A 57,671-nucleotide genomic window follows, 5' to 3' on the forward strand; every position below is an offset into this window, starting at 1 on the left:
GAACTGCGCAAAAACCCACGACGCACCCGCACCCAACGCACGAGCTCAGCCGACCCCGGGGGCGCGGGGAACTGCGCAAAAACCCACGACGCACCCGCACCCAACGCACGAGCTCAGCCGACCCCGGGGGCGCGGGGAACTGCGCGAAATCCGCAGCCCACCCGCACCCCGCAACGGCCAGCCCTACGCCGTGACCTCCGAGCGGTCCCCGCCCCACATCGTGTGGAACGCCCCCTCCCGGTCCACCCTCCGGTACGTGTGCGCCCCGAAGAAGTCCCGCTGCCCCTGCGTGAGCGCCGCAGGCAACCGCTCGGCCCGCAGCGCGTCGTAGTACGCCAGCGCCGCCGAGAAGCCGGGCACGGCGACCCCCTCCCGCGTCGCCGCGATGATCACCTCACGCCAGTCGTCCTGCGCCTCCGCGATCTCCCGCGCGAACGTCTCGTCCGACAGCAGGCTCGGCAGGTCCGCCCGCGTGTCGTACGCCGCGCGGATCCGGTCGAGGAACGCCGCCCGGATGATGCAGCCGCCCCGCCAGATCGAGGACACCGCCCCGAGGTCGATGTCCCAGTCGTACTCGTCGCTGCCCGCCTGGATCTCGTGGAAGCCCTGCGTGTACGACACGATCTTCGACGCGTACAGCGCCTGCTCCACCCGGTCCGCGAACGCCGCCGCCTCCGCCTCGGACAGCGCCGTCGGCTTCGGACCGGCGAGCCCGCGCGAGGCGGCCCGCAGGTCGGCGTGACCGGACAGCGAGCGCGCGAACACCGCCTCGGCGATGCCCGACACCGGCACGCCCAGGTCGAGCGCGATCTGGACCGTCCAGCGGCCGGTGCCCTTCTGCTCGGCCTGGTCCACGACCACGTCCACGAACGGCTTCCCGGTCGCGGCGTCCACGTGCGCCAGCACCTCCGCCGTGATCTCGATCAGGTACGAGTCCAGCCGGCCCGTGTTCCACGTACGGAAGATGTCCGCGATCTGCGCGGGGGAGTACCCGGCGACATCCCGCAGCAGCTGGTACGCCTCACCGATCAGCTGCATGTCGGCGTACTCGATGCCGTTGTGCACCATCTTCACGAAGTGCCCGGCCCCGTCGGGACCGACATGCGTCACGCAGGGCGCGCCGTCCGCCGCCTTCGCCGAGATCTTCTCCAGCATCGGGCCCAGCGAGTCGTACGACTCCTTCGGCCCGCCCGGCATGATGCTCGGCCCGTGCAGCGCGCCCTCCTCACCGCCGGACACACCCATGCCCACGAAGTGGATGCCCTGCTCGCGCAGCGCCTTCTCGCGGCGCCGGGTGTCCGCGAAGTGCGCGTTGCCACCGTCGATGATCATGTCGCCGGGCTCCAGGAGCGGTGCGAACTCCTCGATCACCGCGTCCGTCGGACCGCCCGCCTTGACCATGATGACCAGCCGGCGCGGCCGCTCCAGCGCCTCCACGAACTCCTTGGCGGTCTCGGCCGCGATGAAGTCGCCCTCGTCCCCGAAGTTCTCCACCAGCTCGTGTGTCTTCGACACCGTGCGGTTGTGCAACGCCACCGTGTAGCCGTTGCGCGCGAAGTTCCGGGCGAGGTTGCGGCCCATGACCGCGAGACCCGTGACGCCGATCTGCGCCGAAGTGCTCATACCGCCTGCTCCTCAAGAATCAAGTCGATCCCGTAAAACGTGCAAGGGATGCTGCCGCCGCTCATGCCCGCCAGTATTGCCCAAAGGCCATCCTGACTCGCCGTTCGACCGGCCGCACTTGCAGATACGGACGACACGGGCCCGACAGCTCAGTAACCTCGCGAAACGCTTCCCCCGGCTGCCATCGGGCCCGTGGGACTGACGGCACGTCAACGTGCATCCGTCCCGCGTCCCTTCGGGACCGCTCAGAAACGCCTTCGGAGCGTGACGGCCGGGCCCCGATGGGCAAGAGGCGGCTGATTGCCGTCTTGTCATGGCCTGTTCGGGACACTTACTTTTGGCCTTCCTGACGCGTGTGGCGAGGGGGGCTTCAGACATGGCCGAACGCGGTCGGCACCGCCGGTACCAGCCGAACAGGATCAACCGCGCCTCGCTGACCGTCACGGCGGGCGGCGCCGGCCTCGCGCTCCCGCTCGCCGCCGCCGCAAGCGCCGACGCGGCCTCCGTGTCCACCTGGGACAAGGTCGCCGCCTGCGAGTCCAGCGGCGACTGGGGCATCAACACCGGCAACGGCTTCTACGGCGGGCTCCAGTTCACCCAGTCCACCTGGGAGGCCTACGGGGGCACGAGATACGCGCCGCGCGCCGACCTCGCCACCAAGGACCAGCAGATAGCGGTGGCCGAGAAGGTTCTCGACGGCCAGGGGCCGGGCGCCTGGCCGGTCTGCTCGGTACGGGCCGGGCTCACCCGCGGCGGCGACACCCCCGACGTGCACACCGAGAGCGCCGCCACCCGCCCCGCGACGAACTCCACGAAGGGCTCTGCGAAGAGTTCCGTACGGGACGTACGGCCGCAGACCACGCCGCAGTCCCGGGCCGGCCAGGCCGAGATGTACACCGTGGTGCGCGGCGACACGCTCTCCGGGATCGCCGAGGACCACGACGTGGCCGGGGGCTGGCACCGGCTGTACGCGGCCAACCGTACGACGGTCGGCTCCGACCCCGATCTGATCCTGCCGGGACAGCGGCTGAGCCTCACGGGCCAGGCCGCCAGGACCAAGCCTCACACCAAGGCCGAGGCCAAGACCACAACCAAAGCCAAGAGCAAGACCGAGACGACGAAGGCCGCCCCCCGCACCGGTCACTCCCTCGTCGCCCCCGTCGACGCCCCGATCGGCACCCCCTACCACGCGTCCGGCTCGCACTGGTCGAAGGGCTACCACACCGGCGTCGACTTCCTCGCGCCCACCGGCACCTCCGTCAAGGCGGTCGAGGCCGGGCAGGTCGTCACGGCGGGCTGGGGCGGCTCGTACGGCTACCAGGTGGTGATCCGGCACGCCGACGGCCGGTACACGCAGTACGCCCATCTGTCGGCGATCTCCGTGCGGGCCGGGCAGAGCGTGTCCACCGGCCAGCGGATAGGCCGCTCGGGCTCCACCGGAAACGCCACGGGCCCGCATCTGCACTTCGAGGTGCGGACGGGGCCCGGATTCGGCACGGACATCGACCCGGTCGCCTATCTCCGGGCCGGCGGCGTCAGGATTTGACCCGCGTACGGCGCCGGCCCAGGAGCGGACCGTGCACATAGTCGGAGGCGGGCAGCAGCACGTCGGGCACGTCCGGGAGCGCGTCCGGCGCCGCGGACCCCGACCGCTGCTGGGGCATCGCGATCAGTGAGCCCGGCGCGGGATGCGCCTCGCCGTCGCCCGGCGGACGGACTCCCGCCGCTCCGATAGCCGCCGACCCGGCCATCGCCGTCTCCGTCTGCGCCGCGCCGCCGCGCGCCACACCGCCCTGGGCCGCACCGGACTGTGCCAGGCCCGCCTCGGCCAGTTCCACCAGCGCCTCGACCAACGGCTCGGGCGACACCTCGGCCACCGCGGGCTCCGGCACCGGCCGGTCCGGGTGCGGGGTGCGCTCGATGCGCTCGGTCGTCAGCAGGATCAGGCCGCCCGCCGCCACCACACCGCAGCCGAGCGCCAGCAGGGTGCCCGTCGCGCCGTAGCGGAACGTCTCGCCGAACATCGTGATGCCGACCGCGGCGGCCAGCACCGGGTTGACCACGGTCAGCGTGGCCAGCGGCGCGGCGAGGCCGCCGCCGCGGTAGGCGGCCTGGGAGATCAGGACGCCCGCGACGGCGTAGGCACCGATCACGGACAGCCAGAGCAGGTCGGCCGCGGCGATCCCGCCGTCCCAGTCGATCGCCACGACCTTGGTGAACACCGAGGACATGCCGAAGGCTATGCCGGACGCGGTGGCGAGCAGCACGCTGCGCACCGCCGGGTGCCGGTGGGCGGCCCGGCCCGCGATCATCAGGGCGACGACCGCCGCGCCGGTGACCACCGCGACCCCGATCCGGCCGGCGGAGGCAAGGGTGTGCGAGTCGGAGGAACCGACCAGGGAGAGCAGACCGGCCAGACCGACGGTGGCCATGATCGCGCCCCGCCAGGCCGTCGTCCCGGCCCTGCGGCCGACGAAGAGGGCCGCCATGGGCAGCGCGAACACGATGGTGAGCGCGCCCAGCGGCTGGACAAGGCTCAGCGGGCCGTAGGCCAGTGCCACCACGTGCAGCAGGCCGCCGAGGCCGTTGAGGGCCATCGCCCCCCACCAGCTCGGGCGGCGCAGCGGCGCGTACTGCTCGTCGGGGGAGGAGACCGCTACCTGCTCCTGCACGATCGCTCCGCCGGCGTAGGCGACGGCGGAGACGAAGGAAAGCATCACGGACAACGCGAGGGCACTCATACTCGGCTCCTCTGCGTCAGGCGGGACCGTGTGGTCCCACGCGGTGATCGGTCGGCTTCCATGAGCAACACTCTGCCGGTCCGTCTGCTTCCCGTCGTCGTACCTGAGCACCCAATGGGTCCTACTACCGATGGAGTACGAAGGGATCCTGATCATCCCCAGGGTGGGGGCCGCCGGGTGGAGGCGGCGTGCGCGGGGATCCCTGCAACCCTGGTACTACTGCTGTTCGTGGACCTGTTCGTGAACCTGGACCCCGATCTCGCCGCGCTTCGGGAGCTCGGCGGCTTCTTCGTCCTGCGGACGGTCCGATCGGCGGTCGGAGACCCCGGTGCGGCGAGAGTCGACGAGTCGGCGACTCTTGCAAAGGCCTATAAAAGACTTACATCGGATGTTTACGAAAATGCCCTGACTTTCCGCGTTGATGCCGTTTCGGGGCGTCTGGGCATCGCCGAGCCCCGGGTCGCCGCCTCCATCGCCCACCAGGCGCTGGCCGCCCGGCTCTGGTCCGTCGCCCTCGGCTGCGCCGTCCGCTACGGCCGCCTCCCCGACCTCGCCCCGGGCCTGCTCCGCTGGGACGCCGCTGCCACCGCCCCCGACGACCTCTGGCTCACCGAGGTGTGCGCCCGTCCCGGCGGCGCCGACCCGGCCGCACTCGCCGACACCGTCGTACATGCCGTCGTACACGGCCATCTCGAACCCCTAGGGGAGGCCCTGCGGGCCCGTTACGGTCTCGCCGCCGGCCTGCTGTGGGGCAACGCCGGCTCCGCGCTGGCCGGTGCCGCACGGGAACTGGACCGCTGGGCGCGTGCGAACAACCGTGCGGATGTGGCCGCCCGGAACCGCTCCCTCACCGACGCCCTCTTCGCGCACCCCCTGCTGAGCGCCACCGGCACCCGCAGCGGCCTGGCCTTCCGGCGCCGCAGCTGCTGTCTCTACTACCGGGTACCGGGCGGCGGGGTCTGCGGTGACTGTTGTTTCACACAACCACCGCGCTCTTCCCCGCGCGCCGCATCTGGGTGACCATGGAACAACCGGCCGTGGAGAGCGAGGGGTTGCGGGTGCGAGTCGGACTGCTGACCCGGGAGTACCCCCCGGACGTCTACGGCGGCGCGGGTGTTCATGTGGAGTTCCTCGCCCGTGAGTTGCGGCCCCTGGTCGACCTCGAGGTGCACTGCTGGGGCGAGGGCCGCGGGGTCGGCGTCGTCCGGCACCGCCCCTGGTCCGCCCTGGACACCGCCAACGACGCGCTGCGTACCTTCTCCGTCGACCTGGCGATGGCCGCGGGCCTCGAAGGCCGCGAACTCGTCCACTCCCACACCTGGTACGCCAACCTCGCCGGCCATGTGGCCAAGATGCTGTACGGCGTCCCGCACGTGGTGACCGCCCACTCGCTGGAGCCGCTGCGCCCCTGGAAGGCCGAGCAACTCGGCGGCGGCTACGCGCTGTCGAGCTGGGCCGAGCGCAGCGCGATCGAGGCCGCCGACGCCGTGATCGCCGTGTCCGGGGCGATGCGCGAGGACATCCTCGGCTGCTACCCCGCCCTGGACCCGGCGAAGGTCCACGTCGTGCACAACGGCATCGACACCGTCCTCTACCGCCCGGACCGGTCCACCGACGTCCTGGCCCGGATCGGCATCGACCCCGGCCGCCCGTACGTGTTGTTCGTCGGCCGTATCACCCGGCAGAAGGGCGTGCCCCACCTGCTGCGCGCGGTACGGGACATCGACCCGGCGGCGCAGGTCGTGCTCTGTGCGGGGGCACCCGACACTCCCGAGATCGACCGGGAGTTCCGGGAGCTGTTCGCGGAGCTGAGCCGGGTCCGCGAGGGCGTGCACTGGATCCCGCAGATGCTGCCGCGCGCCGACGTCATCCAACTCCTCACCCATGCGGCTGTGTTCGCCTGTCCCTCGGTCTACGAACCGCTCGGCATCGTCAACCTGGAGGCGATGGCCTGCGGCACGCCCGTGGTGGCGTCCCGGGTCGGCGGTATCCCCGAGGTCGTCGAGGACGGCAAGACGGGCCTGCTGGTCGACCTGGACGACGACTTCGAGGGGGGTCTGGCGCGGGCGCTGGACGCCGTCGTCGGCGACCGGGAGACGGCCCGGCGGATGGGCGAGGCCGGACGGGAGCGGGCCGTGGGGGAGTTCGGCTGGGACGCGGTGGCCCGGCGCACGGTCCGGCTCTACGAGGAGATCATCAAACAGGCGTAACGACAGGCGTAACGAACAGGCCGCCTGTTCGACGCGATCCCGGTGCAGGCTTAGCGGATGTGCTCCCAGGGCAAGCATGGAGCACCAGGGTGAGGGGAGCGGCCATGCGTCGTGGTGGACCTTCGGTACTCGGGATCGTGCTCGCCGGCGGAGAGGGCAAACGCCTGATGCCGCTGACCGCCGACCGAGCGAAACCAGCTGTCACCTTCGGCGGTACCTACCGCCTGGTCGACTTCGTTCTGTCCAACCTCGTCAACGCGGACGTGCTGCGCATCTGCGTGCTGACGCAGTACAAGTCGCACTCGCTGGACCGGCACATCACCACCACCTGGCGGATGTCCAGCCTGCTCGGCAACTACATCACCCCGGTCCCGGCGCAGCAGCGGCTCGGCCCGCGCTGGTACCTGGGCAGTGCCGACGCCCTTCTGCAGTCGCTCAACCTCGTCCACGACGAACAGCCCGACTACGTCGCGGTGTTCGGCGCCGACCACGTCTACCGCATGGACCCGCGGCAGATGCTCCAGCAGCACATCGAGGGCGGCGCCGGAGTCACGGTCGCGGGCATCCGCATCCCGCGCGCGGAGTCCTCGGCGTTCGGTGTGATCACCCCGGGCTCGGACGGGCAGACGATAGAGACCTTCCTGGAGAAGCCGGCCGACCCGCCAGGGCTGCCGGACGCCCCGGACACCGTCTTCGCCTCCATGGGCAACTACATCTTCACCACCAAAGCCCTGGTCGAGTCCCTGCAGCGGGACGCCGAGGACGACGACTCCGTGCACGACATGGGCGGCTCGATACTGCCCCAGCTCACCGCCCGCGGCGAGGCCCAGCTCTACGACTTCGGCACCAACCACGTGCCCGGCGAGACCAGCCGCGACCGCGGCTACTGGCGGGACGTCGGGACCCTCGACGCGTACTACGACGCCCACATGGACCTGATCGCCGAGCGGCCCGCATTCAACCTCTTCAACCGCAGCTGGCCCATCTACACGCACTCGTACCAGCTTTCCCCGGCCCGCTTCAACGCGGGCGGCATGGCGAGCGAGTCCATCATCAGCGCCGGCTGCCTGATCCGGGGCCAGGTCACCCGGTCCGTGCTGTCACCGGGCGTGCGGGTCGACCCGGGCGCGGTGGTCCAGGGATCGGTGCTGCACGACAACGTCATCGTGGGCCGCGGCGCGGTGGTGCGCGGCGCGGTCCTGGACAAGAACGTCGAGGTCCCGCCCGGCGCGACGATAGGCGTCAACCCCGACCGCGACGCCGAGCTGTACACCGTGTCCAAGAACGGAATCATCGCCCTCGGGAAGGGACAGCTGGTCTCCTAGCCCCCGTTCACCATGGGCCCGGCGCCGTTTCCGCGCCGGGCCCAAGTCGTGTGCGTGCCAACTCGGGCGCGACGCGCTACGAGTGAAAAACCCTCATTTGCCGGACTTTTTGGGTCGCTCCCCTCACGATGCAGACAGCAATGTCGAGCTTCGGAGGTCATCCGACATGAGAGGGACCCGGCGCACGCGGCTGTGCCTCGCCGGGGTGCTGACAGCGTCCGCGCTGCTCACCGCACCCGCCGCAGGGGCCGCCGAACCGGCCGACGGCCACCTCGCCGACCTGGTGAACCCCTTCATCGGCAGCCAGGACGAGGGCAACACGTTCCCCGGCGCGGCCGTGCCCTTCGGCATGGTGCAGCTCTCCCCGGACACCGGGCACAGCACCGGCTACGACTACTCCCAGCACCGGATCCGCGGCTTCTCCCTGATCCACCTCTCCGGCGTCGGCTGTGCCATCGGCGGCGACCTGCCCGTGCTGCCCACCACCGGGGACGTCACGCGGACGGACTACGCCGAGTACGCCGCCGGGTTCCGGCACGCCGACGAGGCGGCCAGCCCCGGCTACTACCGCGTCGGCCTCGACTCGGGCGTGACGGCCGAGCTGACCGCGACCGCCCGCACCGGCGTCCAGCGCTACACCTTCCCGGCCACCGACCGGGCGAACGTCCTGCTCAACGCGCACCAGGCGCTGCACAAGCCGGTCAGCAGCGACGTCGAGATCCTCGACGACCACACCGTGCGCACCCGGATCACCGGCCACGGCTTCTGCCGCGACACCGCCCCCTACACCGTCTACACGGTCACCCGCTTCAGCCGCCCCTTCACCGCGTACGGCACCTGGAACGGCACTGCGGTCACCCCCGGTTCCCGCACCGGAGCCGACGGCGCCTACGTCCGCTTCGACACCACCCGGGACCGTACGGTCGAGGCGACCACCGCCCTGTCGTACGTCGACGCGCAGGGCGCCGAGGTCAATCTGCGCGCCGAGGGCGGACGTTCGTTCGACACGGTACGGCGGCAGGCCCGGGACGCCTGGGAGCGGCGGCTGGCCGGCATCCGCGTCCAGGGCGGCTCCCCGACCCTGCGCCGCACCTTCTACTCGTCCCTGTACCGCACCTTCCTCGCGCCCAACGTCGGCGGTGACGCCGACGGCCGCTACGCCGGCTGGGACCGCCGGATCCACCGCGCGCAGGGGTTCACCTACTACCAGAACTGGTCCCTCTGGGACACCTACCGCACCCAGGCCCAGGCGCTCGCCCTGCTCGCCCCGCGCGAGGCCCGGGACATGGCCCTGTCGGTGCTGAAGATCGACGAGGAGGGCGGCTGGCTGCCCAAGTGGGGCTACGGCACGGTCGAGACGAACATCATGACCGGCGACCCGGTCACCCCGTTCCTCACCACCGCCTACCAGATGGGCCTGCTCAAGGGGTACGAGGAGCGGGCCTACCGGGCGCTGAAGAAGAACGCCGACGGTGTGCCGCCGGCCGCCAACGCCGGGGTCGGCCGCGAGGCCAACGCCGAGTACCTCGCCGACGGTTTCGCGCCGTACCTCAAGGGCCGCCCGCACACCAAGGTGGGCGACTCCGACTACGACCACGGCGCCTCCGTCACCCTGGAGTACGCGCTGTCCGACGCGATGCTCGGGCAGATGGCCCGGGACCTCGGACACGGCGCGGACGCGGCCCGCTATGCCACCCGGGCACAGAACTACCGCAACATCTTCGACCCCGCCACCGGCTTCTTCCGCGCCCGCGACGCCTCCGGCGCCTTCACCGGAGACCCCGACCCGGCCCGCGGCATCGGCTTCCACGAGGGCACCGCCTGGCAGTACCAGTGGCTCGTCCCGCAGGACCTGCCCGGCGTGATCTCCCTGATCGGCGGCGAGCGCGCCGCCAACGCGCGGCTCGACTCCTTCTTCGCCTACGACAGGCTGCTCGCCGACCCCGCGAAGACCGCGCGCGAGGTGTGGGTGCACGGCAACGCGTACGCCTACTACAACGCGGCCGTCTACAACCCCATGAACGAGCCCGACCTGACCGCCCCGTACACCTACCTCTCCACCGGCCAGCCCTGGAAGACCACCGACGTGGTGCACGCGGCGCTGACCCTCTTCACCGACGGACCGACCGGGATGACCGGCAACGACGACCTCGGCACCATGTCCGCCTGGAACGTCCTGTCGTCCCTCGGCCTCTTCCCGGTGCAGCCCGGCTACGGCACCTGGGGTCTGTCCACGCCCGTCTTCGACCGGGCCGACGTCCGCCTCGACCGCCGTTTCTGGCCGAGCGGCGGGTTCACGGTGACCGCGCCGGGCACCTCGGCCGCCGACCGTTACGTACAGTCGGCCCGGACCGACGGATCGGAGTACGGCCGTACCTATCTGACGACCGGTGCGCTGCGCTCCCTGCGGTCGCTGGCGTTCACGGTCGGCTCGCGCCCGTCAGAGTGGGGTACGTCACCCGTGGCGGGGCCACCGGCCCTGAAGTGACCTCAGGTGTCCCATGAGTCCCGCCTCTTTCGGAGGGGGCGGGACTTAATCTGCTGTTAACTGAGCGTAGCGTGATCGTACTTGACCGTAATCATGAGTCGGCGTTTGACTGCTGATCCACCCTCCGTCGACGCGAGGCACCCCCTTTGAAGACTGAGACTGCTGACCTGCTCGCTCCTCTCGACCTGGCGTTCTGGAACATAGAGTCCGACCAGCACCCGATGCACCTCGGTGCGCTCGGCGTGTTCTCGGCGCACTCGCCGACCGCCGGAGCACACGCCGCCGACCTGCTCGCGGCCCGGGCCGCCGCCGTGCCCGGACTGCGCATGCGGATCCGCGACGTCTGGCAGCCGCTCGCGTTCGGCGGCGCCGCCCGCGAGACCGACCCGGACTTCGACCCCCTGAACCACGTCCGGCTGCACGCCCCGACCTCGGACTTCCAGGCCGTGGCGGGCCGGCTGATGGAGCGTCCGCTGGAGCGCGGCCGGCCGCCGTGGGAGGCGCATGTGCTGCCCGGCGAGGACGGGGTGTCCTTCGCGGTGCTGTTCAAGTTCCACCACGCCCTCGCCGACGGGCTGCGCGCCCTCAAGCTGGCCGCCGGCGTCATGGACCCGCTCGACCTGCCCGTGCGCGCCCCACGCTCGATCGAACCGCCGCGCCCGATGCTGGCGCTGCCCGACGTGCGCAGGCTGCCCGAGCTGGTGCGCGGCGCCCTCTCGGACGTGGGCCGCGCCCTCGACATCGGCGCCTCCGTCGCCCTGTCCGCCCTCGGGGTGAGCTCCTCGGCCGCACTGACGTCCGAGCCCACCGGCACCAGGAGCATCGCCGGGGTCGACCTCGACATCGACGACGTGCACCGGGTCCGCAAGGCCGTCGGCGGCACCGTCAACGACGTCCTGATCGCCGTCGTCGCCGGTGCCCTGCGCCGCTGGCTGGACGAGCGCGGCGACGGCACCGAGGGCGTCGCCCCGCGCGCCCTGATCCCCGTCTCCAAGCGCCGCCCGCGCACCGCGGCCCCACAGGGCAACCGGCTCTCCGGGTACCTGATGCGGCTCCCGGTCGACAACCCCGACCCGATCGCCCGCCTCGACCGCGTCCGCCAGGCGATGGTCCGAAACAAGGACGCCGGGCCCAACCGGGGCGCCGGTGCCGTCGCCCTGCTGGCCGACCACGTGCCCGCGCTCGGGCACCGGCTCGGCGGGCCGCTCGTCGGCCAGGCCGCCCGGCTCTGGTTCGACATCCTGGTCACCAGCGTGCCGCTGCCCGGCGTCGGCCTGCGCCTCGGCGGTCACCCGCTCACCGCCGTCTACCCGCTGGCCCCGCTCGCTCCCGGCCAGTCCCTGGCGGTCGCCATCTCCACCTACCGCAACCACGTCCACTACGGCCTGGTCGCCGACGCGAGCGCCGTCCCCGACCTCGACGTGCTGGCCCGCGCGGTCACCGACGAGGTGGACTCGCTGATCGCGGTCTGCGATCCATGATCCGGTCGGGTTTGGAGGTATTGCCCGGCGCTCCGTAAAATTCCCGGTTCGAAAGCGGGCGCGAGTCGGAGCGCCGCTGGTGGACCAGGGAAGCGGCAGCGCGATGACGGTGACACAGGACGGCACGACGGCCGAGGACGCGGTGGAGGCCGTCGTCCACGGCCCCGGCATCGACCCCGAGCGGCTCGCCGTCTGCCTCAGCGTGCTCGAGGAACTGGACGAGCTGGAGGTCGACCACCCGGACGCCATCACGGTGCGCCGGGCCACGGCCGGCATCTACCGCACGGTCAAGCAGCGCCGCCGCCAGGAGCGCCGGGCCGCCAAGACCGCCCACGACAAGGCGGTCACCGAGGCCACCGCGACCGGCTCCGCCGAGCGCATCGACGACGAGACCGAGGGCCTGCTGCCCTCGTCCCGGACCGAGGAGGGCAGGGTCGCGGGGATACTCCAGCGACCGCGCTCCTGCTACACCTGCAAGACCCGCTATGTCGAGGTCGACTACTTCTACCACCAGCTCTGTCCGGACTGCGCCGAGCTGAACCGTGCCAAGCGCGACGCCCGCGCCGACCTGACCGGCAAGCGCGCCCTGCTCACCGGCGGCCGCGCCAAGATCGGCATGTACATCGCGCTGCGGCTGCTGCGCGACGGCGCCCACACGACCATCACCACACGCTTCCCGAAGGACGCCATCCGCCGCTTCAAGGCGATGGAGGACTCCGCGGACTGGCTGCACCGGCTGGAGGTCGTCGGCATCGACCTGCGCGACCCGGCGCAGGCCGTCGCCCTGGCGGAGCAGGTCGCCGAGGCCGGCCCGCTCGACATCCTGATCAACAACGCGACCCAGACCGTCCGCCGGCTGCCCTCCGCCTACGCGGCCCTGGTCGAGGGCGAGAGCGCCCCGCTGCCCGCCGGCGAGCTCCCCGCCCACCACGTCATCGGCGCCTTCAACTCCGGAGCCGTCGACGGCATCGCCGCGCTGCCCCTCGGCATGAGCGGCCTCGACGCCCAGAAGGTCGCCGACCTCGCCCTGGTCGCGGGCAACGCCAGCGTGGCCCGGCACCTCGACGGCACCGCCATCGACGCGGGCGGCCTCGTCCCGGACGTCGTCGACACCAACACCTGGGTGCAGACCATCGACCAGATCTCCCCGGTGGAGCTCCTGGAGACCCAGCTCTGCAACTACACGTCGCCGTTCATCCTGATCAGCGCGCTCCGGCCGGCCATGGCCGGGGCCGCGAAGAAGGCGGCGCGCGGCCGGTCCTACGTGGTCAACGTCTCAGCGATGGAGGGCGTCTTCGGCCGCGGCTACAAGGGCGCCGGGCACCCCAACACCAACGCGGCCAAGGCGGCCATGAACATGGTCACGCGGACCAGCGCGGCGGAGATGTTCCAGACCGACGGCATCCTCATGACCTCCGTCGACACGGGATGGATCACCGACGAGCGGCCTCACTTCGACAAGCTGCGGCTGGCCGAGGAGGGCTTCCACGCCCCCCTCGACCTGATCGACGGCGCGGCCCGCGTCTACGACCCGATCGTCCTCGGCGAGCAGGGCGAGGACGTGTACGGGGTCTTCCTGAAGGACTACGCGCCCGGCAAGTGGTGAGCCCTGCTTGGCCGTGCGGGTGCGTGGGGGCTGGTCGCGCCCGCGCGGCGGCAGCCGCAGATCGGAACAGCCCCGCGCCCCTTCAGCCATGGATACGCGCCGCTCTCACCCTCGTACCGCCGTCCACCAGCACGTCTGCTCCAGTCACCCACCTCGCGGCGTCCGAGGCCAGCCACAGCACCGCCCCCGCCACGTCCTCCGGCTCTCCGATCCGCCCCAGCGGCAGGCCGTCGGCGATCTCCTGTTCCCGTGGTTCCCACATGAAGCGGGCCATCTCCGTGCGCACCAGGCCCGGTGAGACCGAGTTCACCCGCACCCGGGGTGCCAGTTCACCCGCCAGCTGCTGGGTCAGGTGCAGGAGTGCGGCCTTGCTGGTGCCGTACGCACCCACGTGGGGGCCGACGTGCGCCGCGCCCTCCGTGCAGATGTTGATCACCGAGCCGCCGTGCTCCCGCATCCAGCCGCGCCACGCGCACTGCGTCAGCCGCAGCGGTGCCTCCACGTTGACCGTGAACGCCTCCCGCCACAGGCCCAGGTCGGCGTCCATGAGCGGGCCGTACGGGCGGTTGGTCGCCGCGTTGTTGACGAGGACGTCCAGCCGACCGAACTCGGTCAGCGCCAGCCGGGTCAGCTCCCGGGCGTGCTCCGGCTCGGCGACGCTGCCGGCCAGGCCGACCCCGCCCAGCTCCGTGGCCGTGCGCCGTACCTCGTCCGCGTCCCGCGCGCTCACGCACACCAGCGCTCCGGCCGCCGCGAGCGCCTCGGCGACCGCGCGCCCGATCCCGCGGGTGCCGCCGGTGACCACGGCCGCCCGGCCCCTGAGCCCGTACGACGGCCCGTGCGATGACGTCATCGCCGTACCGTCTCATGACGGAACGTCAGTCGACAGCCCCCAGGCGGGAGTTGCGGGCGGCGACCAGTTCCAGGACGGTCCGCCAGTCCTCCAGGACGCCCGCGTCGAAGCCCGCGGTGCGGCTCTCCTCGTCGGCCTGGCGTAGTCGCAGCACATCGTCGTCGGTGGCGGCGCCGTCCCCGCGGACGAGGTGGTAGACGCGTTCCCCGAGCAGGTGGCGTACCGCGTGTGCGGCGCCGTCGGCGGGGCCGAGCAGTTCCTCGACGCCGTGCACCAGGCCTGCCACCTGGAGTTCCTTGTCGGCGGGGCGGCCGCGGCGCAGCAGGGCCGCGGTGCGCAGCGCGCGTTGGTGCCGGCAGGCGTACAGCAGATCCATCAGCTCCTCGACGCTGCGCAGCTCCATGCGTCAGTCCTTCCGCGAGACAGCCGTTGTCCTGCGCCATCGGATCATGTCGAGTTTTCGACCCGGCCAACGCAACCTGAACTGCACAGCCTGTGAAGGGAGCGGGGGTCTACGTGATCGAAGGCGTGTTCGTATGAATAGGCCGAGCGAGTGGTTCGTAAACAGGGCATCATGTTACGAACGGGTGCATTTCCGGGTCGTCGAAGTGCGCAACGACTCGCGATAGTTACACCTTGTTTGCACTCCCTATCGAGCGGACCCCTGCTCATTTGGTTAATCTATAGAGGACGGACAGCAACTAGGGGTCCCACCCACACCCACGGTCCGTCCCGGGGCAAGCCGGTCGACAACGGCCTGCTCTCCTGAGAATCACCGGCGCCACCGCGTCCGAACTGGCCTTCCATCCAGACCCGAGCGGGCGCCCGGCACCGGAACGCAGACCGTCCGGTACGCCCCGAGGGTGACCGACACATAAGGAGTGCGCGGTGACACCTGAGAAGACGAATCGCGAGCAGCGCCCCAAGGAACGCACGGAGCGCGCGGGCACCCGGCCCGGACAGCTCGGCAGCCTCGACGTGTGGGCACGGTCCGCCCCGATCCGCCTCGCGGGCTACGAGGAGGACCTCGCCGAGCCCCACATCCTGCCGAGTGTGGACTGACCGGCCGGTCAGTCCCGTCGCGATCGCCGACGCGCATGGGCGTGCGAGACTCACGCCCATGCTGATCAGAGAAGCCACCGCGGCCGACTGGCCGCAGATCTGGCCCTTCTGGCACCGGATCGTCGCCGCCGCCGACACCTACGGCTGGGACCCCGACACCTCTCAGGAGGCGGCCCGCGCCCTGTGGATGAGCCCGGCGAAACGTGTCTACGTCGCCGAGGACCCCACCGGAGCCGTCGTCGGCTCCGCCTACCTGACCCCCAACTACGGGGGGCCCGCCGCAGGTGTCGCCAACGCAGGCTTCATGGTCGACCCCGACCGGGGCGGCCGGGGCATCGGGCGCGCGCTCGCCGAGCACGTGATCGCCGAGGCCCGGGCGCACGGCTACCGGGCGATGGTCTTCAACGCCGTCGTCGAGACCAACCCCGCCGTGGCCCTGTGGACCTCTCTCGGCTTCACGATCCTCGGCACGGTCCCACGCGCCTTCGACCACCCGAAACACGGCCCGGTCGGCCTGCACATCATGTACCGCGCCCTGTGACCCGGCCGGCCGGCGCCTTCGGGCCCTAGCCGATCAGCGCCTCGGACACACGCCACAGCCGGGCCGCGTTGTCCCGGTCCAGGGCGTACGGGGCGGCCCCGCCGACGTTGGTGCCGCGCTCGGTGACGGGCTTCGCCTCCGCGCAGTCCTCGAAGTAGCGGCCGCTGACGCCCGCCACCGTCGGCGATCCGGCCAGCAGCACCGAGGTCGCGGCGCCCTGCTCCACGGTCTTCTGCGGCGGCAGCGCGATGGCGCCCGAGGCGACGAAGTCGGCGATCTCCTGCATGTCCATGTGCCGGGCCAGGTTGGTGTCCGCGATGTTGCCCGGCATCAGGGCGTTCGCCGTGATGCCGTCGTCGGCCCAGCGTTCCGCTGCGGCGACCGCGAACAGGATGTTGGCGGTCTTCGACTGGCCGTAGGAGGTCCACGGGTCGTAGGGGCGGAACCGGTAGTCCAGGTCGTCGAAGACGACGGGGGAGAAGAGGTGGCCGGTGGAGCTGACCGAGACGATCCGGGCGCCGTCGGCCGCCGCCAGGGCCCGGTGGAGGCCGGTGGTGAGGGCGAAGTGGCCCAGGTGGTTGACGCCGAACTGCTGCTCGCGGCCGTCGGGGGTGCGGGTGATCTCCTGCGGGGCCATCACACCGGCGTTGTTGACCAGGATGTGCAGCGGGCCCTGCCAGTCGGCCGCGAAGGCCGCGACCGTCGACCGGTCGGCCAGGTCCAGCAGTCCCACGGTCAACTTGCCCGAGCCGGGCGGAAGTTCGGCCTCCAGGCGAGCGACCACGCGGTCACCCGCCGCGGTGTTGCGCACGGCCAGGGTGACGTCGGCGCCGGCCGAGGCGAGCGCGCGGGCCGTCTCCACGCCGATTCCGGAGCTGGCTCCGGTCACCACGGCCCGGCGGCCGTGCAGCTCGACGCCGTCGACGACCTCGGCGGCGGTGGTGGTGGCACCGAAGGTGCCGGGGGTCTGGGGTACGGACATGAGGGGTGTCTCCTGTCGATGGGTGGGGGGTGTGGCCGGGACTCGCCCCGGCCGGATCACCGGGAGGAAGCCGGCGAGTCGCCGACGGGGGTCCAGATGCGCGTGCCTCCGGCCCGGGTGACACGGCCGAACACGTCGTCCGTGAGGTGCCCGGCCGCGATGACCGTGTCCGGCCGCCCGAGCAGCCGGTCGCGGACCTCCCGGGCCTGGTCGGGGGCGACGTCGGAGGCGAAGGCCAGATCGGGGTCCGCGATCTGGGCGGGGGAGTGCAGGACGTCGCCGACGATCCAGACCTCCTCGGTGCCGCGGCCCGACGGGTCCCGTACGACGACCGCCAGGTGGCCGGGGGTGTGTCCGGCGGTGGCCTCGACGGTGACCCCGGGCGCGAGCAGGTCGCCGCTGCCGACGAACTCGACGACACCCCGGAGCGGCTTGAGCACCGCATCGGGGTCCGGTCCGCCCAGCGTGGCCTCCCTGGTCGTCCAGTACTGCCACTCGGCCTCGGACATGAGGTGGCGGGCCCCGGCGAAGGTGAGCCCGGTGGGCGCGGCCGTCGCCGGGGCGCCGGGGAGCGGCGCGACGTCGCTGGTCCAGCCGACGTGGTCGAGGTGCAGGTGGGTGTAGACGACCGTGTCGATGTCGCCGGCGGACAGTCCTTCGGCGGCGAGGTTCCGGAGCAGCTCGCCGCCTTCGAGACGGGCGATGCCGGGGACGTCCACGTCGATCTTCCCGGCGGCCAGGTCCACGAGGATCTTCCGGTCCCCGGCCTGGATCAGGAACGATCCGAAGGTGAGGATGAGCTGCCCGTCCTCCAGGTGGCCCGGGTGCGTCGTCCAGTCCACGCCGGGGAACAGGGTGTCGGGGTTGTGGGCGCCGAAACCGTCGGGGAGGTAGGTGATCGTCGTGTCGCCGATGGTGATGCGGGACCGCTTGGCGGGCTGAGGCATGGTGATGACCTTTTGAAGTGCTCTTGAAGTGCACTTGAAGTGCGTTGGCGGCTTTTTGGGTTTCCGGAGGGCAGGGGAGGCGCCGGCGGTCAGCCGTTCAGGGTCCCCATGTGCTCCGGCGCGTAGCGTTCGCCGGTGACCGCGCCGTGCGGGGCGACCGCCTCGATGGCGGCGAGGTCGTCCGCGGTGAGGGTGACCTCGGTGGCGGCGATGTTCTCCTCCAGGTAACGGCGGCGCTTGGTGCCGGGGATGGCGACCGCGCCCTGGTGCTGGACCCAGGCGAGGGCCAGCTGGGAGGGGGTGACGCCCTTGTCGGCGGCGAGCCTGCGGACCTCGCGGACCACGTCGAGGTTGCGCTGGAAGTTCTCGCCCTGGAAGCGCGGGTCGGTACGGCGCCAGTCGTCCGCGGCGAAGTCGTCGGGGCTGGTGATCGCGCCGGACAGGAAGCCGCGCCCCAGCGGGGAGTAGGCGACCAGGCCGATGTTCAGCTCCCGGAGGGTGTCCAGGACGCCGTCGTGCTCGATGCCGCGCTCGAAGAGGGAGTACTCGATCTGCAGGGCGGCGACCGGGTGGACCGCGTGGGCGCGCCGGATGGTCTGCGCGGAGGCCTCGGAGAGACCGATGTGCCCGATCTTGCCCTCGGCGACCAGCTCGGCCAGGGCGCCGACGGTCTCCTCGATCGGCACCTTGGGGTCGATACGGTGCAGGTAGTAGAGGTCGACGTGGTCGGTGCCGAGGTGGCGCAGCGACCGGTCCAGTGCGTGGCGCACGTACTCCGGCGTGCCGTTGAGGCCGACGACCTGACCGTCGTCGGTGATCTCCACGCCGGTCTTGGTCGCGACCACGGCGGACTCCCGGCGCCCGGCCAGCGCCTTGCCGAGCAGCTGCTCGTTGACGAAGGGGCCGTAGCTCTCGGCGGTGTCCAGCAGGGTGACGCCGAGCTCCAGCGCCCGGTCGACGGTGGCCAGCGACTCGGTCTCGTCGGTGGCGCCGTAGAAGACGCTCATACCCATGAGGCCGAGGCCCTGGACGCCGACGGTCAGGCCCTGGCCGCCCAGTGCGCGCTGTTCCATGAGGTTCCTCGATTCCATAACTAACTGGATAGATACCTAGACCGTAGGCCTGCCCGTCGGCGATGTCAATAACTGGATAGTTACTTGCTAGGGTGGTGCCCATGTCACGGGATTCCAGCGCCACCAAGGCCCGGCTGCTCGACGCGGCCTTCCGGGAATTCGCCGCCTACGGCATCGCCGGTGCCCGGGTGGACCGGATAGCCGAGGCCGCCGGGGCGAACAAGCGGCTGATCTATGTCTATTTCGGCAACAAGGAACAGCTCTTCGACGAGGTGCTGCAACGAGCGATGACGGCGGGCGCCGAGTCCGTGCCGTTCGACGTCGAGAACCTGCCCGGATACGCCGGCGCGATCTTCGACCACCTGGTCGCGCGGCCGGACCTGATGCGCCTGCGACTGTGGAAGCTGCTGGAGCGACCCTCCGCCACCGGACTCGAACAGGACGCGTTCCGGAACAAGGCGGCCCTGGTGGCCGAGGCGCAGCAGCGCGGCGACCTCGACCCGGCCATGGCCCCGGACGACCTTCTGACCATGGTGCTCGCCGCGGCCCAGGCCTGGTTCTGGGCCGCCGAGGGCGTCGACCCCAAGGAGGTCAGCGAGTCCTGGCCCGAGGAGCGGCTGGCCCTGCACCGTGCGGCGGTCGTCGAGGCGGCCCGCCGGATGACCGAGCCGAAGAAGCCGTAGTACGCCGCCCTGCGGGATCGTTCGAGAGACCGGGTCCGGCTCCCGGGTGCTAGTCGACAGGCGCCGTCCGCTGCCACGGACGCAGCGTCTCCAGCTGCTGGGCCACCTCCAGCAGGACCGCCTCCGAGCCCGGCCGGCCCACCAGCTGTACGGCGCAGGGGGCGCCCGAGGGCAGCGTGCCGAACGGGACCGACATGGCCGGCCAGCCGGTGAGGTTCCAGGCCGGGGTCAGGGGGGAGTAGTTGGAACCGGCCAGGGCGTTGCGCAGCCAGCCCCGCTCGTGCCAGGGGGCCGCCCGGGGGGAGCGGCGGGCCAGGGCCGGGGTGAGCAGCACATCGTGCTCGGCGAAGAACGGGGCGAGCCGGGCGCGCAGCCGCTCGCGGGCGTCGCCCGCCTGGACCCCGCGCAGGAAGCGGCGCCCGATGGCCGCGTGCACCCGGGTCCGCCGGGCCAGCAGGGCGGGGTCCAGGCCGGCCGCGTCCACAGCCGTCCCGGCGGTCCAGTGCCGGATCGCGGTGACACCGATCGACACCGGGTACGGCGGCTCGGCGCGCCGCAGCTCGTGCCCGGTGCCCGCCAGCAGCCCGGCCGCCTCCGTCACGGCGTTCGTATACGGCTTGCTGACGGTCACGCCGACCAGCGGGCTGCGCAGCGAGACGGCGATCTTCCGCGGTGTGCGCTGCCCGTCGCCCTCGAACTCCTTCTCCGCCAGCACCGCGAGCACCAGCCGGGCGTCCGCCACGGTGGTCGCCAGCGGCCCGTTCTCCGACATGCCGAACCAGTCGCCGTTGCCGATCCCGGCCGGCACCACGCCGAACCCCGGCTTGATGGTGACCAGGCCGCAGTTGGCCGCCGGGATCCGCAGCGAGCCCATGCCGTCGTTGCCGAGGGCGATCGGCGCCAGCCCGGCGGCGACCGCGGCCGCGCTGCCGCCCGAGGAGCCGCCCGCGTTGCGCCCGGGGTCCCAGGGGTTGCGGGTGATGCCGTTGAGCCCCTCGGTGGTGCCGAAGACACACAGCTCGGGCACGTTCGTCAGCCCGATGACCACCGCGCCCGCCGCCCGCAGCCGGGCCACGGTGACATGGTCCGCGTCGGCGGGTGTGTCCGGCATCGCGGCCGAGCCGTCCAGGTGCGCCTCGCCGCGCACCGCCAGGTTGTCCTTCACCGCCAACGGCACCCCGGCGAGGGGGAGTTCGGCGAGGTCGGCGCGGGTCGCGACCTCGTCCGCCTCCGCCAGTGCCGCGTCCGCCCGGACCTTGCGGAACGCGCCGATCCGCCCGTCGAGGCGGGCGATCCGCTCCAGATGCCCTGCGACCACCTCCCGGGGAGTGACCCGCTTCTCGCGTACGGCGGCGGCGATCTCGGCGGCGGTCCGGCCGGTCCAGCTGGTCACGGGCGCTCCTCGGGGGTGCGGAAAAGCTGCTTACTCGTCGGTACGAAAGGGCACTCTGCCCCGCCGCGGGCTTCGCGTCGAGAGCCCCCGCGCCCGGAGACGGCGACCCGGTGCGCTGCGGGCCGCTCGCCGAGGCCAGTGCTCCTCTCACAGGTCATCCGACGACTGGCTCAACTCCCGTCCGTGCACGCCCCATTGACAGGCTCATGGGCCCGCTCAATCATCAGACATCCGATGAATGGAGCCGCTCATGAGCATGTCTCCCTACCCAAGACGTCAGGTTCTGGAGGTCGCGGCGGGGGTCGTCGCGGCGGCCGCCCTGCCCCTCGCCACGCCGGCCGAGGCACGCGCCGCGACGACCGAGGCACACACCGCCGAGCCGGCCGGTGGGCGAACCGCCGGTGCGGCGGCCGCGTCGTCCTGGGTTCCGGTCCCCGTGCCGATCCCGGTACCGCTCGACTCCCTGTTCGACAACGACGGGATCGACACCGCCGCCGCCCGGGGCGGTGACTTCGACGGCTCCGGCTACACGTTCCCGGGCGAGGAACTCCCGGCCGGCCGGATCGAGGTCGACGGCGTCCCCTTCGACTTTCCTGCCGCGACGGCGGGCGCCAAGAACAACGTTGTCGCGCTGGGCCAGCGCGTCGAATTTCCGCAGGGCCGCTACCTGTCGGCCGTCTTCCTCACCTCCGGCAGCTACGGCAACGCGTCCGGAACGGCCACCGTCCACTACGCCGACGGCACGACCAGCACCGGGGGTCTGAGCGGCGGCGACTGGTACGCGGTGGGCGGATCGCTGTCGGCGCCGTACCGCTACCAGCCGGACGGCGGCAAGGACGCGCACAGCGTCGGCATCGGCACCTCCGAGGTGTGGATCGACCCGCAGCGCGAGGCCGTCGCCCTCACCCTGCCGGTCACCAACCCGGCCGAGGCGGGCAGGACCGCCCTGCACGTCTTCGCGCTCTCCCTCCAGCCCGTGGCCCAGGGACGGGCACTGGCCCTGCGCGACGCCCGGTCCACCAGTTCCCTGCTCGACGCCTCCGGCGCCCAGAGCGTCGAGGCCACCGTCGTCAACGCGGGCACCGTGGCGATCCTGGCGGGCGACGCGGTGTCCGTGCGCGTCGACGTCCCCGGCGCCCGCACCGTCGAGCCCGCCCGCATCCGCCGCCTCGACCCCGGCGAACAGGCACGCGTCCACGTCGGCATCCGCAACCGCACGGGCACCGCCCCCGGCACCGCGCAGGACGGCACGGTGAGCGTCCGCGGCCGCGGCACCCAAGTCGCCGTGAGCAAGAGCACGTTGACGCTCGGCACCGCCGACTACCAGCCCACCGAGACCTCGTTGGCCGGCCACCGGGCGCCGTACTGGTTCAACGACGCCAAGTTCGGCATCTTCATCCACTGGGGCGTCTACGCGGTACCGGCCTGGGCGCCGGTCGGGGTGCAGTACGCCGAGTGGTACTGGGACCAGATGCAGGACCCGAACAACCCGACGTACGCCTATCACCGGGACACCTACGGCACGGACTTCGCCTACGACGACTTCATCCCGCGCTTCACCGCGGAGAAGTTCGATCCGCGTGCCTGGGTGGAGCTGTTCCGGGACGCCGGTGCCCAGTACCACGTGCTGACCTCCAAGCACCACGAGGGCTTCGCCCTGTGGGACACCAAGGTCTCCGACCGCAACGCGGTCAAGATGGGCCCGAAACGGGATGTCGTCAAGGAACTGTTCGAGGCGTCCCGGCGGTACACCCCCGAACTCCATCGCGGCCTCTACTTCTCCATGCCCGAGTGGTTCAACCCCGACAGCCCCTGGATGGGCCACGCCCCGCGCAACCCGTACACCCTGGATCCGCTGCCGTACACCGGATACACCGCGGGCAAGGACTTCGTGCGGGACTACCAGGCCCCGCAGATGCTGGAACTGGTCCACGGCTACGACCCGGAGATCATCTGGTGCGACATCGGCGGCGACAACGACAGTGTTCATGTCCTCGCCGAGTACTTCAACCACGCCAAGAACCGGGCCCGCCCCATCGACGTGACCGTCAACGACCGCTCGGGCATCGGCTTCCACGACTACACGACGCCCGAGTACACGACGTACGCCGACACGGTCGTCGCCAAGTGGGAGGCCAGCCGCGGCCTCGACCCCCGCAGCTACGGCTACAACCAGGCGACCCCGGACGGCTCCTACATGACCGCCGAGGAGGTCGTGCACAGCCTCGTCGACATCGTCTCCAAGAACGGCAACTTCCTGCTCGACATCGGCCCGCGCGCCGACGGCACCATCCCGGAGATCATGCAGACCCGGCTGCGTGAGACGGGCGCCTGGCTCGCCGTCAACGGCGAGGCGATCTACGGGACCACGTACTGGTCGCGCATGGCCCAGCTCGGCGACGACCTGCGGTTCACGGTCCGCCCGAACGAGGCCTTCTACATCCACTCCCTGACCCGGCCGGGCGCCAAGCTCACCGTCGAGGCCCCGGTGCCGGTCCGCGCCGGCGACAAGGTGACCATGCTCGGCCACGGCCGGCCGCTGACCTGGACCGTCGCCAACGGGGCCCTGGTGATCGACGTGCCCGAGGCGGCGCGCAGGGCGGGACAGCATGTGTGGGTGTTCAAGGTGGAGTGGCATGCGTGAGGTCGGACAGCGGCTGCTGCGGCTCCTCGGGGCCGCGGCGGCACTGACCCTGCTGATGGCGGCACCGACCGCGGCGGTGCCGCGGGAGCGGCAGGCGGCCACGCCGGTCACCGTGCCCGCGCTGACCAACTGGACTCCGGCAAACGGGAGTTACGCGTTCAGCTCCGGTGCGCGTCTCGTCGCCTCCGACGCGGCCGAGCGCAAGGTCGCCGACACCCTCGCCGGCGATCTCCGGGCGGCCGGACACGGCGTGGTCCCGGTCGTCGGGGGCGCCTCCCGCCCCGGCGACATCGTCATCGACGTCCGCCCGTCGGCACGGCCCGCGCTGGGCATCGAGGGCTACGAACTCGGCGTCGGCCGACGGCTGTCCATCACCGGCGCGACGGAGACCGGCGCCTTCTACGGCACCCGCACCCTGCTCCAGCTGCTCGCCCAGGGCGACCGGATCCCCGCCGGGCACACGACCGACGTGCCGCGCTACCGCGAGCGGGGCGTCGGCGTCTGCGCCTGCTACATCCACGTCTCCCTGCCCTGGCTGGAGAACCTGGTCCGCGAGATGGCGTACCACAAGCTCAACCAGCTGCTCCTGGAGCTGAAGGTGAGGAGCGACGCCCATCCCGAGGCCAACACCTGGGGTTACTACACCAAGGACGAGATACGGCGCCTGGTCGCCCTCGGCGGCCGCTACCACGTCGAGATCGTCCCCGAGATCAACTCCCCGGGCCACATGGACCCGTGGATCGAGAACCGGCCGGACCTCCAGCTCACCGACTCCGACGGCGCCAAGCAGCCCGCCCGGCTCGACGTCACCCAGCAGGCCGCCTTCGCCTACTACACGAGCCTGATGGACGAGTACGCCCAGGTCTTCACCGCGAAGTCCTGGCACATGGGCGCCGACGAGTACATGCTCGGCTCCGACTACGCCAAGTACCCGCAGATGCTGAAGTACGCGCAGGACAAGTACGGCCCGAACGCCACCCCGCAGGACGCGTACGTCGACTTCGTCAACCGCGTCCAGGCCTACGCGGCGAGCAAGGGCCGGCACCTGCGCATCTGGAACGACGGCCTGACCGGCGCCAACACCGTCCCCGTGGCCGCCGGGACCACCGTCGAACACTGGCTGAACGTGGCGGTGAAACCCAGTCAGCTGATCGCCCAGGGCTATGCGGTGATGAACGCGTCCTACTCCCTCTACCTCGTCCGCGGCGGCTTCCACACCGACACCGAAGCCCTGTACGACCAGAGTTGGGACCCGCGGTCCTTCGAGGGCGAGAAACTCGCCTCCGCCGACGGCATCACCGGCGCGAAGATCAGCCTCTGGCCGGACAACGGCAGCGGTGAGACCGAGAACGAGGTGGCCGTCGAACTGCGGCCCGCCCTGCGCCACATCGCCCAGGCCACCTGGGGCGACCCCCACCCAGACGCCACCTACGCGGAGTTCACCGCACGCGGCACGGCCGTCGGACCCGCACCCGGCCTGCGGGACCTGACCGAGGTGCCGGTACCGGACGGGACGTACACCTTCCGGGCGGACGGGGTGTCCTACCGGGCGGCGGTCCTCCGCACCGCCGACGGCTACGCGACCCTGCGCGGCGCCGACGGCTGCCTGGAGATACGCGGCGGCAAGCTCACACTCAACGCCCCGCTCCAGCCCGGCGTGGCGGCGACCTGGGAGCCGTGCGACGGCCAGAACACCTTGCAGCGCTGGGAGTTGGAGCCGACGGCGACTGGCTACCACCTGATCAACGCGATCACCCGCATGGCGCTGGCCGTGACGGACGACGGCCGGCCGGTGCAGTACCCGCCCGACCAGCACGCCCCCGCCCTCTGGCACCTCTCCTGACCCGAGGAGCACGCCCATGGATCTCTCGAGACGCGTCTTCGTCACCTCGGCGGCGGCCGTGGCGATGACGACCGGACTTCCGGCCCTCCCGGCCGCCGCAACCGCGGACACCGACCTCTCCCGTATCCCGGTCGGCCCCGACGACACCGAGGCCGACCTGGTCCGCAAGGCCTCCCGGGTCCGCCCCACCGCGCGGCAGATCACCTGGCAGGCCCTGGAACGCACCGCCTTCCTGCACTTCGGCGTCAACACCTTCACCGGCCTGGAGTGGGGCACCGGCGACGAGGACCCGGACGTCTTCCAGCCCACCAGCCTCGACACCGACCAGTGGGCCCGCGCCCTGCGCGACGGCGGCTTCCGGCTGGCGATCCTCACCGTCAAACACCACGACGGCTTCGTCCTCTACCCGTCCCGGTACACCGACCACACGGTGGCGAGCAGCAGTTGGCGCGACGGCCGGGGCGATGTCCTGCGCTCCTTCGCGGACTCCATGCGCCGCCATGGCCTGAAGGTCGGCGTCTACATCTCACCGGCCGACGAGAACCAGTACCTGCACGGCGTCTACGCCAACGGCAGCGCACGGACCGCCCGGACGATCCCGACCCTGGTGGCGGGCGACGACCGCTCGCCGGACCGGTACTTCACCCTCGCGGGCACCGACTACGGCGCCCACATGCTCAACACCCTCTACGAGGTGCTCACCGAGTACGGCCCGGTGGACGAGGTCTGGTTCGACGGCGCCCAGGGCCACATCCCGCCGGACAAGGTGGAGGACTACGACTGGGACAGCTGGTACACGCTGGTGCGGTCGCTCGCGCCGGACGCGGCGATCGCGGTCACCGGACCCGACCTGCGCTGGGTCGGCAACGAGGGCGGACTGGCGCGCGAGGACGAATGGAGTGTCATCCCGGTCAAGGAGAACCAGTACGGGCGCACGGACTGGGCCCTTTCCTACGACACCGCCGACGAGGGCAGCCGGACCGCGCTGGTCGCGGCTCGGCCGAAGACCGACTACCTCCAGTGGTGGCCGGCCGAATGCGATGTGTCGATCCGGGACGGCTGGTTCTACCACCCGGACCAACAGCCTAAATCCGTCGACGAGTTGACCGAGATCTACTTCGGCTCGGTCGGCCGCAACGCCGTCCTGCTGCTCAACGTCCCACCGGACACGGACGGTCTGCTGCACGACACGGACGTGACCCGGCTGCGCGAGTTCCGCGACCGAGTGGACCGGGAACTGCCGGCGGACCTGGCGCGGGGTGCGTGCCGATCGGTGACGCCGGGCGGGGTGACCGTGGACCTGGGCCGGGAGCGGGAGGTGGACCGGGTCCGGTTGGCCGAGGACATCCGGTACGGGCAGCAGGTGGAGGGATTGGTGGTCGAGGCGTACGCGGCGGGTTCCTGGTCCCGGGTGGCCGCGGCCGGAACGGTCGGCGCGAGCAGGATCCTGCGACTCGCGGAACCGGTACGGGCCCGGCACTGGCGAGTGCGGGTCACGGCGGCGCGGGCCGCGGTGCGCTTCGCGGAGTTCGCGCTGCTCCGGTCGTCGGTCTAAGCGGACCTGACCGCGCCCCGTAGGGGCGCGGGGAACTGCGCGACCAGCCCCCACCGGCCCGCGGTGAATGAACGGCATGACCAGCGGATCGCTCAGGCTCGGGCGGGTGCCGTGCTGCCCCGTACCGTCAGCCGGGGCACCGGCACCCGTACCGCCCGTGCCGCGCCCCCGTCCAGCAGTGCCGTCAGTTCCCGTGCCGCCGTGCGGCCGAACTCCGTGCTGTCGCGGGAGAGGGCGGAGAGCCAGGGTTTGACCATGCGGCACAGGGCCGAGTCCTCCCAGGAGACGACGGAGACGTCGTCCGGTACCGCGTAGCCGAGTTCGGCCGCCGCAGCGACCCCGGCCACCGCCATCACGTCGTTGTCGTAGATCAGGGCCGTCGGGGGCGGGGTCGCGCGCAGGACGCGGCGGGTGACGGCCGCGCCCTCGGCGTCCGAGTAGTCGGTGGTGACCGAGTGGACCTCGCCCAGGCCGCGCCGGCCGGCCTCGGCGCGCAGGGTGCGGATACGGCGCTGGGTGTGCGCGAGACCGGGCAGGCCGGCGATGTGGACGATGCGCCGGTGGCCGAGACCGGTCAACTCGTCGACCACCGACGCCATCGCGGCCGCGTCGTCCGCCCACACCGTGGACAGCCCCGGGTGCCGGTCGTCGGGTGCGCCGCCGATCACCACGGCGGGCAGGCCCAGTTCGTCGAGCAGGTCGGGGCGCGGGTCGTCGGCCCGCGGGTCCACCATCAGGATGCCGTCGACGCGGTGCTCCGCCCACCAGCGGCGGTAGACCGCGCACTCGTCGGCGACGTCCTCCGCCATCTGGAAGAGCAGACCGAGATGGCGTTCGGCGAGCACCTCCTGGATGCCCGAGACCAGTTGGAGGAAGAAGGAGTCCACGCCCAGCGAGTGCGCGGGGCGGGCGAGGACGAAGCCGACCGTGGCCGCGCCCTCGCCGGAGAGGGCACGGGCGGCCGTGCTGGGGCGCCAGCCGAGCTGCTCGGCGACCCGGTGGACCCGGGCCCGGGTCGTCTCGGAGACCCCGGGGCGGCCGTTGAGCGCGAAGGAGACCGCGCTCTCGGAGACTCCGGCGCGGCGCGCGATGTCCTTCATCGTCGGCCGGCGCGCGGGGACGCGTTTCTCCGCCAACTCACTTCCTCATTCGGTCTGGACGGCGATCTGCTAATGCGCTTGAGTTCAAACACCCTAAAGCGTATTAGTGATCGACCGCAATACGCTCGTAACACCTTGCTGAACAGGGGTTTTGAGACACTAATGACTTTAGCTGCGCCGAATCCATTGACTGGTGGTGGAAACGGCGTGCAAGGTCTGGCGCGGCACCTTCGGCCGACCCCGCTGCAAAGGAGCAACGGACCATGCGTATCTCTCGCAGAGCCTTCGTCCTCGCCGCTGCCGCCGTCCTCGCCCTGCCGCTGAGCGCCTGCGGTTCCGGCGGGGACGACGGCGGTTCCTCCGACGCCTCGGGCAAGGTCGAGGGCGACATCACCTTCCAGACCTGGAACCTGCGCGCCAACTTCAAGTCGTACTTCGACGGCCTGGTCGCGGACTTCGAGAAGAAGTACCCGGGCACCCATGTGAAGTGGATCGACCAGCCGGCCGAGGGCTACGCCGACAAGATCAGCGCGGACGCGGCCGGCGGCACGCTTCCCGACGTCGTCAACGTCTCCCCGGACCTGGTCGCCCCGCTCGTCAAGGCGGGCCTCGCCCTCGACCTCGACAAGGCGGCGGGCAAGTACAGGTCCAAGTACCTGGCGGGGGCGTGGGCCAGCCACCAGATACCGGGGACGAGCGGGACGTACGCCTTCCCCTGGTATCTGAACACCGGACCGCTGTTCTACAACAAGACCCTGTTCAAGCAGGCCGGGCTCGATCCCGACCAGCCGCCGAAGACGTACGACGAACTCTTCGCCGACGCCCTGAGGATGGCGCAGCAGAGCGACGGGAAGGTCGCCACCCTCGCCAACGTGCCGACGATCGAGGACTTCGGGCGGTACGGCTCGCAGCTGATGAACAAGGCGGGGACCGGGTTCGCCTTCAACGATGCCAAGGGGGTCGAACTGCTCACCAAGTACAAGGAGTTGTACGACGCCAAGGCGCTCGACCCGCAGGCGCTGACCGCCACCCCCGAGTCCACCGGCAAGAAGTTCCTCACCGGGGCCGTCGCCATGAACCCCGGCAGCGCCCTCGACCTCGACAACTTCAAGAAGCAGGCGCCGAACCTGTACAAGAACATCGGCATCACCGACCAGATCACCAGCACCGGGCACGTCAACATGTACGTGATGGGCGTGATGGTCAACTCCAGGACCAAGCACACGGCGGCGTCCGTCGCCTTCGCGCACTTCGTGACCGACGCGCAGAACCAGATGTCCTTCGCCAAGAAGGTCGCCATCTTCCCGAGCACCGCCGGCTCCCTCGACGACCCGTACTTCACCAAGGAGGACGGCACCGACGAGACCCGGGTGCGCATCGCCGCCGCCAAGTCGCTGAAGAACGCGGTCAACTACACACCGGTGTTGTTCAGCGACCAGATGAAGACCGCGCTGCGCAACGAGGTGGCCAAGACGCTGCAGGGCAAGGAGAGCCCCAAGACGGCCCTCGACAACGCTGTCAAGGCATGCGACCGGCTGCTCCAGCAGGAGGGCTGACGACCCGATGGCCGACGTCTCTCGCGTGCGGCGCCAACTGCCCACCAGCCCCTGGCTGTTCGCCGCCCCCGGGCTGCTGGTCGTCGGCGCCTTCGTGCTCTACCCGTTCGTCTCGACGGTGGTCAACTCCTTCACGGACCGCCGCACCCTGATCCCGGGCCGCTTCGTCGGCCTCGCCAACTTCCGCGAACTGATCCACGACGACATGTTCTGGACCGGCCTGCGCAACAGCACCCTGTACATCGCCGGGGTGGTGCCCGCTCTCGTCGTCCTGCCCCTGCTGCTCGCCCTGCTGGTGCAGAAGAACATCCCGGGCATCACCTTCTTCCGGTCCGCCTTCTACACCCCGGTCGTCGCCTCGATCGTCGTGGTGGGGCTCATCTGGGTGTGGCTCCTGGACGAACGCGGCCTGGTCAACTCGCTGCTGGAGGCCGTCGGGATCGGCCGGGTCGGCTTCCTCAGCGACCAGTGGCTGCTCCTGCTGAGCGCGATGGCGGTCACGGTCTGGAAGGGCCTCGGCTACTACATGATCATCTATCTGGCGGCGCTCGCCAACGTGCCGCGCGAGCTGCACGAGGCCGCCGCCGTGGACGGCGCCGGAGCGGTCCGCCGCTTCCTCACCGTCACCGTGCCCGCCGTGCGCTCCACCATGGTGCTGGTCGCCGCGCTCTCCTCGGTCGCCGCCTTCAAGACGTTCTCCGAGGTCTACCTGCTGGCAGGGCCCGACGGCGGCCCGGCCGGCGAGGACACCACCCTCGTCATGCTCGTCCAGCAGACCGGCACCGGACTCACCGGCCGGGTCGGCTACGCCTCGGCGCTCTCCGTCGTCGTCTTCGTCGTGGCGGTGGCGCTGATGCTCCTCGTCCTGCGCGCCGACCGGAGGGAGCGGACATGAGCACCGCCACCCGGTCCCCGACCCGCGCCGGCAGAGCGGCCGTCACCGACGAACACGGGCGCCGCATCGGGATCGGCGAACTCGTCCTGCGGTACGTGCTGCTGCTGGTCGTCCTGGCCATCACGGTCGGGCCGTTCCTGTGGCAGCTGTCCACCTCGCTCAAGGGCCCGACCGAGGACATCTTCAGTTCGCCGCCCAGCTTCCTGCCGGAACACCCCACCCTGCACAACTACCGGCGGGTCGCCGACACCATCCCCGTCTGGGACTACGCCCTCAACTCCCTGAAGGTCGCGAGCGCGAGCGTGGTGACCAACTGCGTCGGCTCGGCGCTCGCCGGCTACGCCCTGGCCCGGCTGCGCTACCGCGGCCGCCGGATCGCCACCCTCGTGTTCATCCTCGCGATGCTGGTGCCCGTGGAGGGCATCATCATCGCCCAGTTCACCACCATGCGTGAACTCGGCCTCAACAACACCCTGATCGGCGTCGTCCTGCCCGGCTCGATCGGCGCCATGAACGTGCTGCTGATGCGCAACGCCTTCCTCAACCTGTCGTACGAGATCGAGGAGGCGGCCTACGTCGACGGCGCCAACGCCTGGCAGCGGTTCCTGCGGATCGCCCTGCCGTCGGTGAAGGGCACCCTCGCCGTGGTCGCGATCTTCGCCTTCATGGGCGCCTGGGACGACTTCCTGTGGCCGCTCATCGTGCTCAGCGACCCCTCCAGGTTCACGCTCACCGTCGGCCTGAACTACCTGCACGGCACCTTCGCCAACGACGAACGGCTCGTCGCCGCCGGCACCGTGATCGCCGTGGCCCCGCTCATCGCCCTGTTCGCCTGCCTCCAGCGGTACTTCTTCCGCGGGGTCGGCGAAGGCGCCGTCAAAGGCTGAACACCCCGTTCCCGCAAGGAGACCGCATGCCTCCTGCCGTGCGCTTCGGCGTCAACTACACCCCCAGCGAAGGGTGGTTCCACCACTGGCTCGACTTCGACCTCGACTCCGTACGCGCCGACCTCGACTCGATCGCCGCGCTCGGCCTGGACCACATCCGGGTCTTCCCGCTGTGGCCCTACTTCCAGCCCGACCGCACCCTGATCCGCCCCCGCGCCGTCGAGCAGCTCCTCGCCCTCGCCGACGCGGCGGCCGAGCGCGGCCTGGACGTCAACGTCGACGGTCTGCAGGGGCATCTGAGCAGCTTCGACTTCCTGCCCGCCTGGACCCGTACCTGGCACCGGCGCAACCTCTTCACCGACCCGCAGGTCGTCGAGGGCGAGGCCGCCTATCTGCACACCCTCGCCGCGGCCCTCGCGGACCGGCCCAACTTCATCGGGATGACCATCGGCAACGAGGTCAACCAGTTCGCCGCAGGACCGCATCCCGACCCCGACCGGATCAGCGAAGCCGAGGCGGAGCAGTGGCTCCGACGGCTGCTGGCCGCCTGCGCCGAGGGCGCCCCCGGCGGGCTGCACCTGCACGCCTCCTACGACGCCGCCTGGTACCAGGACGACCAGCCCTTCACCCCCGCCCACTCGGCCCGCCTCGGTGACATCACCGCCGTGCACTCCTGGGTGTTCAACGGCACCGCCCAGCGGCACGGCCGCACCGCCCTCCAGACCGAGCAGCACGCCGCATACCTGGTCGAGTTGAGCAAGGCCTGGGCCGAGGACGCGCACCGGCCCGTCTGGCTCCAGGAGGTGGGCGCGCCCGCGCCGCTGATCCCCGCCGAGCACGCGGCGGCCTTCGCCGAGGCGACGATCACCGCCGTACTGGACTGCCCCGACCTGTGGGGCATCACCTGGTGGTGTTCCCACGACGTCAGCCGGAGCCTCGCCGACTTTCCCGAACTCGAATACGGGCTCGGCCTGTTGACCAACGACCGCAAGCCCAAGGGCATCGCGCACGTCCTCGCGGCGGCCGAGTCCAGGGCGGCGACGACGCGCGGCACGGCGCTCGTCGTGCCCTCCGAACCGGCCCTGCGCTCCCGGTGCGCGCCCGGCGGACCTGTCTTCGACGCCTGGTTCCGGCTCGCCGCCGACGGCGCCCGCCCCACCACCGTCCTCGACACACGCGCCGCCGACCGGGAGCATCTCACCGCGCGCGGTATCACCGAAGTCGTCACGCCCGACCAGGTTCTCCCCACCCCACAAGGAGGCACCCGTTCGTGAACCCCAGCAGACGCACCGTCCTCATCGCCGCCACCGCGGCGGCCTTCTTACCCACCCCCGCCATGGCCGCCACCGCGAAGGCCACCGCGGCCGCCACCACGGCCACCCCGCCCTACGCGTCCTACTTCTACCCGGACTCGTTTCCCTCCGGCAGCCCGGGCACCGGTATCACCTGGCGCAGTCTGAAGACCTGGACGGCGGCCGGCGACACCGACCTCGCCTTCAACGCCGCCTCCGTGCCGCTCGCCGCCCGCTTCACCCCGACCCCCGCCAACACCACCGCCCGCTCCGGGCAGGCCCGCATCCAGTCGCTGGTGTCCTTCGGGCCCACCTCCAGCAACCCGTCCCAGGGCTCCGCCACCGCCGACTACTACGCCCTCACCCACTGGGCGTACCTCGACGAACTGGTCTTCTGGGGCGGCTCGGCGGGAGAGGGGCTGATCCTCGCCCCGAACGCGCCGATCGTCGACGCGGCCCACCGGCACGGCGTACCCGTCCTCGGCAACATCTTCCTGCCGCCCACCGCCTACGGCGGCCAGCTCCAGTGGACCCGTGACCTCGTCCAGACGGACACCACCGGGCACTACCCCCTTGCGGCCCAGCTCGTCGCCCTGGCCGCCGCCTACGGCTTCGACGGCTGGTTCGTGAACGCCGAGACCAGCGGCGGCAACACCGCACTCGGCACCGCCATGCTCGGCTTCGTCACCGAGCTCAAGTCCCTCGCGGCGGCCCGGGGCCAGCGGGTCACCTGGTACGACGCGATGACCGTCAACGGCACGGTCAGCTGGCAGGGCGCGCTCAACAGCCAGAACCAGTCGTTCTTCCAGGCCGCCGACGACATGTTCGTCGACTTCCGGTGGAGCGCCTCGACCCTCGCCTCGTCGGGCACGAAGGCAGTACAACTCGGGCGCAGCCGCTACGAGTTGTGGGCCGGGGTCGACGTGGAGTCCAACGGCTCCAACATCTCCGTGAACTGGGACGCGATGGTGCCCAGCGGCTCGGAGCACCTCACGTCCGTCGGCTTCTACCGGCCCGAGTGGACCCGCAACCACCTCCCCGCGAGCCGTACCCCCGGCGACTTCCACGCGGCCGACGACCGGTTCTGGACCGGGCGGTCACTGGACCCGTCCCGGCCCGACGGCACGGATCCCTGGCGGGCGCCGGCGGTCTGGTTGGCGGACCGGTCGACGGTGTCGGCGGTGCCGTTCGCGAGCGCCTTCAACACCGGGCACGGGCTGCGCTGGTACGAGGACGGCGAGGTCACCTCGGACACGGCCTGGAACCACCTCGGCCTGCAGGACCGGCTGCCCTCGCGGCGGTGGGCGGTCCGGACGGCGGGCACCAGTCCGGCCGTGACCTTCGACTTCGCGGACGCCTGGCGGGGCGGCAGCAGCGTGCTGGTCAACGGTGCGCTGGACCAGCCCGCGGTACTGGACCTCTACGCGACCCAGCTCCCGATCACGGCCCAGACGGTTGTCGAGCTGACGTACCGGACCGACGCCGGGAGCGTGGACGTAGAGCTCGCCGTCGCCACCGCCGAGCCGACCGGCGCCGGTGCGGCACCGCCGTACACCTATCTGCCGGTGGACTCGGGAGACGGCTGGTCGACCGCGACCGTGCCGCTGACCGGTCTCTCCGGCACCGTCCACGCCCTCGGTGTCCGCCTCACCGCGACCGACGGGCCCGTCCAGTGGCGGCTCGGCGCGATCGCCGTACTGGAGGCGCCGAGCACCCCCGCCGCTCCGGCCAACCCGCAGATCACGGCGGCCGACGGCGGCAGCCTGCGCCTCGCCTGGGACGCCGCGCCCGGCGCCGTGCGGCACTACACCCTGCACCGGCTGTTGGCGGACGGCACCCGGCGCTTCCTCGGCGCCACCGGCCAGCGGGCCTATTTCCTGACCGGTCTCCAGCCGGAGCAGGGCGAGTCGACGGCACGGTTCGAAGTGCGTGCCGTAGGGGAGCTGTACACCTCGTCGGACCCCGTCACCGTCACGCACACCTGGTAACCGGTAACCAACAAACGGAGCACCCCACATGCATGACGACCGCAGCCTGGTCGAAGCCCGCCTCCGGCGCGTCCTCGACGAGCGCATCCGTCCCGCCGTGTATCCCGAGTCCGTGCCGCTCGACGTCGCGGTGTGGCACGCGCCCGGCGAGCCCGTGCCGGTCGCGGAGGGACTCGCGGCCGAGCCCGAGCCGATCGCGGTGGGCGCCCGGTGGGGTGCTCCGTGGGGCACCAGCTGGTTCCGGGTCACCGGGACCGTGCCCGCCGAGTGGGCCGGGCGGACCGTGGAGGCCCTGCTGGACCTCGGCTTCGACGAGAACATGCCCGGCTTCCAGTGCGAGGGTCTCGTCTACCGGCCCGACGGCACCCCGGTGAAGGGCCTCAACCCGCGCAACCAGTGGGTCCGCGTCGGCGCCCCCGTGGAGGGCGGCGAGGAGGTACGGCTGCACGTCGAGGCCGCCTCCAACCCCGTGATCCTCGACTACCACCCCTTCCGGCCCACCTGGCTGGGCGACAAGGACACCGCCGGGCACGAGCCGCAGTACACGCTCACCCGGATGGACCTCGCCGTCTTCGACGAGACCGTGTGGCAGCTCGTCATCGACCTGGAGGTGCTCGGCGAGCTGATGGCGGAGCTGCCGGCCGACGCACAGCGCCGGTACGAGGTCCTGCGCGCGGTCGAGCGGGCCCTGGACGCCGTCGACCTCCAGGACGTGGGCGGCACGGCGGCCCGGGCGCGTGCGTGTCTCGCCGAGGTGCTCGCCGTCCCCGCCGCGCCCTCCGCCCACCGGATCAGCGCGGTCGGGCACGCGCACATCGACTCGGCGTGGCTGTGGCCGCTGCGTGAGACCGTGCGCAAGGTCGCCCGCACCACCGCCAACATGACCGCCCTCATCGAGGACGAGCCGGACTTCGTGTTCGCCATGTCCCAGGCCCAGCAGTGGGCGTGGGTGAAGGAGCACCGGCCCGAGGTCTGGGCGCGGGTGAAGAAGGCGGTCGCGGAGGGTCGGTTCGTGCCGGCGGGCGGGATGTGGGTGGAGTCGGACACCAACATGCCGGGCTCGGAGGCGATGGCCCGTCAGTTCGTGCACGGCAAGCGGTTCTTCCTCGACGAGTTCGGCATCGAGAACGACGAGGCCTGGCTGCCCGACACCTTCGGCTTCGCCGCCGGGCTCCCGCAGATCATCAGGGCGGCGGGCTCGACACGGCTCCTCACCCAGAAGATCTCCTGGTCCCAGACGAACAGGTTCCCGCACCACACCTTCCAGTGGGAGGGCATCGACGGCACCCGGATCTTCACCCACTTCCCGCCCGTCGACACCTACAACTGCTCCATGAAGGGCAGCGAACTCGCCCACGCGGCCCGCAACTTCAAGGACAAGGGCCGCGCCAGGCACTCCCTCGCGCCGACCGGCTGGGGCGACGGAGGCGGCGGCACGACCCGCGAGATGGTCGCCAAGGCGGCGCGGGTACGGGATCTGGAGGGCTCGCCGGCCGTCGTCTGGGAGACCCCGGCCGACTTCTTCGCCAAGGCCGAGGCCGAATACCCGGACCCGCCCGTCTGGGTGGGCGAGCTCTACCTCGAACTCCACCGCGCGACCCTCACCAGCCAGGCGAAGACCAAACAGGGCAACCGGCGCAGCGAACACCTCCTGAGGGAGGCCGAACTGTGGGCCGCGACGGCTGCCGTGCGCACCGGATTCCCTTACCCCTACGAGGACCTGGACCGGATCTGGAAGACGGTCCTGCTCCACCAGTTCCACGACATCCTGCCCGGCTCGTCGATCGCCTGGGTGCACCGGGAGGCCAGGGCGACGTACCAGCGGATCGCGGCCGAACTCGACGGCATCGTCGACGCGGCCCAGCGGGCGCTGGCGGGGGAGGGCGACCGGCCGTTGCTGTTCAACGCGGCGCCGCACGGCCGGGGTGGCGTCCCAGCCGGGGGCGCGGGGCCGGAACAGCCGTCCGGAGAGGTGACGGTCTCGGACCGGCCCGAAGGCGGACACGTCCTCGCCAACGGCCTCCTGCGCATCGAGATCGACGCCCGGGGTCTCGTCGTATCCGCCTACGACCTCGATGCCGACCGCGAGACCATCGCCCCCGGCACGGCCGCCAACCTGCTCCAGCTCCACCCGGACTTCCCCAACATGTGGGACGCCTGGGACGTCGACGCCTTCTACCGCAACGCGGTCACCGACCTCACGGACAGCGACGAGCTGACGGCCGGCGCGGACGGCCGGTCCGTCCGGGTCGTACGGTCCTTCGGCTCCTCCCGGGTCACCCAGGTGCTGTCGCTGCCGCCCGGGGAGCGCCGCCTGCTGATCGACACGGAGGTCGACTGGCACGAGACGGAGAAGTTCCTGAAGCTGGCGTTCCCGCTCGACCTGCACGCCGAACGGTACGCGTCCGAAACGCAGTTCGGGCACTTCCACCGCCCGACCCACACCAACACCTCCTGGGAGTGGGCCAAGTTCGAGGCCTGCAACCACCGCTTCGTCCAACTGGAGGAACCGGGCTGGGGCGTGGCGGTCGTCAACGACTCGACGTACGGCCACGACGTGACCCGCAAGGTCCGCACGGACGGCGACCGGGGTACCACGACCACGGTCCGGGTCTCGCTGCTGCGCGCGCCCCGCTTCCCCGACCCCGAGACCGACCAGGGCATCCACCGCTTCCGGCACGCACTCGTACCGGGCGCGGGGATCGGTGACGCGGTGCGCGAGGGCTGGCGGATCAATCTGCCGGAGCGGAGCGTCACCGGCGCCCACGAGGTCGCCCCGCTGGTGACGGTCGACAACGACGCGGTCGTCGTCACGGCGGTGAAGCTGGCCGACGACGGCAGCGGGGACCTCGTGGTCCGGTTCCACGAGGCCCACGGCGGCCGGGCGCGTGCCACGCTGACGGCCGGCTTCGAGGTGGCGGACGTGACGGTGACCGATCTCCTGGAGCGGCCGTCCGACACACCGGCCCCGGACCGGGCGGGCGGCGCGGTGTCGCTGCGGCTGCGGCCCTTCGAGCTGATGACCCTGCGGTTGCGGCGGGCCTGAGGCGGCGGAGCGCACGGCCGGCCCGGGCCCGCAGGGCGTGCGCTCCCAACCCGCTTCCACCCGCGCCGTCGCGCCCGCGATGATGTGGCGATGACAAGCAGAACGATCTCCGACGAGTCCTGGGCCGCCGAACCGGATCCTCTGCTGGCCCTCGCCCGACGGGAGTTGGGGTTCTACACGAGGACCGGTTCCCGGGCCCGGCGGCTGCACTACGGCACCGAGGTCGGCGCGCTCGCCACCACGTCGGTGACGGTGGTGGCCGCCGGACTGCACGCGCCCGCCTGGCTGACCGCCGTGATCGCGGGCGGTGCCGTCTTCTTCACGGGAGTACGGCAGCTGTTCGCCCCCGGGGCCCGCTGGGTGCTGGCCGCGCAGGCGCGGGAGACCCTGCGCCGAGCGGTCGACCGCTATCTGCTCGTGCCCGAACCCCACCGTGACGCGGCGGCCCGTCAGGCACTCCAGTCGGCGATCGAGGAGGTCGGCGACAACGAGCTGCGCGAGTGGTCCGAGAGCCAGGGGCGCAGGCCGGACCCGCCCGGGGCCGGGTCCGGGGCCTGAGCCGGCGCGCCGGCTCCGTCGCCGGCGCTCACGCCTGTTCACCCACCTGGGTCCGCAGCCACTGCTCCACCTCGCCCACATGCGCGGCCGCCGCGGCCCTCGCCGCCTCCGGGTCCCGGGCGACCAGGGCCCGGTGGATCGCCGCATGCTCCCGGCGCGTCCGTGCGAACGCCCCCTCCTCCTCGTACCCGCGCCACACCCGGGCCCGGAAGGTCCGCGACGACAGCCCCTCCAGGATCGCGGCCATCGTGTCGTTCCCCGCGGCGCCCGCGATCACCCGATGGAACGCGAGGTCGTGCGCGAGGATCTCCTCGGGATCGTCCGTCGCGTTCATGGCCGTGAGGTGCTTCTCCACCTCGGCCAGCTGGTCGGGCGTGATCCGCGCCGCGGCCAGGGCCGTCGCCGTCGACTCCAGTACCCGCCGCACCTCCAGCAGCTCCACCAGCTGCGGCCCGCGTGACAGATCGGCGACCACACCGAACGTCTCCAGCAGGTCACCCGCCTCCAACTGGGTGACGTAGATGCCGGAGCCGTGCCGGGCCTCCAGGACGCCCAGGACCGTGAGCGCGCGGATCGCCTCGCGCATGGAGCTGCGGGACATGCCCAGCTGGGCGGCGAGGTCCCGTTCCGTCGGCAGCCGCTGGCCCGGCTCCAGCCGGCCCTCCGCGATCATCGCCTTGATCCGCTCGATGGCGCGCTGCGTCACCGTGCCCTTCTGCGGAGCACCCACGCCGTTCTCTGCTTCCCCGGTGTCCGCCACGCCACTCCTCCTGTCGCCGGTGCGCCGAAGTCTAACCAGCGAGGTGGTCGGACCACTATGGCTCGTTCGACGGCTCATCGACGGAAAATTAGCGTCTGTGGGGTGTTGAATCCGTCGAGTGGTCTGATAAGTATGCCGTCATCTGCTCGAACACGCTCGATGAGGAGCTGCCAAGATGCCCGGCAGAACACTGAGGAAGCGGAACAGGTCCCGGATCACCGGTGCGACGGCCCTGGCCGTCGGCGCCTCGCTCGTGCTCGCCGCCTGCGGTAGTACGAACGACACCGGCAGCGGCAGCGCCGGAGGCGGTGGCACCGGCAAGGTCGGGGTGATCCTGCCCCTGCTGACCTCGCCGTTCTGGCAGTCGTACAACGACTACGTGCCCAAGATGGCGAAGTCCGAAGGTGTGGACGCGCTGAAGACGGTCAACTCCAACAGCGACCCCTCGCAGCAGATCACCGACATCAACAACGAGCTCAACCAGGGTGTGAAGGGCCTGGTCGTCGCGCCGCTGGACAGCGCGGCCATCGAGGCGGGCCTGGACCAGGCCGAGCGCAAGGGCGTGCCGGTGGTCGCCGTGGACGTGGCGCCCGACAAGGGCAAGGTCGCCATGGTGGTGCGCGCCGACAACGTCGCCTACGGCACCAAGGCCTGCGACTACCTCGGCCAGCACGTCACCAGCGGCAAGGTCGTGCAGATCATGGGCGACCTGGCCTCGGTCAACGGCCGGGACCGCTCCGAGGCGTTCCGCTCCTGCGTGAAGAAGAAGTACCCGAAGCTCAAGGTCCTGGAGATCCCCGCCAAGTGGGAGTCCGACACGGCCGCCTCCCAGCTGAGCACCCTGCTCAACGCCAACCCCGACATCAAGGGCATCTACATGCAGGCCGGCGGTGTCTACCTCGCCCCGACCCTGCAGACCCTGAAGTCCAAGGGCATGCTCAAGACGGCCGGGCAGAGCGGGCACATAGTGATCGTCTCCAACGACGGCATCCCGCAGGAGTTCGACGCCATCCGCAAGGGCCAGATCGACGCGACCGTCTCCCAGCCCGCCGACGCCTACGCCAAGTACGGCATGTACTACATCAAGGCGGCGATGGAGGGGAAGACGTTCAAGCCGGGCCCGACCGACCACGACTCCACGATCGTCAAGCTGGCCGGCGGGATCCTGGAGGACCAGCTCCCGGCGCCCCTGGTCACCAAGGACAACGTGGACGACCCGAAGCTGTGGGGCAACACGGTCAAATGATCACGCCACTCGTTGAGGCCCGGGACATCGTCAAGCGGTACGGCCCCACCGTCGCCCTCGCCGACGGCCGGCTCACCGTGCTGCCGGGCGAGTCCCACGCCCTCGTCGGCCGCAACGGCGCCGGCAAGTCCACCCTGGTCAACGTCCTCACCGGCCTCCAGGCCCCGGACGAGGGCACGGTCCGCTTCGACGGCGAACCGGCGCCCCCGCTCGCCGACCGGGACGCCTGGCGGCGCAGGGTCGCCTGCGTCTACCAGAAGCCCACGGTCGTACCGGAGCTGACGGTCGCCGAGAACCTCTTCATCAACCGGCAGCCCCTGCACCGGGGTTTCATCAGCTGGCGCCGGCTGCGCGGCGAGGCGGCCGCGCTCCTCGACACCTGGGACGTCCGTGTCGACCCCGAGGCGCGCACCGCCGACCTCAAGGTCGAGGACCGCCAAATGGTCGAGATCGCCCGGGCGCTGAGCTTCGGCGCCCGGTTCATCGTCCTCGACGAGCCGACCGCCCAGCTCGACAACCGGGAGATCGAGCGGCTGTTCAGCCGGATGCGGGCGCTCCAGGACTCGGGCGTGACCTTCCTGTTCATCTCGCACCACCTCCAGGAGGTGTACGAGGTCTGCCAGACGGTCACCGTGCTCCGGGACGCCCGCTGGATCATCACCGCCCCCGTCGCCGACCTGCCCAGGGCCGCCCTGGTGGAGGCGATGGCGGGGGAGGCGGTGACCCGGCAGGAGCAGCGGCCGCGGGACGCGGTGGCCGCCGAGGCGCCCGTCGTCCTCAGCACCAGCGGGCTCACATCGGAGTCGTACGACGGCATCGATCTCACCGTCCGCAGCGGCGAGGTCGTCGGCCTCGCCGGCACCAGCGGCAGCGGGAAGATCGAACTCGCCGAGACCATCGCCGGGTTGCGCACCCCGACCGGCGGAACCGCACAACTACAACAGAAGCAGCTGCCGTTCGGCGATGTGCGGGCCGCGCTCAGGGCCGGCGTCGGCTTCGTCCCGCGGGACCGGCACGACCAGGGCCTGGTGGCAGGGATGAGCATCGGCGACAACGCCACCATGACCGTCCTTGACCGGCTCGGCCGCGGCGGGTTCGTCGGGACCGACCGCAAGCGCGGCTTCGCCACCGGGCTCATCGAACGCCTCGACATCCACGCCGAGGGCCCCGAACAGCCCGTCTCCGACCTGTCCGGCGGCAACGCGCAGAAGGTCGTGATGGCCCGCGCCCTCGCCTCCGACCCCCGGCTGCTCGTCCTGGTCAACCCCACCGCGGGCGTCGACGTGAAGTCCAAGGAGTCCCTGCTGGCCCGCGTGGACAGCGCCCGTGAGGACGGCACCGCCGTGCTGGTCGTCTCCGACGAACTCGACGACCTGCGCCGCTGCGACCGCGTCCTCGTCCTCTTCCACGGCCGGATCGTCGCCGAACACCCGGCCGGCTGGCACGACCACGAGCTGATCGCCTCCATAGAAGGAGTGGACTCCATGCCCGAAGGAGTGGACCATGGCTGAGACCAAGGCCCCGGTGTTCACCCCGGTGCGCTCCCCGGACCCGCGCGCGGCCCGTACCGTCCTGCTGCGCAGGGCCCGTGAACTCGCCCTCGTCCCGGCCCTGTTGCTGCTGATGGTGCTCGGCGCGGTCGTCAACGACTCGTTCCTCACCGAGCGCAACCTGATCTCCATCCTGGGCGCATCCGCCGCCCTCGCGATGGTGGTGCTCGCCGAGTCGCTGGTACTGATCACCGGCAAGTTCGACCTCTCCCTGGAGTCGGTCGTCGGCATCGCGCCCGCCGTCGGCGCCCTCCTGGTGCTGCCGTCGGCCGAGTCCGGCTGGGGCACGGAGTTCCCGGCCGCCCTCGCCATGGTGGCGATCCTGGTCGTCGGCGCGGCCGTCGGTGCCTTCAACGGCATCCTGGTCGTCAAGTTCAAGCTCAACGCGTTCATCGTGACGCTCGCGATGCTGATCGTGCTGCGCGGTGTGCTGGTCGGCGCCACCAAGGGCAAGACTTTGTTCGGGATGCCCGACAGCTTCTTCACCCTGGCCACCTCCACCTTCCTCAGCGTCCCCATGTCGGTGTGGCTGGCGGCGGTCGCCTTCGCGGTCACCGGGCTCGTGCTGAAGTACCACCGGGTCGGCCGTGCCCTCTACGCCATCGGTGGCAACGCCGACGCGGCCCGCGCCGCCGGCATCCGCGTCGACCGCGTGATGCTCGGGGTGTTCATGGTGGCCGGTGTCCTCGCCTCCGTCGGCGGGATCATGCAGACCGGGTACGTGGGCGCGATCAGCGCCAACCAGGGCAACAACATGATCTTCACCGTGTTCGCCGCGGCGGTGATCGGCGGCATCAGCCTGGACGGCGGCAAGGGCACCATGTTCGGCGCCCTGACCGGCGTACTCCTTCTGGGTGTCGTGCAGAACCTGCTCACCCTGGCGCAGGTGCCGTCGTTCTGGATCCAGGCCATCTACGGCGGCATCATCCTCGTCGCCCTCATGATCGCCCGTGTCACCACGGGACGGGCCCAGGACTGATCGGCCCGCGTCCCGCACTCCCCCCGACGGAAAGGCAATCCGTGTCCCCGAGCCCCGGCCCCTCCAGTCGCGTCATCGCGCTCGAAACCTACGACATCCGCTTCCCCACCTCGCGCGAGCTCGACGGCTCCGACGCGATGAACCCGGACCCCGACTACTCGGCGGCCTATGTCGTGCTGCGCACCGACGCCGCCGACGGGCACGAGGGGTACGGGTTCACGTTCACCATCGGGCGGGGCAACGACGTCCAGGTCGCCGCGATCGACGCGCTGCGGAACCATGTGCTCGGCCGGCCCGTCGACGAGATCTGCGACGACCCCGGATCCCTCTACCAGGACCTGATCGGCGACAGCCAGCTGCGCTGGCTCGGCCCCGAGAAGGGCGTGATGCACATGGCGATCGGCGCGGTGATCAACGCCGTCTGGGACCTCGCCGCCCGCCGCGCCGGAAAGCCGCTGTGGCAGCTGCTCGCCGACGCCGAGCCCGAGTGGATCGTCCGCCAGATCGACTTCCGCTACCTCACCGACGCCCTCACCCCCGAGGAGGCCCTCGCCATCCTGCGCCGGGGCCGCGAGGGCGCGGACGAACGCCGGGCCCGCCTCCTTGAGCGCGGCTTCCCCGCCTACACCACCTCCGCGGGCTGGCTCGGCTACGACGACGAGAAGCTCACCCGGCTCGCCGCCCAGGCGGTCGCCGACGGCTTCAAGCAGATCAAGCTGAAGGTTGGCGCCGACCTGGAGGACGACATCCGGCGCTGCCGGGTCGCCCGTGCCGTCGTCGGCCCGGACATCCGGATGGCCGTCGACGCCAACCAGCGCTGGAACGTCGACGAGGCGATCCGCTGGACCAAGGCCCTCGCCGAGTTCGACCCGTACTGGATCGAGGAGCCCACCAGCCCCGACGACATCCTCGGCCACGCGGCGATCCGCCGCGCGGTCGCCCCGGTCAAGGTCGCCACCGGCGAACACGTCCAGAACCGGATCGTCTTCAAACAGCTGCTCCAGGCCGGCGCCCTCGACATCGTCCAGATCGACGCGGCCCGGGTCGCAGGCGTCAACGAGAACCTCGCCATCCTGCTGCTCGCCGCGAAGTTCGGCGTGCCGGTCTGCCCGCACGCGGGCGGCGTCGGACTGTGCGAACTCGTCCAGCACCTCTCGATGTTCGACTACCTGGCCGTCTCCGGCACCACCGAGGACCGGGTCATCGAGTACGTCGACCATCTGCACGACCACTTCCTGGATCCGGTGGTGATCCGCGAAGGTCACTACACGGCACCCACCGCACCGGGCTTCTCGGCCGCCATGCGACCGGAGTCCGTCGCGGAGTACACCTATCCGGGCGGCACCTTCTGGGCCGCCGATCCGGAAACGCAGAAGGGACAGGCGGCATGACCGACTTCGAGGGGCTGAAGGCCCTGGTCACCGGAGGAGCCTCCGGGATCGGCAGGGCCACGGCCGACCTCCTCGCCGAGCGCGGCGCCCAGGTCGCCGTCCTCGACCTCGACCCGTCCTCCGTCGAGAAGCCGCTGCTCGGCTTCCGGGCCGACGTCACCGACGACGCCTCCGTGCGGACGGCCGTGGAGAGCGCCGTCGAGGCCCTCGGCGGCCTCGACGTCCTGATCAACAACGCCGGCATCGGAGCCCAGGGCACGGTCGAGGACAACGACGACGACGAGTGGCGCCGCGTCTTCGACGTCAACGTCCTCGGCATGGTCCGCGCCGCCCGCGCCGCCCTGCCGCACCTGCGCCGCTCGGAGCACGCGGCGATCGTCAACACCTGCTCCATCGCCGCCACCGCGGGCCTGCCGCAGCGCGCCCTGTACAGCGCCACCAAGGGCGCCGTGTACTCCCTCACCCTGGCCATGGCCGCCGACCACGTCCGCGAGGGCGTCCGCGTCAACTGCGTCAACCCCGGTACGGCGGACACCCCGTGGATCGGCCGGCTCCTCGACCGGGCGTCCGACCCGGCCGCCGAACGCGCCGCCCTGGAGGCCCGCCAGCCCGCCGGCCGCCTGGTCTCCGCCGCCGAGGTCGCCGGTGCCATCGCCTACCTGGCGAGCCCGCTGTCCGGCGCCACCACCGGTACCTCCCTCGCCGTCGACGGCGGCATGCAGGGCCTGCGGCTGCGGCCGGTGGGCCAGTGAGCGCCCTCGGCCGCAGCGGCGTCCGGGTCAGCCCCCTGGGCCTCGGCGCCGCAGTGATCGGCAACCTCTACACCGAGATCCCCGACCAGCAGGCACAGGACACGGTCACCGCCGCCTGGCAGCAGGGCATCCGCTACTTCGACACCGCCCCGCACTACGGCCTGGGGCTGTCGGAGCGGCGGCTGGGCGCGGCCCTGCGCCAGTACGACCGGGACGCGTACACCCTCTCCACCAAGGTCGGCCGCCGGCTGGAGCCGGGGCCCGGCGACGGCGACGACCTCGCCCACGGCTTCGCCGTGCCCGACACCCTCCGCCGGGTCTGGGACTTCACCGCCGACGGCATCCGCCGCACCCTGGAGGCCAGCCTGGAGCGGCTCGGCCTCGACCGGGTCGACGTCGTCTACCTGCACGACCCCGACGACCACGCCGAGCAGGCCTTCCGCGAGGGCTACCCGGCCCTGGAGAAGCTCCGCGCCGAGGGGGTCGTGGGCGCGATCGGCGCCGGCATGAACCAGACGGCCATGCTCACCCGGTTCGTGCGCGACACCGACATCGACGTGGTGCTGTGCGCGGGCCGCTACACCCTCCTCGACCAGAGCGCCCTCGCCGATCTGCTCCCGGCCGCCGAGGAGCGCGGCACCTCGGTGGTGATCGGCGGCGCCTTCAACTCCGGCCTGCTGGCCGATCCGAAGCCGGACGCCACCTACAACTACGCCCAGGTGTCCGACGAGCTGCTGTCCCGGGCCCTGCGTCTCAAGGCGCTCGCGGAACAGCACGGCACCACCCTGCGCGCCGCCGCCCTCGCCTTCTGCGCGGCCCACCCGGCCGTGGCGAGCGTCCTGGTCGGCGCCCGCTCGGCGGCCGAGATCGCGGACGGGGCGGAGCAGTTCGCCACGCACGTCCCCGCCGCCTTCTGGCAGGAGCTGCACGCCACCGGCCTGCTGCCCGCCGACGCCCCCGTACCCGGGGCGGACCCGTCATGAGAGTGGCCCTGCACACCAAGGTCCACGCGGACCGCGTCGCCGCGTACGAGGCCGCCCACCGCGAGGTGCCCGCCGAACTCACCGACGCCATCCGGGCCGCCGGCGCCACCTCCTGGACCATCTGGCGCAGCGGCACCGACCTCTTCCACGTCCTGGACTGCGCCGACTACGGCCGCCTCCTCGCCGAGTTGGAGAAACTCCCGGTCAACGTGGCCTGGCAGGCCCGGATGGCCGAGCTTCTCGACGTCGTCCACGACTACTCCGAGGCAGGCTCGGAGGCCGGCCTGCCCGTCGTATGGGAGCTGTCATGACGATCGACGCCCACCACCACGTCTGGGACCTCTCGGTACGCGACCAGGACTGGATCACGGGCCCCGAACTCCAGCCGCTCAGAAGGAACTTCACCGTCGAGGACCTCGAACCCGAGGCGGCGGCGGCCGGGGTCACCCGCACGGTCCTCGTCCAGACGATCACCGTCCCCGAGGAGACCCCCGAGTTCCTCGGCATCGCCGACACCCACGACCTGGTCGCCGGGGTCGTCGGCTGGACCGATCTCACCCGCCCCGACATCGCCGAAGAACTCGCCCGCCTCCGCGAACTCCCCGGCGGCCCCTACCTGAAGGGCATCCGCCACCAGGTCCAGGGCGAACCCGACCCGGAGTGGCTGCTGCGTCCGGATGTCGGCCGGGGTCTGACCGCGCTCGCCGACGCGGGCCTGGTCTACGACCTCATCGTCCAGCCTCACCAGCTCCCGGCCGCCGTCAAGGCCGCCGACACCCACCCGCAACTCACCTTCGTCCTGGACCATCTGGGCAAACCCCCCATCGCCGCCGGCACCCGCGAACCCTGGGCCTCCGCCGTCCGCGCCCTCGCCGCCCTGCCCAACACCGTCTGCAAGCTCTCCGGCATGGTCACGGAGGCCGACCCCGCCTCCTGGACCGTCGACGACCTGCGCCCGTACGCCGACACGGTCCTGGACGCCTTCGGCCCGGACCGCCTGATGTTCGGCTCGGACTGGCCGGTGTGCGTCCTGGCCGGGACGTACGGCGAAGTCTTCGACGCGGCAACCGAGTTGATCGCTCCGGCCGACCGCACCGCCGTCTTCGAGACCACCGCCGCCCGCGTCTACCGCCTCTGAGCGGCCCCCGCCAGCCGCGTCGGCGGCAGGAACTCCCGTACGTACGTCCGCTCCCAGCACGCGCCCGTCTCCCGAAGCTCCCGCCAGCTGGTGTAGCGGTAGCGGAAGAGGCGGGCGCGGACGAAGCGCGGCGGCTCGTCGGGCGGGAACGGGGAGCGGCGCAGCAGCCGGAGCGTGTCGCGGTCGTTCTCCAGGAGGCGTTCCACCAGGCCGCCGAACCAGTCGCCGGCGTACGCGGGGGATAGGGCGGCGAACCACATCAGCCAGTCCAGGCGCAGGTGGTAGGGCGCGAACTGGCGTGGCCAGTACCGGGGATCGCCCGGCTTGCCCTTGAACTCGTACTCCAGCCAGTCCGAGTCCTCGCGCGGTGTGCCGTCCAGCGTGCCCTCGACCACCACCTCGTAGCGGACCCGGCTGACGGTGCCGAAGGCGCCGTAGGTGTTGACCAGGTGGAGCGGGTCGAAGGAGCGGTTCATGACCTGGCGGCGGGAGACCATGTTCAGCACCGGGTGGTAGCTCAGGTAGAGGAGCAGCGCGGTCACGGCGAGGACGACCACCTCGTACCAGAGCGGGGTGGGCGGCGCTGTGGGGTGGTCCGTGGGCAGCCGGAGGGCCGACAGGGCCAGCACGATGGTGATCCAGTTCAGCCAGGAGAAGTTGCCGGAGACCACCAGCCAGAGCTGGGTGAGGATCATCAGGGACGCGGCCGCCGTCGCGATCGGCTGCGGGGTGAACAGCAGGACGGGGACCAGCAGCTGGGTGACGTGGTTCGCGGCCACCTCCGCCTTGTGCACCGGTCCCGGCAGGTGGTGGAAGAACCAGCTCAGCGGGCCCGGCATCGGCTGGGTCTCGTGGTGGTAGTGGAGGCAGGTCAGCTTGCGCCAGCAGGCGTCCCCGCGCATCTTGATCAGGCCCGCCCCGAACTCCACCCGGAACAGGATCCAGCGCAGCAGGAAGAGCACGACGACCGGCGGGGCCACCTCGTCGTTGCCCAGGAAGACGGCGAGGAAGCCGGTCTCCAGGAGCAGCGACTCCCAGCCGAACGCGTACCAGGTCTGGCCGACGTTGACGATCGAGAGGTACAGGGCCCAGGGGATCAGCCACAGCACCATCCCGGCCCACAGCGGGAGTTCGGAGTCCGCTCCCGCCAGCAGCGCCGCCGACACCGCGCAGCCCGCCCAGGCGCAGCCCGCGAAGAAGCGGTCCGAGTAGTGCAGATGGAAGAGGCTCGGCGCCCGCCGGAAGGGGGCACGGGCGACGAACCTCGGGATCGGCAGCATCCCGCGCTCGCCCAGCAGGGCCCGGAACTGCAGCGCCGCCGCCAGGAACGCGACGAGGTACACGCCGGCCAGAGCCCGCTGGAAGACCAGCCGGCTCAACCAGTACCCGGGTGCGGTGAACCAGTCCACGGCCGTGCGCTCCTGCCTCTCTCCATTGTGCGGCCCCCGGATCGGCGGGGGGCCTGTCACCCTGTGTACCGCGCCTCCCCGCTTGCGTAACCCGAGCGAGTGAAACAGACAATAGGGGAGGAATTGCCCATATGGGGTTCCCCTGGCATGGTGGCCCCATGGCTGATCGGGGAGCGAGGGCTCCGTCACTCCCGGACGACTGGCCCGCCCACCTGGACCACCTGATCCTGGCGCTCAACCACATGGGCACCTTCGACTGGGACCTCGACGCCGGCCTGTTCCACCTGGACGCCCAGGCGTACGAGGTGTTCGACCTGACTCCCGAGGAGTACGACGGCCGTCCCGAGACCCTCGCCGCCCGGGTACCCCCGGCGGAGTCCAGCAGGCTGGACGCGGTGGTGTCCCAGGCCATCAAGGACGGCAGCGAGAACTACGGGACGTACTTCCGCATCCGGCGCCGCGACGGCACCCCGCGCTGGACCCACACCCAGGGCTACATCCGGCGCGACGAGACGGGCCGCCCGCGCCGGGTCGTCGGGATCGTCCGGGACGCCACCCAGGAGCTGGAGGACAGCGAGGTCCGCAACCTGCGGGACGCCCAGGGGCAGGCGCTGCGCCGGCAGACCGGCGTCGTCCAGGCGGTCACCGCGGCGCTCGCGCACGCCAGCAGCGTCCAGGAGGTCATCGACGTCCTCAAGGACACCCACGGCATCCCCAACCTGGGCGCGACCAGCCTGGTGATGGGCCTGGTCGAGGCCGGCCGGATCCGGCTGGTCGCCGAGGGGCCGGCCGGCAGCTTCGTGCCCGGCACCCTGATCACCCGGATAGAGGAGCCCTACCCGATGGGCGAGGTGGTGCGCACCCTCAGCCCGCGTTTCATCGAGTCGCCTGAGGAGTTCGCCGAGGGCTACCCGATACTGTGGCCGCACATCACCGACCTGCACATCACCTCGGCCGCCTACCTGCCCCTGATCGCCCAGGCCCGCCCGATCGGCGCCATGGGCCTGCTCTACAACGACCGGCTCGGCTTCTCCAGCGAGGAACGCGCCGTCCTGGTCGCCCTCGGCAGCAGCATCGCGCAGAGCCTGCAGCGGGCCATGCTCTTCGAGCAGGAGAAAGACCTCGCGCAGGGCCTCCAGCAGGCGATGCTGCCGCGCACCATCCCCAGCGTGCGCGGGGCCGACGTCGCCGTCCGCTACCGCTCGGCGAGCGCCGGCGGCTCCCTGGGCCGGGACATCGGCGGCGACTGGTACGACCTGATCCCGCTGCCCGGCGGCCGGGTCGGCGCGGTCATCGGCGACGTGCAGGGGCACGACACGCACGCGGCGGCCGTCATGGGCCAGCTGCGCATCGTGCTGCGCGCCTACGCGGCCGAGGGCCACGCCCCGGCCACCGTGATGGCCCGTGCCTCCGTCTTCCTCGACGAGCTCGACACCGACCGCTTCGCCACCTGCCTGTACGCCGAGGCCGACCTGGCCACCGGTGTCGTCCAGGTGGTCCGCGCCGGGCACATCGACCCGCTGGTCCGCGCCGCCGACGGCGGCTGCCACCGGGTCCCCGTCGAGGGCGGGCTGCCGCTCGGCCTGTCCGCCGAGTTCCAGAGCCTGGAATACCCGGTGTCCACCCTGGAGCTCGATCCCGGCGAGACGCTGCTGCTGTGCACCGACGGGCTCGTCGAACAGCCCGGCAAGGACCTCGGGGACGGGATTCAGGTCCTGATCGAGCAGGTCACGGAGGGGCCCGAGGACGTGCGCGCGCTCGCCGACGTGCTGATCGAGATCGCCGAGGTGCGGGGCGGTGACGACGACGTCGCCCTGCTCCTGCTGCGCCGCCGCGGCTCCGACACCGCACAGGCCGTCGGCCGCCTCCAGCAGCACGTGGCCTCCGGCGACCCCGAGGCGCTCGCCCTGGCCCGGCACATGGTCCGCGCCGCCGTCCGCGCGTGGGGCGCCGGGGACCGCGCCGACGAGATCGAGCTGGTCGCCGACGAGCTGATCACCAACGCGCTGATGCACACCGAGGGCTCCGCGATCGTCACCCTCAGGGTCCTCGGCGGCAGCGACCGCCGGCTCCGCGTCGAGGTCGAGGACTCCTCCAGCGCCCTGCCGCGCCGCCGCGAGGCGGGCGAGGACGGGGTGTCCGGGCGGGGGCTGCTGCTCGTCGACCGGATCGCCGACGTGTGGGGCGTGGAGGCGCGCGGCGGCGGCAAGGCGGTGTGGTGCGAGTTCCGGATGCCGGAGAAGGACGACGGCAGCGCCCCGTAGGGGCGCGGGGCCGAGACATGTGCGGCTCCGCCGCGTGGGCGCGACCAGCCCCCACGGCGCCGCAGCCGTAGGACGACCCGATGCGGCACTTCCGGCGGAGCGCAGGCGCAGCGGATGGCACCCTGGACGCATGCCCGAACTGCCCGAGGTCGAAGCGCTCAGGGACTTCCTGACCGAGAACCTGGTCGGCCGCCAGGTCGTGCGCGTGCTGCCGGTCGCCATCAGCGTCCTGAAGACGTACGACCCGCCGGTCGGCGCCTTCGAGGGCAGCGAGGTCGTCGCCGTGCACCGGCACGGCAAGTTCCTGGACATCGAGGGTGACCGCGGGCTGCGGTTCGTCACCCACCTGGCCCGCGCGGGCTGGCTGCAGTGGAAGGACCGGCTGCCGGACGGTCCGCCCCGGCCCGGGAAGGGCCCCCTGGCGCTGCGGGCGGCCCTGGAGACCGGCGCGGGCTTCGACCTCACCGAGGCCGGTACCCAGAAGAAGCTGGCCGTGTACGTCGTCCGCGACCCGCGGGACGTCCCCGGTATCGCCCGTCTCGGCCCCGACCCGCTCGCCGCCGGCTTCGACGAGGAGCGCCTCGCGGCCCTGCTGGGGGACGAGCGACGGCAGCTGAAGGGCGCACTGCGCGACCAGAGCCTGATCGCCGGGGTGGGCAACGCCTACAGCGACGAGATCCTGCACGCGGCGAAGATGTCCCCGTTCAAGCTGGCCGCGTCCCTGACACCCGAGGAGGTGCACCGGCTGTACGAGGCGCTGCGCACCACCCTCACCGAGGCGGTGGAGCGCTCCCACGGCCTGGCGGCGGGGCGGCTCAAGGCCGAGAAGAAGAGCGGGCTGCGCGTCCACGGCCGGACCGGCGAGCCCTGCCCGGTCTGCGGCGACATCATCCGCGAGGTCTCCTTCAGCGACTCCTCGCTGCAGTACTGCCCGACCTGCCAGACCGGCGGCAAGCCGCTCGCGGACCGCCGGATGTCCCGGCTGCTCAGGTAGCCGGCGCTCACTTGGGGTCCAGGGTCACCAGGCGCTGCCCGTCCGCGTTGCGCACCTCGTAGCGGTCGATCTCGTCCGGGTGCATCGAGGAGCCGCCCGTCATGGTGCTCACCCGGTCGTCGTGGTCCCGCTCCGCCCAGGTGGTCACGACCTGCTCGGAGCCGTCGTCGCCGACGGCGACCAGACGGCAGGAGCGCGGCCCGTCCGGGTCCTTCACCTCCAGCTCGATCATGCTGCCCGAGTCCGTGTCCTGCGACTTCACCTGCGCCCAGATACCGGACTGCGCGTCGGTGGCCGCGGTGACCTGTACGGTCGGCGCGGCGTCATGACCGACGTAGGTCGCGATGCCGGGGCCGGCGACCGCGAAGACCACCGAGGCGGCGAGGCCGTACAGCAGCTTGCGGCGCTTGGCGCGGTGCTTGCTCGCGACCTCGGCGAGCAGGCGGTCAAGCAGCCGGGGGCCGGGCTGTGCCATGGGGTGCACGAAGCGCGGCGTGGCCCTGCGGTACAGCATCAACTGCCGTGCCGCGGGGCCGAACTCGGTCACGTGTGCCGAGCAGCTGGGGCACTCCATGAGATGGTCCTCGAAGCGGAAGGCCTCCGCCTCGTCCAGCACGCCGAGCGCGTACGCGCCGACGTCGCGATGCCTTTCCAGGGACCTCATGACGAATCCTCGTGCCGAAGGGTGCGGGTGGGGGTTACTCGTTGTTCCTTGCTCCCACCCGTACGCAGTCGGCAGCCGTTTCACTCAAGCCACGTACAGAATCGTAATCAACGGATTCGGAGCGGCCGGGCCCGCGGATTGGTCCTGAATCAAAAAAGATGGATGGCGAGATGCCCGAGGGGCAGACCGAGCCGCCAGGCGGGGGTCCACACCTTCGGTCCGTCGTCCTCGCCGAACACCGAACCACCGCCCGGCACCGCGTCCAGGTCGGGCGCGAGCAGCTCGGTCTCCTCCAGCCAGCGCCAGGCGGCCGCGGCCAGATCCAGGTCCGGTGACGGCCCGCCCGCCTCGAGCGCCTCGGCGCTCACTACAGCCATACGTTCCCCCACCCAGTCCTGCCACGGCTGGTCGTACGCCGTCAGCGAAAGCCAGGTCTCCAACTGGGACACGACCCGGATGCCCGACAGTTCGCCGTCCGTGTCGGAGAGGAAGATGGTCAGCGCCAGCGCGTCACGGCCGGCCCGGAACTCGAAGGACGTCGGTGGCATGAGGTCGCCGGTGCGCAGCAGCTCGTCGGCGATGTACTCGGCGTACAACCAGGCCATCGGGACCGCCAGTTCCCCGCTTCCGGCCCCGTCCGTGCTCTCTTGACCTCTGTGCAGCATCCCGTCCTGCCTTCCTCCGGTGCGCGCGTGGCCCCGACCCCGGGTCCGTCCCTCTCCCGGTGCGGAACACGGATGAAGACAGCTGATTGCTCAAACATGGTCCTCAGCAAGGCGCTTTACCGAGGTTTGACCTGGCTTACGGTTTCATCGCAGGTCGGGTGCATAACCGGGCAGAACCCGGCGCAGGGCGCGCAGCGCGTAGTACGCCCGCGACTTCACGGTACCGGGTGGAATCCCCAGGGTCTCGGCGGCTTCCGCAACACTCGCCCCTTGGAAATACACCAGCACCAGGACTTCACGGTGTTCCGGGGTGAGAGTCTTCACAGCCTCCCGGACGTCGAGCGTCGCGGCGGCGCGTTCGGCGTGGTCGCCGATGGCCCGGGTGTTCTCCAGGACGGCGTCGTGCACCTCGGCGGGCCGTGCCTGCCGGGCCCGCCGCGCGTCGATGGCGAGCCGCCGGCCGACGGTCAGCAGCCAGGGCAGCACGGAGTCGAAGGCGTCGGCGCGCAGCGCCTCGGGGTGCTGCCAGGCGCGTACGAGGGTCTCCTGGACGAGGTCCTCGGCCCGCTGCCGGTCCCCGTCGCTGAGCCGCAGCAGCAGCGCGAAGAGCGGTCGGCCGTGGTCGCGCTGGAGTGCGACGAGCTCGTGCTCGGCGGTCGTCGTCCCGTCGGGAAGGGTGGTTCCGGCCGTCATGGCCGTATGGCATCGCAGGGTCCGGCCGGGGGACAGGGGGTGCACAGGGATGTGCGGCGGACGGTCGATCGCGTCGGCGAACGGTGCGACGAACGGTCCGTCACACCCCTTACCCGACCCGGATGGGTCAATCGGGGCGCCTGAGTTGTTTGCGGCCGCCCTCACCTTCGTACCCATTGATCTGTAAATCGGACAAGGCTTGCGACTCTGGGGTGCTCCTGATGATCAATCGCAGACGCCAGGCGGCCCTGGCCCTGACCGCCCTTCTCGCCGCCGCAGCCGCCTGCCAGAACCATGTGCGGGAGGAGCGTGCCGTCCCGCCCGGCCACCCGGCTCCCGCGGTGCCCGCCACCGGCGGCTTCACCCTCGTCGCCGCCGGTGACGTCATGCCGCAGAAGTCCGCGGTGGACCACGCGAACTTCGACGCCGGCGGCAACGGCTACGACTTCCGCCCGATGCTCGCCGGTGTCGAACCCGTCGTCTCCCGAGCCGACCTGGCGCTCTGTCACCTGGCGACCGTCACCGGCACGGACGGCGCCCGCGCCGGCGGCCTCACCTCCCCGCCGCAGCTCGCCGAGGCGCTCGCCGCCACCGGCTACGACGGCTGCTCCACCGCCTCCGACCGCGCCCTCGACGACGGCGCCGCGGGCATCCAGCGCACCCTCGACGCGCTGGACCGGGTGGGCCTGCGGCACTCCGGCACGGCCCGCACCGATGCCGAGGCCGGCACCCTCACCCTGATGAACGCGGGCCGGGCCCGGGTCGCCCAGCTCTCCTACACCTACGACGTCAACGGCAACTCCCTGCCGCCCGGCCAGCCCTGGGCGGTCGGCCTCCTCGACGAGAACCGCGTCCTCGCCGACGCCCGTGCCGCCCGGCAGGCCGGCGCCGACGTGGTCGTCGTCTCCGTGCACTGGGGCACCGAGGGGACCGACGCCCCCGACCAGCAGCAGATGACCCTCGCCAAGCGGCTCACCGCCGCGCGCACCGGCGGCCGCCCCGACATCGACCTGCTCCTCGGCACCCACGCGCACATCCCGCAGGCGTACGAGAAGGTCAACGGCACCTGGGTGGTCTACGGCCTCGGCGACCAGGTGGCCGGCGAGATGTACAACAGCCAGCGTCAGCAGGACCCGCGCGGCAACGAGTCGACCCTCGCCCGCTTCACCTTCACCCCGCCCACCCGTCCGGGCGGCCGCTGGGAGGTGGCCAAGGCCGAGTTCATCCCGCAGCTGTACGACCTCGACGCGGGCCGGGTCGTCGACCTCAACGCGGCCATCGGCCAGGGTGCCGACTTCACCGCCGCCCGGGACGCCATCCGGGACGTGGTGCTCAGCCGCGGGGCCGCCAAGGACGGGCTGGTGATGGGGGAGTAGCGGTGGTCACGCGGCGGTCACTCCACGTCGACGTGGTCGAACGTGGCCAGCAGCTGCGTCAGCACCCGTACGCACGCGGTGATCTCGGCGTCGGTCAGGTCGCCGCCGACCTGCCGGTTCAGGGCGTGCTCGCGGGCGAGGACCGCGGTGATGGTCGCCCGTCCCTCGTCCGTGAGGCGGATCAGGGAGGAGCGCTGGTGCGCCGGGTTGGGGGTGACCTCGGCCCAGCCGTGTGCCACCGCGTCGTTCACCATGCGCTGCACGAACTGCCGGCTCAGCGCCATGATCCGGCCCATCTGGGGCACCGTCATGGGCTCGTACCGGCGCAGCAGGTCCAGCACCGAGCGCACCCCGACCGAGGCCCCCTCGATCTGCTCGCCCTGCTCGACCTTGCGGAAGGCGCGCCGGTAGAGCGGGCCGATCAGATCGAACACCTCGGTGATGCGCTCGCCCAGCTCGTCGGGGGCGAGGGGCTTGTCGATGTCGTTCACCCGGCCATCATGCACCGAGCCGTCATGGCAACCGGGGTGTCAAACCCGTCATGACAACCCGGTTGTCAAACTCTCCCGAAGATGACACCTTGGTTGTCATGAATGGTGCTGCGGACGTCCGCTTCTTCCCGTCCTCCGACGGTGACCTCGCCTACCTCGACACCGGCTCCGGCGACCCGGTGGTCCTGCTCCACTCCGGGTACGTCGACCACCGCTTCTGGCACCGGCAGATCCCGGCGCTCGCCGCCGAGTACCGGGTGATCGCCCCGGACGTGCGCGGCCACGGCTCCTCCGCCAACGCGAGCAGGCCCTTCCGCTGGGCCGACGACCTCGCGGAGCTGCTGCGCCGTCTGGACGCGGGGCCCGCCGTCCTGGTCGGCCTGTCCATGGGAGGGGTGATCGCCACCGACACGGTGCTGGAACACCCCGAACTGGTCCGCGCGGTGGTCACCTGCGGTGCGGCGACCGGCGACTTCCGGTACACGGACTGCTGGCACAAGGGACTCCAGGACGAGTACGCCCGTACCCTGGGCGCCGGCGACATCGAGGGCTGGGCCGACGTCTTCCTGCGGGGCGTGGCCGGCGAGCACCGTGCTGTCGCCGACCTCGACTCGGACATCCCGCGCCGGCTGCGGGAGATGGCCCTGCGCACGATCTCCAAGCACACCCCCGGCGAGCCGGACTGGCATGTCCCGGTGACCGGCTCCTGGCCCCGGGTGCCCAAGATCGACGTGCCGGTCCTCACGATCAACGGCGGCCTGGAACCCACCGCCCTGCTCGCCGCCGCCGACCGCCTGGCCCGCGAGGTCCCGAACGGCCGCGCCGAGGTCGTCGAAGGGGTCGGCCACTATCCGAACCTGGAGAAGCCCGAGGTCTTCAACGCCCTCCTGCTCGACTTCCTCCGGGCCCTCTAACGCCCGGCCGGCCGCGACCTCTTGTACGAGTAGCCGAAGTAGATCACGCACCCGACCACGAACCAGACCGCGAACCGCACCCAGGTCTCCCACTCAGGAACGTGATCAGCCAGATCGAGAAGACGACACCCAGCGCCGGCACGAACGGCATCCACGGCGTACGGAAGGCGCGCGGCAGCTCCGGCTGCCGGTAGCGCAGCACGATCACCGCCGCGCACACCACCACGAACGCCAGCAGGATGCCGATGTTGGTGAGTTCGGCCGCCGCGCCGATCGGCACGAACCCGGCGAGGAGCGCCGAGGCCACCCCGACGATCCAGGTCACCCGGGTCGGCACGTGCCGCGTCGGGTGCGTCTTGGCGAACCAGGCGGGCAGCAGGCCGTCCCGGGACATGGAGAACCACACACGGGTGAGGCCCAGCATGAACGTGAACATGACGGTCAGGATGCCGATGATCGCGCCCACCGCGATCACGTCCGCAAGACCGCTCAGCCCCACCGACTTGAACGCCGTCGAGAAGCCGCTCTCCGGGTCGATCTCCGTGTACTCCTGCATGCCCGTCAGGACCAGACAGGCCGCCACGTACAGCACCATCGAGATCGCCAGCGAGTAGATGATCGCCTTCGGCATGTGCCGCTGCGCGTCCTTGGACTCCTCGGCCGCCGTCGACATCGCGTCGTACCCGAAGACGGCGAAGAACACGGTCGCCGCTCCGGTGAACGCGCCGCTGACGCCGAACGGGAAGAAGGGGTGGTAGTTCGCCGAGCTGATGTGGAAGACGCCGACACCGATCACCAGCAGCACCACCAGCACCTTGAGCACCTTGAGCACCACCACGATCGTCTCGAAGCGGGCCGCGCTGCGGATGCCCTGGTTGAGCAGACAGGCGATGAGGAGACAGAGCACGGCGGCGAACAGGTCGGCCCGGTGGCCGGACCCGGTGCCCGGCGCGCCGAGCATCCAGTGCGGCAGGTTCGCGCCCATCTCCTCGACCAGGAAGCCGAAGTACCCGGAGATGCCGATCGCGAC

The 57,671-nt window shown here is 71.4% G+C and carries 47 protein-coding genes and 1 pseudogene (1 of these 48 running past the window's edge); 32 read left to right on the forward strand and 16 right to left on the reverse strand.

What is annotated here, in order from left to right; genetic code table 11:
- Positions 1 to 183 precede the first annotated feature (183 nt).
- Entirely contained in the window at positions 184 to 1,623 is a 1,440-nt protein-coding gene (gene gndA / locus KVT45_RS32470; protein WP_217552725.1) for an NADP-dependent phosphogluconate dehydrogenase, read from the reverse strand.
- Positions 1,624 to 1,999: 376 nt separating this feature from the next.
- On the opposite strand from gndA, the gene KVT45_RS32475 reads away from it, so the two are divergent.
- Positions 2,000 to 3,169 carry a transglycosylase family protein gene (locus tag KVT45_RS32475; RefSeq protein ID WP_217552726.1) on the forward strand — a complete coding sequence of 390 codons (1,170 nt, stop codon included), beginning with the start codon at positions 2,000 to 2,002 and terminating at the stop codon, positions 3,167 to 3,169.
- Here KVT45_RS32475 and KVT45_RS32480 read toward each other — a convergent pair.
- The gene (locus KVT45_RS32480; protein ID WP_217552727.1) at positions 3,159 to 4,364 is read right to left on the reverse strand and encodes a DMT family transporter; all 1,206 of its coding nucleotides are present in this window, start codon (positions 4,362 to 4,364) and stop codon (positions 3,159 to 3,161) included. The two genes, KVT45_RS32475 and KVT45_RS32480, sit on opposite strands and share 11 nt — an antisense overlap.
- A 210-nt stretch (positions 4,365 to 4,574) precedes the next feature.
- Here KVT45_RS32480 and KVT45_RS32485 point away from each other — a divergent pair, with 210 nt between their 5' ends.
- The 6 genes from KVT45_RS32485 (at position 4,575) to KVT45_RS32510 (ending at position 13,474) form a co-directional block, all read left to right on the forward strand.
- Complete coding sequence (locus KVT45_RS32485) at positions 4,575 to 5,384, forward strand: (2Fe-2S)-binding protein (protein ID WP_254647691.1); 810 nt, start codon at positions 4,575 to 4,577, stop codon at positions 5,382 to 5,384.
- A 38-nt stretch (positions 5,385 to 5,422) separates the two neighbouring features.
- On the forward strand, positions 5,423 to 6,574 hold the full coding sequence (glgA, locus tag KVT45_RS32490) for a glycogen synthase (protein ID WP_217552852.1): 1,152 nt from the start codon (positions 5,423 to 5,425) through the stop codon (positions 6,572 to 6,574).
- Positions 6,575 to 6,678: 104 nt separating this feature from the next.
- Positions 6,679 to 7,899, forward strand: a complete 1,221-nt coding sequence (glgC, locus tag KVT45_RS32495) for a glucose-1-phosphate adenylyltransferase (RefSeq protein ID WP_217552728.1) — start codon at positions 6,679 to 6,681, stop codon at positions 7,897 to 7,899.
- A gap of 166 nt (positions 7,900 to 8,065) precedes the next feature.
- Positions 8,066 to 10,387: a GH92 family glycosyl hydrolase gene (locus KVT45_RS32500; RefSeq protein WP_217552729.1), complete on the forward strand. Its 2,322-nt coding sequence runs from the start codon at positions 8,066 to 8,068 to the stop codon at positions 10,385 to 10,387.
- Positions 10,388 to 10,533: 146 nt separating this feature from the next.
- A complete protein-coding gene (locus tag KVT45_RS32505; protein WP_217552730.1) occupies positions 10,534 to 11,868 on the forward strand; it encodes a wax ester/triacylglycerol synthase family O-acyltransferase in 1,335 nt (444 codons plus the stop codon).
- Between the two features lie 103 nt (positions 11,869 to 11,971).
- Positions 11,972 to 13,474: an SDR family NAD(P)-dependent oxidoreductase gene (locus tag KVT45_RS32510; protein WP_217552731.1), complete on the forward strand. Its 1,503-nt coding sequence runs from the start codon at positions 11,972 to 11,974 to the stop codon at positions 13,472 to 13,474.
- Positions 13,475 to 13,556: 82 nt separating this feature from the next.
- Here KVT45_RS32510 and KVT45_RS32515 read toward each other — a convergent pair whose 3' ends face one another.
- Both KVT45_RS32515 and KVT45_RS32520 read right to left on the reverse strand, forming a co-directional pair.
- A complete protein-coding gene (locus KVT45_RS32515; protein ID WP_217552732.1) occupies positions 13,557 to 14,327 on the reverse strand; it encodes an SDR family oxidoreductase in 771 nt (256 codons plus the stop codon).
- Between the two features lie 25 nt (positions 14,328 to 14,352).
- Complete coding sequence (locus KVT45_RS32520) at positions 14,353 to 14,730, reverse strand: hypothetical protein (RefSeq protein ID WP_089106037.1); 378 nt, start codon at positions 14,728 to 14,730, stop codon at positions 14,353 to 14,355.
- Positions 14,731 to 15,215: 485 nt separating this feature from the next.
- On the opposite strand from KVT45_RS32520, the gene KVT45_RS32525 reads away from it, so the two are divergent.
- Both KVT45_RS32525 and KVT45_RS32530 read left to right on the forward strand, forming a co-directional pair.
- Entirely contained in the window at positions 15,216 to 15,389 is a 174-nt protein-coding gene (locus KVT45_RS32525; protein ID WP_107436349.1) for a hypothetical protein, read from the forward strand.
- A gap of 58 nt (positions 15,390 to 15,447) precedes the next feature.
- On the forward strand, positions 15,448 to 15,930 hold the full coding sequence (locus KVT45_RS32530; RefSeq protein ID WP_217552733.1) for a GNAT family N-acetyltransferase: 483 nt from the start codon (positions 15,448 to 15,450) through the stop codon (positions 15,928 to 15,930).
- Between the two features lie 25 nt (positions 15,931 to 15,955).
- Here KVT45_RS32530 and KVT45_RS32535 read toward each other — a convergent pair whose 3' ends face one another.
- The 3 genes from KVT45_RS32535 to KVT45_RS32545 all read right to left on the reverse strand — a co-directional run bounded on the left by KVT45_RS32535 (position 15,956) and on the right by KVT45_RS32545 (position 18,932).
- Positions 15,956 to 16,912: an SDR family NAD(P)-dependent oxidoreductase gene (locus KVT45_RS32535; RefSeq protein WP_217552734.1), complete on the reverse strand. Its 957-nt coding sequence runs from the start codon at positions 16,910 to 16,912 to the stop codon at positions 15,956 to 15,958.
- Positions 16,913 to 16,968: 56 nt separating this feature from the next.
- Positions 16,969 to 17,859, reverse strand: coding sequence for an MBL fold metallo-hydrolase (locus tag KVT45_RS32540; protein ID WP_217552735.1), 891 nt, complete (start codon positions 17,857 to 17,859; stop codon positions 16,969 to 16,971).
- An 89-nt stretch (positions 17,860 to 17,948) separates the two neighbouring features.
- A complete protein-coding gene (locus KVT45_RS32545) occupies positions 17,949 to 18,932 on the reverse strand; it encodes an aldo/keto reductase (RefSeq protein ID WP_217552736.1) in 984 nt (327 codons plus the stop codon).
- 101 nt (positions 18,933 to 19,033) lie between these two features.
- On the opposite strand from KVT45_RS32545, the gene KVT45_RS32550 reads away from it, so the two are divergent.
- Positions 19,034 to 19,615, forward strand: coding sequence for a TetR/AcrR family transcriptional regulator (locus tag KVT45_RS32550; protein ID WP_217552737.1), 582 nt, complete (start codon positions 19,034 to 19,036; stop codon positions 19,613 to 19,615).
- 49 nt (positions 19,616 to 19,664) lie between these two features.
- Here KVT45_RS32550 and KVT45_RS32555 read toward each other — a convergent pair whose 3' ends face one another.
- Positions 19,665 to 21,008 carry an amidase gene (locus KVT45_RS32555; protein ID WP_217552738.1) on the reverse strand — a complete coding sequence of 448 codons (1,344 nt, stop codon included), beginning with the start codon at positions 21,006 to 21,008 and terminating at the stop codon, positions 19,665 to 19,667.
- Positions 21,009 to 21,264: 256 nt separating this feature from the next.
- Here KVT45_RS32555 and KVT45_RS32560 point away from each other — a divergent pair, with 256 nt between their 5' ends.
- The 3 genes from KVT45_RS32560 to KVT45_RS32570 are packed head-to-tail and all read left to right on the forward strand — an operon-like array spanning position 21,265 to position 27,050.
- The gene (locus KVT45_RS32560) at positions 21,265 to 23,652 is read left to right on the forward strand and encodes an alpha-L-fucosidase (protein ID WP_217552853.1); all 2,388 of its coding nucleotides are present in this window, start codon (positions 21,265 to 21,267) and stop codon (positions 23,650 to 23,652) included.
- Positions 23,645 to 25,495, forward strand: a complete 1,851-nt coding sequence (locus tag KVT45_RS32565) for a family 20 glycosylhydrolase (protein WP_217552739.1) — start codon at positions 23,645 to 23,647, stop codon at positions 25,493 to 25,495. Before KVT45_RS32560 ends, KVT45_RS32565 begins: the two co-directional genes overlap by 8 nt.
- A 16-nt stretch (positions 25,496 to 25,511) precedes the next feature.
- The gene (locus tag KVT45_RS32570; RefSeq protein WP_217552740.1) at positions 25,512 to 27,050 is read left to right on the forward strand and encodes an alpha-L-fucosidase; all 1,539 of its coding nucleotides are present in this window, start codon (positions 25,512 to 25,514) and stop codon (positions 27,048 to 27,050) included.
- Positions 27,051 to 27,142: 92 nt separating this feature from the next.
- On the opposite strand, the gene KVT45_RS32575 is transcribed toward KVT45_RS32570, so the two are convergent.
- Positions 27,143 to 28,150 carry a LacI family DNA-binding transcriptional regulator gene (locus KVT45_RS32575; protein ID WP_217552854.1) on the reverse strand — a complete coding sequence of 336 codons (1,008 nt, stop codon included), beginning with the start codon at positions 28,148 to 28,150 and terminating at the stop codon, positions 27,143 to 27,145.
- A 263-nt stretch (positions 28,151 to 28,413) separates the two neighbouring features.
- Here KVT45_RS32575 and KVT45_RS32580 point away from each other — a divergent pair, with 263 nt between their 5' ends.
- From KVT45_RS32580 to KVT45_RS32610, 7 genes are all read left to right on the forward strand, one after another.
- Positions 28,414 to 29,706 carry an extracellular solute-binding protein gene (locus KVT45_RS32580; RefSeq protein WP_217552741.1) on the forward strand — a complete coding sequence of 431 codons (1,293 nt, stop codon included), beginning with the start codon at positions 28,414 to 28,416 and terminating at the stop codon, positions 29,704 to 29,706.
- 7 nt (positions 29,707 to 29,713) lie between these two features.
- Complete coding sequence (locus tag KVT45_RS32585; protein WP_217552742.1) at positions 29,714 to 30,601, forward strand: carbohydrate ABC transporter permease; 888 nt, start codon at positions 29,714 to 29,716, stop codon at positions 30,599 to 30,601.
- Positions 30,598 to 31,488 (forward strand): carbohydrate ABC transporter permease, encoded by an 891-nt coding sequence (locus tag KVT45_RS32590; RefSeq protein WP_217552743.1) that lies wholly within the window; start codon positions 30,598 to 30,600, stop codon positions 31,486 to 31,488. The genes KVT45_RS32585 and KVT45_RS32590 overlap by 4 nt, the downstream gene beginning before the upstream one ends.
- A gap of 26 nt (positions 31,489 to 31,514) precedes the next feature.
- Positions 31,515 to 32,762 carry a glycosyl hydrolase gene (locus KVT45_RS32595; protein ID WP_217552744.1) on the forward strand — a complete coding sequence of 416 codons (1,248 nt, stop codon included), beginning with the start codon at positions 31,515 to 31,517 and terminating at the stop codon, positions 32,760 to 32,762.
- Positions 32,759 to 34,768, forward strand: a complete 2,010-nt coding sequence (locus tag KVT45_RS32600; RefSeq protein ID WP_217552745.1) for an endo-beta-N-acetylglucosaminidase — start codon at positions 32,759 to 32,761, stop codon at positions 34,766 to 34,768. Before KVT45_RS32595 ends, KVT45_RS32600 begins: the two co-directional genes overlap by 4 nt.
- Before the next feature lie 28 nt (positions 34,769 to 34,796).
- Positions 34,797 to 37,814: a glycoside hydrolase family 38 C-terminal domain-containing protein gene (locus tag KVT45_RS32605; RefSeq protein ID WP_217552746.1), complete on the forward strand. Its 3,018-nt coding sequence runs from the start codon at positions 34,797 to 34,799 to the stop codon at positions 37,812 to 37,814.
- Between the two features lie 90 nt (positions 37,815 to 37,904).
- Entirely contained in the window at positions 37,905 to 38,372 is a 468-nt protein-coding gene (locus KVT45_RS32610) for a DUF4231 domain-containing protein (protein WP_217552747.1), read from the forward strand.
- Between the two features lie 28 nt (positions 38,373 to 38,400).
- On the opposite strand, the gene KVT45_RS32615 is transcribed toward KVT45_RS32610, so the two are convergent.
- Positions 38,401 to 39,132: a FadR/GntR family transcriptional regulator gene (locus tag KVT45_RS32615; protein ID WP_308310924.1), complete on the reverse strand. Its 732-nt coding sequence runs from the start codon at positions 39,130 to 39,132 to the stop codon at positions 38,401 to 38,403.
- A gap of 175 nt (positions 39,133 to 39,307) precedes the next feature.
- On the opposite strand from KVT45_RS32615, the gene KVT45_RS32620 reads away from it, so the two are divergent.
- From KVT45_RS32620 to KVT45_RS32655, 8 genes are read left to right on the forward strand one after another with little or no spacing between them, the layout of a single operon-like run.
- Positions 39,308 to 40,378 (forward strand): sugar ABC transporter substrate-binding protein, encoded by a 1,071-nt coding sequence (locus tag KVT45_RS32620; protein ID WP_217552748.1) that lies wholly within the window; start codon positions 39,308 to 39,310, stop codon positions 40,376 to 40,378.
- Positions 40,375 to 41,889, forward strand: a complete 1,515-nt coding sequence (locus tag KVT45_RS32625) for a sugar ABC transporter ATP-binding protein (RefSeq protein ID WP_217552749.1) — start codon at positions 40,375 to 40,377, stop codon at positions 41,887 to 41,889. The genes KVT45_RS32620 and KVT45_RS32625 overlap by 4 nt, the downstream gene beginning before the upstream one ends.
- Positions 41,882 to 42,907, forward strand: coding sequence for an ABC transporter permease (locus KVT45_RS32630; RefSeq protein ID WP_217552750.1), 1,026 nt, complete (start codon positions 41,882 to 41,884; stop codon positions 42,905 to 42,907). The genes KVT45_RS32625 and KVT45_RS32630 overlap by 8 nt, the downstream gene beginning before the upstream one ends.
- 41 nt (positions 42,908 to 42,948) lie before the next feature.
- Complete coding sequence (locus KVT45_RS32635; protein ID WP_217552751.1) at positions 42,949 to 44,298, forward strand: L-fuconate dehydratase; 1,350 nt, start codon at positions 42,949 to 42,951, stop codon at positions 44,296 to 44,298.
- Positions 44,295 to 45,050 (forward strand): SDR family NAD(P)-dependent oxidoreductase, encoded by a 756-nt coding sequence (locus KVT45_RS32640; RefSeq protein WP_217552752.1) that lies wholly within the window; start codon positions 44,295 to 44,297, stop codon positions 45,048 to 45,050. The genes KVT45_RS32635 and KVT45_RS32640 overlap by 4 nt, the downstream gene beginning before the upstream one ends.
- On the forward strand, positions 45,047 to 46,033 hold the full coding sequence (locus KVT45_RS32645; protein ID WP_217552753.1) for an aldo/keto reductase: 987 nt from the start codon (positions 45,047 to 45,049) through the stop codon (positions 46,031 to 46,033). The genes KVT45_RS32640 and KVT45_RS32645 overlap by 4 nt, the downstream gene beginning before the upstream one ends.
- Positions 46,030 to 46,344, forward strand: coding sequence for an L-rhamnose mutarotase (locus KVT45_RS32650; protein ID WP_217552754.1), 315 nt, complete (start codon positions 46,030 to 46,032; stop codon positions 46,342 to 46,344). The genes KVT45_RS32645 and KVT45_RS32650 overlap by 4 nt, the downstream gene beginning before the upstream one ends.
- Entirely contained in the window at positions 46,341 to 47,171 is an 831-nt protein-coding gene (locus KVT45_RS32655; protein ID WP_217552755.1) for an amidohydrolase, read from the forward strand. Before KVT45_RS32650 ends, KVT45_RS32655 begins: the two co-directional genes overlap by 4 nt.
- Here the strand turns inward: KVT45_RS32655 and KVT45_RS32660 are convergent.
- Entirely contained in the window at positions 47,159 to 48,580 is a 1,422-nt protein-coding gene (locus tag KVT45_RS32660) for a lipase maturation factor family protein (RefSeq protein WP_217552756.1), read from the reverse strand. The genes KVT45_RS32655 and KVT45_RS32660 overlap by 13 nt on opposite strands.
- Before the next feature lie 158 nt (positions 48,581 to 48,738).
- Here KVT45_RS32660 and KVT45_RS32665 point away from each other — a divergent pair, with 158 nt between their 5' ends.
- Complete coding sequence (locus KVT45_RS32665; RefSeq protein ID WP_217552757.1) at positions 48,739 to 50,844, forward strand: SpoIIE family protein phosphatase; 2,106 nt, start codon at positions 48,739 to 48,741, stop codon at positions 50,842 to 50,844.
- A 130-nt stretch (positions 50,845 to 50,974) separates the two neighbouring features.
- Positions 50,975 to 51,838: an Fpg/Nei family DNA glycosylase gene (locus tag KVT45_RS32670; protein WP_217552758.1), complete on the forward strand. Its 864-nt coding sequence runs from the start codon at positions 50,975 to 50,977 to the stop codon at positions 51,836 to 51,838.
- Positions 51,839 to 51,845: 7 nt separating this feature from the next.
- On the opposite strand, the gene KVT45_RS32675 is transcribed toward KVT45_RS32670, so the two are convergent.
- The 3 genes from KVT45_RS32675 to KVT45_RS32685 all read right to left on the reverse strand — a co-directional run bounded on the left by KVT45_RS32675 (position 51,846) and on the right by KVT45_RS32685 (position 53,860).
- The gene (locus KVT45_RS32675; RefSeq protein ID WP_217552759.1) at positions 51,846 to 52,502 is read right to left on the reverse strand and encodes a zf-HC2 domain-containing protein; all 657 of its coding nucleotides are present in this window, start codon (positions 52,500 to 52,502) and stop codon (positions 51,846 to 51,848) included.
- A gap of 149 nt (positions 52,503 to 52,651) precedes the next feature.
- A complete protein-coding gene (locus KVT45_RS32680; RefSeq protein WP_217552760.1) occupies positions 52,652 to 53,167 on the reverse strand; it encodes a hypothetical protein in 516 nt (171 codons plus the stop codon).
- Positions 53,168 to 53,311: 144 nt separating this feature from the next.
- Positions 53,312 to 53,860: a sigma-70 family RNA polymerase sigma factor gene (locus KVT45_RS32685; RefSeq protein ID WP_217552761.1), complete on the reverse strand. Its 549-nt coding sequence runs from the start codon at positions 53,858 to 53,860 to the stop codon at positions 53,312 to 53,314.
- 221 nt (positions 53,861 to 54,081) lie between these two features.
- Between KVT45_RS32685 and KVT45_RS32690 the strand changes: the two genes are divergently transcribed.
- Positions 54,082 to 55,236 carry a CapA family protein gene (locus tag KVT45_RS32690; protein WP_217552762.1) on the forward strand — a complete coding sequence of 385 codons (1,155 nt, stop codon included), beginning with the start codon at positions 54,082 to 54,084 and terminating at the stop codon, positions 55,234 to 55,236.
- A 17-nt stretch (positions 55,237 to 55,253) separates the two neighbouring features.
- On the opposite strand, the gene KVT45_RS32695 is transcribed toward KVT45_RS32690, so the two are convergent.
- Entirely contained in the window at positions 55,254 to 55,727 is a 474-nt protein-coding gene (locus KVT45_RS32695) for a MarR family winged helix-turn-helix transcriptional regulator (protein WP_217552763.1), read from the reverse strand.
- 98 nt (positions 55,728 to 55,825) lie between these two features.
- Here KVT45_RS32695 and KVT45_RS32700 point away from each other — a divergent pair, with 98 nt between their 5' ends.
- On the forward strand, positions 55,826 to 56,641 hold the full coding sequence (locus KVT45_RS32700; RefSeq protein ID WP_217552764.1) for an alpha/beta fold hydrolase: 816 nt from the start codon (positions 55,826 to 55,828) through the stop codon (positions 56,639 to 56,641).
- On the opposite strand, the pseudogene KVT45_RS32705 reads toward KVT45_RS32700, so the two are convergent.
- A pseudogene (locus KVT45_RS32705) lies at positions 56,638 to 57,671 on the reverse strand (amino acid permease) (it continues 391 nt past the right edge of the window). The gene KVT45_RS32700 and the pseudogene KVT45_RS32705 sit on opposite strands and share 4 nt — an antisense overlap.

The sequence above is a fragment of the Streptomyces sp. GbtcB6 genome (assembly GCF_019091475.1).
GTDB classification, from domain to species: Bacteria; Actinomycetota; Actinomycetes; order Streptomycetales; family Streptomycetaceae; genus Streptomyces; species Streptomyces hyaluromycini.

Coding starts and splice junctions, on each gene's coding strand:
- KVT45_RS32680 (WP_217552760.1), bottom strand. CDS start 53,167: ATGCTGCACAGAGGTCAAGAGAGCACGGACGGGGCCGGAAGCGGGGAA.
- KVT45_RS32560 (WP_217552853.1), top strand. CDS start 21,265: ATGTCTCCCTACCCAAGACGTCAGGTTCTGGAGGTCGCGGCGGGGGTC.
- KVT45_RS32575 (WP_217552854.1), bottom strand. CDS start 28,150: ATGAAGGACATCGCGCGCCGCGCCGGAGTCTCCGAGAGCGCGGTCTCC.
- gndA (WP_217552725.1), bottom strand. CDS start 1,623: ATGAGCACTTCGGCGCAGATCGGCGTCACGGGTCTCGCGGTCATGGGC.
- KVT45_RS32535 (WP_217552734.1), bottom strand. CDS start 16,912: ATGTCCGTACCCCAGACCCCCGGCACCTTCGGTGCCACCACCACCGCC.
- KVT45_RS32510 (WP_217552731.1), top strand. CDS start 11,972: ATGACGGTGACACAGGACGGCACGACGGCCGAGGACGCGGTGGAGGCC.
- KVT45_RS32530 (WP_217552733.1), top strand. CDS start 15,448: ATGCTGATCAGAGAAGCCACCGCGGCCGACTGGCCGCAGATCTGGCCC.
- KVT45_RS32550 (WP_217552737.1), top strand. CDS start 19,034: ATGTCACGGGATTCCAGCGCCACCAAGGCCCGGCTGCTCGACGCGGCC.
- KVT45_RS32655 (WP_217552755.1), top strand. CDS start 46,341: ATGACGATCGACGCCCACCACCACGTCTGGGACCTCTCGGTACGCGAC.
- KVT45_RS32620 (WP_217552748.1), top strand. CDS start 39,308: ATGCCCGGCAGAACACTGAGGAAGCGGAACAGGTCCCGGATCACCGGT.
- KVT45_RS32515 (WP_217552732.1), bottom strand. CDS start 14,327: ATGACGTCATCGCACGGGCCGTCGTACGGGCTCAGGGGCCGGGCGGCC.
- KVT45_RS32540 (WP_217552735.1), bottom strand. CDS start 17,859: ATGCCTCAGCCCGCCAAGCGGTCCCGCATCACCATCGGCGACACGACG.
- KVT45_RS32670 (WP_217552758.1), top strand. CDS start 50,975: ATGCCCGAACTGCCCGAGGTCGAAGCGCTCAGGGACTTCCTGACCGAG.
- KVT45_RS32565 (WP_217552739.1), top strand. CDS start 23,645: ATGCGTGAGGTCGGACAGCGGCTGCTGCGGCTCCTCGGGGCCGCGGCG.
- KVT45_RS32570 (WP_217552740.1), top strand. CDS start 25,512: ATGGATCTCTCGAGACGCGTCTTCGTCACCTCGGCGGCGGCCGTGGCG.
- KVT45_RS32685 (WP_217552761.1), bottom strand. CDS start 53,860: ATGACGGCCGGAACCACCCTTCCCGACGGGACGACGACCGCCGAGCAC.
- KVT45_RS32650 (WP_217552754.1), top strand. CDS start 46,030: ATGAGAGTGGCCCTGCACACCAAGGTCCACGCGGACCGCGTCGCCGCG.
- glgC (WP_217552728.1), top strand. CDS start 6,679: ATGCGTCGTGGTGGACCTTCGGTACTCGGGATCGTGCTCGCCGGCGGA.
- KVT45_RS32665 (WP_217552757.1), top strand. CDS start 48,739: ATGGCTGATCGGGGAGCGAGGGCTCCGTCACTCCCGGACGACTGGCCC.
- KVT45_RS32640 (WP_217552752.1), top strand. CDS start 44,295: ATGACCGACTTCGAGGGGCTGAAGGCCCTGGTCACCGGAGGAGCCTCC.
- KVT45_RS32700 (WP_217552764.1), top strand. CDS start 55,826: ATGAATGGTGCTGCGGACGTCCGCTTCTTCCCGTCCTCCGACGGTGAC.
- KVT45_RS32580 (WP_217552741.1), top strand. CDS start 28,414: ATGCGTATCTCTCGCAGAGCCTTCGTCCTCGCCGCTGCCGCCGTCCTC.
- KVT45_RS32520 (WP_089106037.1), bottom strand. CDS start 14,730: ATGGAGCTGCGCAGCGTCGAGGAGCTGATGGATCTGCTGTACGCCTGC.
- KVT45_RS32500 (WP_217552729.1), top strand. CDS start 8,066: ATGAGAGGGACCCGGCGCACGCGGCTGTGCCTCGCCGGGGTGCTGACA.
- KVT45_RS32610 (WP_217552747.1), top strand. CDS start 37,905: ATGACAAGCAGAACGATCTCCGACGAGTCCTGGGCCGCCGAACCGGAT.
- KVT45_RS32625 (WP_217552749.1), top strand. CDS start 40,375: ATGATCACGCCACTCGTTGAGGCCCGGGACATCGTCAAGCGGTACGGC.
- KVT45_RS32475 (WP_217552726.1), top strand. CDS start 2,000: ATGGCCGAACGCGGTCGGCACCGCCGGTACCAGCCGAACAGGATCAAC.
- KVT45_RS32545 (WP_217552736.1), bottom strand. CDS start 18,932: ATGGAACAGCGCGCACTGGGCGGCCAGGGCCTGACCGTCGGCGTCCAG.
- KVT45_RS32590 (WP_217552743.1), top strand. CDS start 30,598: ATGAGCACCGCCACCCGGTCCCCGACCCGCGCCGGCAGAGCGGCCGTC.
- KVT45_RS32585 (WP_217552742.1), top strand. CDS start 29,714: ATGGCCGACGTCTCTCGCGTGCGGCGCCAACTGCCCACCAGCCCCTGG.
- KVT45_RS32675 (WP_217552759.1), bottom strand. CDS start 52,502: ATGAGGTCCCTGGAAAGGCATCGCGACGTCGGCGCGTACGCGCTCGGC.
- KVT45_RS32690 (WP_217552762.1), top strand. CDS start 54,082: ATGATCAATCGCAGACGCCAGGCGGCCCTGGCCCTGACCGCCCTTCTC.
- KVT45_RS32480 (WP_217552727.1), bottom strand. CDS start 4,364: ATGAGTGCCCTCGCGTTGTCCGTGATGCTTTCCTTCGTCTCCGCCGTC.
- KVT45_RS32630 (WP_217552750.1), top strand. CDS start 41,882: ATGGCTGAGACCAAGGCCCCGGTGTTCACCCCGGTGCGCTCCCCGGAC.
- KVT45_RS32605 (WP_217552746.1), top strand. CDS start 34,797: ATGCATGACGACCGCAGCCTGGTCGAAGCCCGCCTCCGGCGCGTCCTC.
- KVT45_RS32595 (WP_217552744.1), top strand. CDS start 31,515: ATGCCTCCTGCCGTGCGCTTCGGCGTCAACTACACCCCCAGCGAAGGG.